Origin of the sequence: Chryseomicrobium imtechense (genome assembly GCF_041475995.1) — a bacterium.
In the GTDB taxonomy this organism is placed as follows: Bacteria; Bacillota; Bacilli; order Bacillales_A; family Planococcaceae; genus Chryseomicrobium; species Chryseomicrobium aureum.
This window is the reverse complement of record NZ_JBGOBM010000016.1, coordinates 1-50,135: the sequence shown is the minus strand read 5'-3', so window position 1 is coordinate 50,135 and position 50,135 is coordinate 1. Positions and strand designations below refer to the sequence as shown.

Below are 50,135 nucleotides of genomic sequence, written 5' to 3'. Positions count from 1 at the left end.
CGGAGCGTACACATCCACAGCCTGTCTAAGGACCAAATACGGACAGATTCCATGGCTTCGCCCTATCCCTATTTCGTCCCAAGACAGGAGAGTTCAGTTCAAGGGGCGAAAAACTTTTTATACCGGCTACGCTAAAAACTTTTGCGCTGAGACCCTTGACCGGACCTCTAAGTGGTGTATCCGTCCTCCTTACCAAAAGGCAAAAAATAATCCCTTTTGGGACCACTTCCGCCCGGCGGACCAAAATTGAAAGGGAGCGATACACATGCATTTTGAAAAGATCATTGAAATCACACGGATCAAACAGGAGATCAAAGAAATCGAAGAGTCGTATAAAAGTTACCTACCGGAGAAGATAACTCATGCAGCTGATGCTATCAAATTTGTTCAGGCGCTAATAGGCGATGAAGACCGTGAGGTATTCCTCGTCATTTGTTTAAACGCAAAGAACCAAATAATTACGGTTCACCGCTGTCATACAGGGTCTTTAGGTGCCAGCATCGTCCATCCTCGTGAGGTCTTCAAGACAGCCATCATGAACAATGCTCACAGCATCATTGTTGCCCATAATCATCCATCAGGTCACTGTCAATGTTCACCGGAAGACGTTACAGTGAGTGAAAAGTTGATTGAGATAGGCCAAATCTTAAATATCGAGGTCTTGGATTCTTTGATTGTTAGCCATAAAAACGGAGTCTCATTGAAAAAACAGATGTACATCTGATAAACCCTCTCCGGAGGGTTTTCAGTTCATTCAAATCCAATTCCATTTACCGAATCACTGAGAGCTCATTCCTATAAAACCTACCATTTGGAAGATTGGAAATGATATTCTAAATATAAGAGTAAATACAGCGAAGAGCATCAACTGAAAAGAGATATGAAAGGGGCCCTATACATTGTCATTGTTTACAGAAAATCATCACTTATTGTATAACGAAGCACTACAAAAACTTAGCTCTTATCAACAGAGGAGCAATGAATATCAGACGTTGATCTATGTCCTTACTGGTAATGACGAACTTGTCAAAAAAGCTCTTCCTTACCTAACAGATGGTGGGTTCAGTTCGGACAGATGCTTTAAAGAACAGGATTTCTCAAGGGGAACGGCAAGTCTATTGAAGCTTGCAGTCCATCTATATAATGCGAATGAAGACTGTACACCACTTGAACTAGTAGAGAACCTTGATTCAGACTCTTTTCAACTGGCGATGAATGCTGTGTATCTTAGAAAATACGGACTGAAATAAGTAATAAGAAAAGATTCACATTCCATATTGTACATACATTACATTTCCCTCGCTAAAAGAAATACTATTGCTAATTCCTATGATAGTGAAAAATCATGCAAAATATATGAAAACTATACTTGGAGAGATCGAAAAAGTATTGAAGCGAGGCTCATCGGATATTATTAGGAATAAATTCACCCAATTTTAAATGTTTGTACTGTTCGTAAAAGTGCACTTATAAAAACCAACACGAAGAAAAAGGGCCCTCTAAACGGCCCCCTTTCTCCATTTGTATTCAAATAACTTCTGATAAGCGATCATATGTAAACTGGAATAGAGGACTAAAAATCTTCTCGAAATACAAATCTTTCTAGTAATTAAAGAAACAAAAATAGTCATCGACTAATATCGATGACTATTTCAAGTTCCTTATATCAATTCCAAATTCTTATTACTTAGGATGTACTGAATATCTGCTGTATTTCGGATAAAGAACTCATCATGGGAAACAAATACGACGGTGCCTTGATAAGCCTTTACAAAATGCTCTAGTGCTTCGATCGCTTTAATATCCAAAAAGTTAGTCGGTTCATCCAATAACAAGATATTATAAGAACCTAGAAAGAGTAAACAAAGCTGCAGTCGGATGGCTTCTCCCCCACTTAAATCTTTCACCTGTTTAAGCAAGTCTGTATCCACAAACTGCATCGAATGAAGGACGCTCCTTAAAAAACTATCCTCATGTTCCGAACGATTTTTGATGTAATGGAAGACAGTCTCATCACCGCTGAACTGATAACTCATTTGCTGAAAATACCCGATCTTTGCTTTAGGAGAAATGGTCAATTGCTCATCCTTTCTCGCAATTCGTTGAAGCAATGTACTTTTACCACTCCCATTCACACCTGAAATCGCAATCTTTTTACCAAGCGGAAGTTGGAAGTTCACTTCTTCCAACACTATATTATCTCCAGCATATAAAGTGAAACGATTGGCCATGATTGGAAATTTATTGTGCAGCTCCAGTGCTTTCTGATGTGGAAAAACAATCGGCTTCTCAACTTGAACCGCACTCACTTCCTCAAGCTTCTCCATTCGCTGTTCGATTGCCTTGGCCGCACGATGTACCGCTTTCTGGCTTGTGCCTTTGGATTTTGTCTCAAACATTCGATTTGCCATGGCCTTTGATTCCTTCTTCGAATATTTTCCGGCTTGGGCAACCTTCTCTGCTTTCTTCATCTTTTCTTTTGCAGCTTTTTCCAGTCGGCTCTTTTCTTTTAAGAACTGTTCGTGAGCTTGATTTTGTTGTTCCCATTCCAACCTTTTTTGATTCATGTAGTCGCTATAATTTCCCGAATACACATGCACTTGCCCGTCCTGGACTTCCCAGATCTTTGTCACAAGTTCATCCAACACGGCCCGGTCATGGCTGATGATCACCAAAGCACCATAGTAATAGCGAAGTTCTTCGAGCAAATACGAAATGCCCTGCTTATCCATATGAGTGGTTGGCTCATCCAGCAATAACGCTTCATAATAATGACTCATTAGCTGAGCGAGCTTTAATTTCGTCTGTTCTCCACCACTTAGTGACTCTAGATTTTGTGGTACCGCTAATCGGCTAAGCAATGCTGGATCAATACCGGCCTCTTCTTTTTTAGGAGTCTCCAGCTGTTTAAAGTATCCTGGCTCAACGTAACTCTTCACTTGCCCCACTGTTGGCTGGATTTCTTTCGCTAATAATTTCAGTAATGTGCTTTTTCCTGCACCGTTTTTCCCCACAATGCCAATGCGGTCAAACTGGTGGATAGCTAGATCTTCAATTCGCAAGATTTCTTTATCTAAATAGGACACTTCAATATTTTTTAATTCAAAACAAAGTTTTTCCATTTTGCTACCTCCGAAATTTTTAATTTCGTACCGACAGCCAAGATCGATACGAGCTTCTGTTTCAAGCCCGCATCAATCAATAAAACAATAAAAATTGCATTACGTTCCCCTCCTAATTCAAGTATTAAGTTATCATTTACAGTTGATGTCATTAAAAAAGTAGAACACCCTTCGCGTTAAACTGATCGTTAAGCACAGTTAAACGACCAGTCCAGTCCATTTCATTACATTTCGCTAGCGAGCATGTGTGCAGCTGTTTCGTGCATCTCTTGAAGGCCTGAGATTTCTGCAAATTCAGCTATAGTGATGGCGCTGGTTGTTAGAAGTTCTACAATATGCTCATCCATTCTTGACCACGTTCTTCCACCGGCATTTTCATAAGCATTGATTAACTTTGTTAGTCCATCATTCCCAAAAAGAAGGTGATGGGACAGGAAATCGACAGATACATCAGCAATACCTACTTCTGTCCAGTCAATTAAGCCCGTTACTTGATAGTTTTTATTAATAAGGATATGACCCGGATGTATGTCACCGTGTTTCACTCCTACATGGGAGGGCCAAAAAGAGTCTTCGGCAAGCCATGCTTGCCAACGGTCCCATAAAGCTGGATTGATCTCGTATTGTTTCTTTACCCGTTCCATTCGCTGTTTCAAGGAAGTTCTTAACTCATCGGCACGAAGGGTTTCAACCCCGATATGTTTGAATTCTTCCTGAGGCAATGCGTGTAAATCTGCTAGGACTTTTCCTAATGATTGATAATAAGCAGGTGGAACATTGGATTCATCAAAACTCCAAACATAGTTCTGTTGCTCCACATCAATCGTCGCTGCAGGAATGCCCTTTAGTTGCTTATAAGCAACTAAATCTTCAGAGAAGATAGACCAATTCGGAACTTGAAAGCTCGCTTGTTGGTGAAGGATATCTAACGCTTTTTTCTCTTGGCCTGCATGTCTCATTGACTCAGGTCTACGCGGAATTCTTAAAATCCATTTATTTCCATTTTGATCTTTGGCGTGGACTACTTGAAAGTCAACACCCGACTCATTGATTTTGATGCTGCTTTCTACAATATCCAATCCTCTATCCGTTGCTAATTGTTTAAGTTTAAGTGTATTCAAGTTTATTTCCTCCAATTGTTTATTCTAATAAATTTTTTTGATTCTATTTTCTTGTATTCTCTCTATGATCTGCCGCACATTTGACAAACTCATGGTGATTCCAGAAAACAAAAAAACTCACAGACGGCTTGTCTGTGAGTAAAAGGGACATTACTAATCAATTAATATCAGGTAAATAAAGATAGATTTCATACAAATTCCTTTAAAATCCTTGTTGAAGAAAGAAAACTACAGAATTATAAAAGGTAGAGTTATACCTCTTCTTTAACTATTTTAATTTTATAGAGTGAAGATTATTAAAAAAGACAGACTTATCCCGTTTACTCTGATTTCACAAACAGAGCCTTTGAACGTATTCAATTACTGATTCAAAGTTGGGAAACGAAGTCTAATCGAGTGTGTCATTTTTTAATAATCCTCCTTGCCGATTATAAGATACAATCATTATTATAGGTTACTGAATAAACTTAGTCAAAAGACATTACTTTCTCCGTCTTTATGAAACTTATTTGTATAAAATCAATAACATAAAAGAAATTTGAATTTGTTCTGGATGGACAGACTATTTCCACGCATTATTTGGCAAAAGAGAACAATAGTATAACTGATATAAGTAAGTTCGTAAAAGTAGACTTATTCGAACGGTTTAAAAAGGGCTAAAAATTATCAAAAAAAGCGTTCGCAAACGTCTCAAATCACTTTACGAACGTTCATATAATTTTTGGACTTCAATGAACTCAACAACATGGAATAAAAGGAAATCTTTTCTATTATGAAAAAGGTCTTCGTGTTAAACTTATCCATAATATAAATAATGAAACTGTTCTCTTTTAGCACTTTCTTAACCATGCCGGTAAATATTTCTATAGTTTATGATGTAATTGTAAAGGGGTAGAATGAATGAAGCACTCATACATAAAAAAAGTAAAAGTAGAAAATTTCAGAGCCGTAAAAGAAATAGAGTTTGAACCTGGACGGAAACTTACATTAATCACAGGAAAAAACGGGACTGCTAAATCAACTGTCTTGGGAATGATTGCACATCCATTCTCCTTTAATCCGAAAATTTTATTAGGAGAAAACTACACCAAAACATCAATGGCATTAATAGAAGATAAAAATACCGTTGCTGATATGGAAAAAGAAATTGAGAATATCAGTAGAGTTCAAGGTCAATTTTTTGAATCACTTGTTTCTAATCATTTTAAGTTAAGCGAAATAGATGTAAAAGGCTCTCGCCATGCAGAAATAGTTTTATTTGATAAATCTGTAAATAAAGACCTTGTAATTGAAGTAGAAAGTAATAATTATGAAGATAGAAAAGTTCCTCGTCTTGTTACCAGAAAAAAACTGCCCGCGCCTAGTCCAGGAGAAAAAGATACACGTTCTTCGAATAAAATACTTCCAGTAATCTACTTAAGCTTAAAAAGGGTCTTTCCAATCGTTGAAGCAAAACACCAAGAAATAAAATTAAAAATAACTTCGGATGAAGAACAATATCTAAAAAGACTTTATGACCAAATATTACTTAACCAATATCCCGATAATCTATCTGGAATAGATGTACGCCATAAAACATCCTTGTCTTTCTTAAAAGAAGATATGAGTATTCATATGATATCTTCAGGCGAAGATAATGTAGGACAAATTTTAGAAGCTTTACTTTCCTTTAAGCGTTTAAAAAAAACTTACAAAAATTACTCTGGCGGAATATTACTTATTGACGAATTAGACGCCACTCTATATCCAGGTGCTCAAATCCAACTTTTAAACGTCTTGATGGAAGAAGCAAGAGCTTCTAATTTACAATTATTCATGACATCTCACTCTATGTTTTTAATTGAACATGCCCTATCTTTGAACGGGGAAGATGGAATTTATCCCGGAGATATCGAAGTATTAATGTTAAAAAAACAAAATGAATCTGTTAACGTTATAAAAAATGTAGATAGAAATACTTTGTGGCAAGATTTGCATGAAGAAATGATAAGCGAGACCAAAGAAGAGAAGATAAGAGTATATTTTGAAGATAAAGAAGCAGAGTTTTTCTTCAATTCTATAGTAAGGGAAAAACCTTTTACTTCCCGAATAGATAAAGTTGATGTCTCTCTTGGATGTGATAAATATATAGAACTAAATAAGAAAAAAATACCAGAGTTCATGTATATGTCTTGTATTGTATTAGATGGTGATCAAGAAGAAGAAAAAATTAATGGATTAAAAAACTTTGTCATGTTACCCTCTTCTGAATATGACCCTCCTGAGAAAATGATCTATAAATATTTATTGGATTCTGCCTGTAACTTTTGGAATGATTGTGAAGCTTCTTACACCCGAGAAATATTACTTTCAAATAAATATAATCGAGGTGTTCGTGAAATAATAGATGGAGTATTCTTAACAGATGATGGTTTAAGCCAAGTAAGTGGCAGCCCTTATTATAAAAAGAAAGAAAGAGAAGTTTGGAAGATGTGGTTTAAAGAAGAACAAAAACGGTGGAAAAAGGTTAAAAACAATCCTTTTAGACATTGGGCACGAGTTAATTCAGATAAAGTCGATACATTTAAATTAGACCTAATAAAATCTCTAAATTTTATTGCATTGAAAAACGGAATGCCGCCTTTTGGCTAAGAAGGAGTGAGAAAATGCCAGCAACCAAGAGTCCTCTCAGATACCCCGGTGGAAAAACTCAGTTAGCCAAGTATATAAATGATATCATTGATACTAATTTTAACCATACTCCTATCTATATCGAGCCTTTTGCTGGAGGTGCTGGTATAGCACTTTCATTACTACTAAAAAATAAAGCACAAAAAATAGTTATCAATGATTATGATCCTGCTATATATCTCATGTGGCATTCACTTTTATATTTTACCGATGATTTTAACTACAAAATTACAAATTCTAAGCTAGATATAGATGAATGGTATCGCCAACAAGAAATTCAGCAAAATCCTTCTAGACATAGTGAATTTGAAATTGGGTTTTCTACTTTTTATTTAAATCGAACAAACAGATCCGGAATCATTAAAGCAGGACCTATTGGTGGAAAAAATCAAACAGGAAAATATAAACTAGACTGTAGATTCAACAAAGAAAATCTTATGAAAAAGGTGAATATTATTTCATCAGAGAAAGACCGAATTAAACTTCACAATTTAGACGCTCTTGAACTCATTGAAATTTACTTTTCAAGAAAAGAAGCAGCAGAAGATTATTTTACATTCTTTGACCCTCCGTATTTTAAAAAGGGACCAGGTCTTTATACAAATTTTTATGATTATGAAGACCACCTTAATTTATCAAGCATTATAAAAAGTTACTCTAATCATAAATGGATAGTTACTTACGATGACTGTATTGAGATTCAAGACATGTATAGTAGTTTAAAAAACTATAATTATTCTTTGAACTACAGTTTATCTACCAAAAAGAAAACTTCCGAGTTGATTATATTCAGTAATGAAGTTGAAATTCCATCAAGTAAAAACATTGTTTTTTTATAGTACCTCTTAAAAATTTCTTAATCAATTTAATAGCTCCATTATTTTTATCAAAAACTACTTAAAATTCTTTAAGTAGTTTTTTCTATTTTTATATTTCTATATAAAGTAGCTGCAGAAATCCCTGTAGCTTCTTGTATCTCTTTAACGCTCATTCTTTGAGAATGATAAAGAGCCAGAGCTTGATTCAATTTTTGCTGATTTACTTTTGGCCGTCCACCTTTTCTTCCTCTCGCTCGGGCAGCCTTTAGTCCGGCCATTGTTCGTTCTCGAATAATATCCCGTTCAAACTCAGCTAATACTGATAGCATTCCAAACATGGCTTTTCCTGCAGCCGTCCCCGTATCGATATTATCCTGAATACTGACGAACTCTACACCCTTTTCTCGAAGCAACTCCGCAATTTCAATCAATCGCTTTGTTGATCTTGCTAAGCGGTCTAATTTATACACAACAAACTTATCGCCAGCTCGTGACATCTTGATTGCTTGTAGCAGTTCCGGCCGATCATCTTTTGCTCCAGATAGTTTCTCCTGAAAAATTTCTTCGCAGCCAAAGTCTTTTAAAGCGTCTAACTGTAAATTCAAAGACTGATCAATTGTACTGACACGAGCATATCCAATAATCATAAAATCCCTCTTTCACTTGAATTATTAGATTAATTATATCAAATACACCCGTTTAAGACACATAGTTTTTGATATGAGTTTTGATATAAAAAGAGTATAAAAAAGAAGAAGATTTTCACCTTCTTCCAAACCCTCTCAAAAACCATCGTTTTTGAGAGGCTGGTGGCTACTTTTTCTTACTCTATAATTTAGTATTCACTACCTTTTATCTACTATCTTCTCTCAGTGTAATATTAGGTATCTGTATTATTGGTTTTAATACCTACATATTTATGTGACTCCATCCCTACAATAGGTGCATACCAAACATCTGGAATTCCCTCTATGATCTTTGGAATACAATCTATTCTTATAACCTCAATAGAGGAAGAAAGAATGTTAACTAAAATTAAATAATCAATCTTTTCTTTATAGTTATGTATCCACTCTAACATATGTTTATCAACGCTTATTCTATATGTATCAAAAATTTTTACTGATTCATTTTTTGTTGAAACTGCTGTTTGAATATTAATATCTATATACTCAATTAGGAAAATTCCATTTTTAGATGTGGTAATATTTTTGTCATAACTTTCTATATGCTTTATCCAGTTCTTCTTTATTGAGTTTACAATATGACCATACGCATGTTCTTCAAATTTGCGACCATAAGATTGACCAATTATTACTTTCTCTTCTTCACTATTGTCAAGCTTGCTTAAAAAATTCGACTCACTTTTTTTAAAAAAAATACTAGATTCCCTTTTTTGCTTTGATCCTTTTTTATCTTCTAATGAAGAAGTAACCGCAAAGTGTTCTATAAAGCCATTACTGAAAGTAAAATCAGGAAATCTATTGTTTAAATTAAGCTCAGAATTGTTTAACCAATGTTCCAATTCAATGTACTGTTCATTGGATAATCCGAATAAATCCTTCTCTTTCAAGTTCCTCTTCACAAACTCTAGACAACCTTGCTCGATTTTATCCTGATATTCTTGATTATTACTCATTACTCCAATCCCCCTTATTTTTAATGCGTTTATCAATGAAACTTGTCGCAACTATTTAATATCATATTTTATATGAGTATAGATTTTGAAGATGTATCGAAAGTAACCATCCATTAATATTTAAAAGTAAGTACAACAGGTACTCTTTTATTAAAGAAATCCTCTGTTATTTTTATCTATTCACTTTTATCAATCTTGAAATGGCTATTTTTGATTGATGTATAATGCAATTAGAAGCAAAAGATGTTTATTTCATTTCTGAAGAATAAATCTATAGAGGAGGCGAAAGAGTGGAACATAGAATTTTTAATACTGAGGTTATATTAGTAGAAATTAAAAAAAGTAAACCTTTCAATAATGGGACATGGTCTGAAACGTGGAATTGGGAAATTACGATGGCTAACCATGAAGAAACCTATAAAGGAAAAGCTGTAGTGGATAATAAGAAAGTTAATCTTCCATGGAGAGAATTAACCAGCATGAACCCTTTGACAGAAATGATTGAGGCTTGCAAGTATTACATGGAAAATCATTAAAACAGTATCATCTCCTTGATGTTTCTAATGTGGCTGTAAATCATGGCTTAATTGCATTGTTGATTTAAATGGTTAGAAAAGTTATCGTTCAGTAAATTTGATAAAAGTGTTAAAAAATCAAGAATGGAGTGTGCTTTAATGGGAGAGGGATTCAAAGAATATCTAAAACAAGAAGGGGTTAGTAACCCAGAAAAACCAACCAAGTCCGATATAAAAAAAATACTATCACTTCTACCCTCTTCAGCAACTACAGCTGATAATGTATTGGATGAAACTTTGATTAAAGAGTATTATAAATACCTTACTGGCGCGCTACCTACCATGATGAAGACATTGAATGATTTAGCAGCTCAAAGTTTAGGAAAAGATGTGGTAAGATCCTTTGAAAAAAGAATTGATGCACTAAATAAAAGATACGAAACTGAAAAGGACCCAGAATTAATAGAAAAGATTCGGGAAGAACTATCTGAAGTATATGACAGAATAGAAAAAGAGTCAGACAAACAAAGAGATTGGCTAGGGAAATTAGCATTCGGCGCAATGGGTACCGCTGTGGTTCTTGGAGGAATTGCTATTAGTATCAAACATAAAGAAGCAGGCAAAAAAATTATGGAGGAAGGAATAAAAGCAATACAACAACGGTAAAACATTATTGTTCTACAATGTAATTGGCGCAATTGCTAAATAGATATTTTTAGAAAAGAGTGGCTTTGCTACTCTCTTTTTAAATTCCCTCTTAATTTTAAAGTTGAGTTGAATCCGGATTTCATTTTACGATTTCATGTAGAGTTAATGAAGTCAAATAAATTTAATAGAAAGTAATGCCTTAAGTGCCGACAATCCTCTTTTGCCTTAACCTAACTCGGGTTTAACCATCGAAATCTTTGGTTAAGAAAATCGGGTCTTGTTATAACTAATTAGTTTGTTAAATGAACATAGAAAAAGAAGTTTCAACCTTCATTAATACTAAATCGTCTTTCGAAGATGATTATTAATAATTGTTTTTTCAATTCGATATTATCATCAAATATATTCTTATAATCATAAATAACGATAAGGGAGTTTATCGCTACTTGGGGTAGCGTCAGGAAAATGCGGATTTACAACGTTAAGCAAATTTTCCTGACGATTACCACGTTATTAACAACGTTAAGAAAGTTTTAATGGTCTTAACGAATCTAACGAGACCATTTTCTCCGGACTAAAATGGTATTCCCCTAGTAAATTAATATGCTCCCAGCCCAAAGGAGACACATGGTGCAATAAGTCCTCATTAAAATCCCCTAAACCTTTTTGATATTCCACTGCTTTTGTTAGATGCAGCGTATTCCAAACACTAATGGCGTTGATAATTATGTTTAATGCGGTAGCTCTTTGTAGTTGATGCTGTATCGTTCGCTCCCGAAGTTCCCCTTGTTTCCCAAAGAAAATAGCTCTTGCGAGACCATTCATTGCTTCTCCTTTGTTTAAGCCTTTTTGAATCTTTCTTCTTAAAGATTCACTAGCAAGGTAATTAAGAATAAAAATAGTTTTTTCGATTCTTCCCATTTCACGTAAAGCTGTAGCTAAACTGTTTTGTCTAGAGTAAGATCCAAGTTTCCCCATAATAAGTGATGCCGATACCGTTCCTTCTCTTATAGAATGAGCTAATCGTAAGACATCTTCATAATTTTCTTTAATGATCTTGATATTTATTTGGCCACGTAAAATAGGCTCTAATTTTGGATATTCGCTTGCCTTTTCTAATGTAAACAGCTTTGAATCTGACAAATCTCTTATTCTTGGTGCAAACTTAAAGCCTAAAAGGTGAGTTAATCCAAAAATTTGATCAGTATAGCCAGCCGTGTCTGTGAAATGCTCTTCTATATTTAAGTCGGTCTCATGATGCAATAATCCATCTAGGACATGAATTGCATCTCTTGAATTGGTATGAATAATTTTTGTGTAATACGATGAAAATTGGTCGCTGGTAAATCGGTAAATTGTTGTACCTTTTCCAGTTCCGTAATGCGGATTTGCGTCTGAGTGTAAAGATGAAACGCCTACCTGCATTCTCATTCCATCTGACGAAGAAGTTGTACCGTCACCCCAATAGGAAGATAAGTCTAGCTTGTGGTGAAAGTTTACTAATACACCTTGCGCTTTGCTCATGGCATCTTCATGCATTCTCCATTGAGATACATTGGCAAGTTGTTTATATGTAAGATCAGGCGTTGCTTCAGCCATCTTACTTAACCCAATATTCAATCCCATTCCTAATAGCGTAGCCATGATGATTATCGTTTCTTCTTTATCTGGTTTACGGTTATTTGAGGCATGAGTAAATTGTTCATGAAATCCCGTTATATGAGCAACATCCATGAGTAAATCGGTTAATTTTATTCTTGGAAGCATCTGATAAAGACTAGCACTAAATTTTTTAGCTTCCTCTGGAATATCCTTCTCCAACCGTGCAATTGAAAGCTTTCCTTTCTCGAGCGAAACTCCTTCTAGTTTATTCCAATTGTTAGATAACCATTTTAGCCTCTCATTAAGGCTATTGGTCCTTTCTTGGATGTAGTCTTCGAACGATAAGCTAACTGATAATCGTGTACGGTCTTTGTCTTGGTTCCACGTAGCTTGTGAAAACAAATATTCCTCAAAATCTCTATATTGTCTACTGCCTGAGATAGACACATCGCCGGCACGAACATGCTCTCTCAATTCTGTTAAGACAGCCATTTCGTAATAGTGCCGATTGATTGTACCGTCTTCTTCATATAAGTGCTTTTTCCAACGATTTGAAACAAAATCTACAGGTGCTTCAGCAGGTACTTTTCGCTTACCGGAATCGTTCATTCCACGTATAATCTCCACTGCCTGCAAAAGTGGTTCGTTTGACTTTGTCGAATGAAAATCAAGAACCTTCAAAAGAGTTGGAGTATATTTTCGAAGGGAATAAAAGCGCTTTTGGAGTAAATCCAGATAATCATAATCCCCAGGTCGGGCTAATTCTTGAGCTTCTTCTACTGATGTGACAAAGGAATTCCATTCAATAACAGACTCTAAAACCTCAAAGACATCTAATCCTTCTGTTTTTGCTTTTATTAATGCTTGTCCTATGCTAGAAAAGTGTATGATTTTTTCATTTACCTTCTTACCATTTCTTTTCTGAATTTCTTCTTGAGCCTTTCGTCCTTTTGACAGCAGACTAAGTATTTGTCTATCATGAATTTCAAAAGCCTTATCTGTTAACTCCTCAGTAAGTTGCAATAAATATACGGTTAGAATTGTATAACGTTTGTTTTCTTGAAAGTCACGAAAAGCATAAGGTTCATATCTTGAACCTAATCGAGAAAACTGTAAAAAGCGATTCCGGTGTAAATGATTAACTTTAACGCTTCCGAGTTCCATTCCTCGAATATATTCAAGTCTTTCTATTACTTTTAAAAATGTCTCTGGAGAAGGATGACCTGGTGCTTCCTTTAACCAACCCAATATTGTTTTATTGGTTTCGGATCGATGCTGAGATGTAATGATTTCTTCAAGCTTTTCCTTTTGGTCATTAGTTAAAGATTGACTGACGGTATTAAATATCTTCTTTTCGGCCATTGCCCTAGCTTCCCATACCATCCTTTCAAGTGTTGTAATAGCAGGTAGTATAACTCTATTCTTTCTCAAAAAATCTATGCTCTCGTGTAGTAAATGAATGGCATCTCCATTTTCTAATGCTAATTGATAAAGGTGTTTAAATGTCATCCGATATTCTTTTAGAGTGAATGTTATAAAACCATATTCGTTCCGAATCTCTTTCAAGTGATCCCACAGTGTATTTTCTCTTTGAGGATAAAGACTAAGTGAAAAAGGATCTGCATTGATTTGTTTTGCTATGTAGCGTATAACCGAATCAGGAATGTTTTTAATGTGTGTATATGACCAGCCTGGATATCGAAGAACAGCCAATTGCATTGCGAACCCTAATCGATTTTCTTCTCTGCGTCTTTTATTAATAACTGCCAAGTCATGATTAGAAAATGTATAGTAGGCTCCTTCAATCAAATCATCTTCCGGAATCTTCATAAGAAGATTCCTTTGATCCGTTGTAAGTAATTCTCTTCCTCTTGCAATTTTCATCAAGTATCAACTCGTTTCAATATAATTTCAAGCAATTATGATAATTATATATCAATAGAGTGTACTCTATTGATACAATAATAGAAGACTAATAGAATCAGTGTTAAGAGTATCTCATAAGACTTGTCTCGAAATTGAGGTGATATTTTGCGAAAAATTGGTTATGTACGGGTAAGTTCTGCTGGTCAAAACCCTTCAAGGCAACTTCAGCAACTAAGGGAACTTGGAATGGATATTATATTTGAAGAGAAGGTCTCTGGAGCAACAAAGGATCGAGAACAACTTCAAAAAATGTTAGAGGATTTAAAGGAAGGTGATATCATCTATGTTACTGATTTAACTCGAATAACCCGTAGTACACAAGATTTATTTACATTAATAGATTACATACGGAGTAAAAAAGCAAGCTTAAAATCATTAAAGGACACATGGCTGGATTTATCAGAGGATAATCCATATAGTCAATTCTTAATTACAGTTATGGCTGGGGTTAATCAGTTGGAACGAGATCTTATACGTATGCGACAGCGTGAAGGGATTGAGTTGGCTAAGAAAGAAGGGAAGTTTAAAGGTCGGTTAAAGAAATATCATAAAAATCATGCAGGAATGAATTATGCAATAAAGCTATATAGGGAAGGAAAAATGACTGTAAATCAAATTTGTGAAATTACAAATGTGTCTAGAGCTTCTCTGTATAGGAAACTATTGGAAATAGACAATTAATGAGGGAGAGTTATTTTACGGTTTCTCGTACATTTGATTTATTCATAGTATAAAATTAGTTACTTTCAAGGGAGTCGTGAAAATGATCATTTCATTAATTGCTGCAATTTCAAGTAATTACGTAATCGGTAAAGATAAGGATATACCCTGGAAGATTCCTGGTGAACAGGTTCGATTTAAGAATTTAACTATGGGTAAAACAGTAATTATGGGTAGAAAGACATTTGACTCTATTGGTCAGCCATTACCGAATAGAAAGACAATTATTATCTCGAAATCTAAAAATATTATTCATGATAATTGTCTGACTGTAGAATCTCTAGAGAGTGCTTTTAATTTACTAAAACAAGAAGATGAAATTTTTATTGCAGGTGGTGGGGAGATATATAAGAAATCGTTACCATTTGCTGATAGAATATACTTAACTGTTATCGATAAGGAATATGAAGGTAATATCTTTTTTCCAATGTTTAATAAAGATAAATTTGAAATTACGTATCAAAAAAAAATAGAAGGGATTATACCCTATACATATTTTACATATGAAAGAAAAAATTAGAGGAGAGCTAATCAAATGACTATTATAAACGTATTAGATAAGGGCTATGTTCGACTTGTTAATCATATGGGTTCAGATTTAACTGTAGTTAACTCTGCAAGAGTTTCTTATGCAAAAGAATCCAAAAAACTAGATGATAGAGATGTTAAGTTGATAAAATTTCTTGCTAGAGAAGGTCATACTTCTCCATTTAGGCATGTTATCGTACAATATGAAGTATATGCACCTCTAATGGTAGCCAGACAATGGTGGAAGTATGTAATTGGTTCCTCTCACCAAGAAGGTACAGGAGATAGTTTAGATGCTTGGAATGAGTCAAGTCGAAGATATATTACAGAAGAGCCTACATTTTATATTCCCTCAAGTAAGGAATGGAGGAGTAAACCAATAAATTCTAAACAAGGTAGTGGCGAAATAGTTACTTTAGAAATCGGTGATAAATACACCAATGATCTTATGGCATATGTTGACGAAGGAATAAGCAAATACGAGTCGGCTTTAAAAGATGGAATATGCGCAGAGCAAGCAAGACTTTTTCTACCTGCATATGGAATGTATGTACGATGGTACTGGACGGCATCCTTACAGTCAGTTTGTCATTTTCTAAATCAAAGATTAGAACATGATGCTCAGAAGGAAATCCAAGAGTATGCAAAGGCTATTCTTGAATTAAGTGAACCTTTGTTTCCACATGCTATGGACGAGCTTATGAAAAAATAAATAATGACCTTTACAACAATTTAAAATAATGCTAATTAAAGTTCTGGATTCTTCAAAATGATGCTAAAAAGCTCAATTTCTGTCTTACTAAGAAATTGGGCTTTTTATATTTGGATATCCTTAGCGTTGTAAATCCGCATTTTCCTGACGCTACCCCTACTTAGAAATATCGAGAATTGAAGTTTTTTGATAGATCCATCACATATGAGACTTTCATATTCATAAACATAAAGAGTGAGCTGCGAAACCGCAACTCACTCTTTTCCCGTATTACGATTAATTAGACTTACTTCATACCCTTCTAACTCTCGAGTAATTAAATCTAACAGAGATTCCTTTATATTTTCTTTCGTACACTTATTATCGGTCTCTATCATGATTGCAATGGCTAATAGCTCCGTTTTCATCGTACTTACCAAATGCAGAGTGTATAAATCCATATGATGCTCAACCACCTTTAGCTAATTGGAGTTAGCATAGCAAATTAAATAAGTATCATGATCATAGTTACCGAATTGGTAAGTCTTTATTAAAAATTCTTTTAGCATATATCTAGTTATATTGTTCAACTTTGAGGTCATTGATATATTCAATTTTAGATTCTACATAATGCCACAATTTGAGATAAGCCTCTTCTTCATTCAGTCTATCCCACAACGTAACCCCGCCAACAAAATTTATATATTTAGTCATATCTCGTAAAAAAATTCGTTTGTTTTTTACCTTTTGTATTTTATTTTGTTCTTCTAAAGCAGCTATATTCTTAATTACTTCCAGAACAGTTTTTAGTACGGTTTTATTCCTAGAAAGACTAATTGTCTCTATTATCAGGTTGGCTAAATCTTGATAACTTAATATGATTCGGGTGTAATAATAAGGATCCTCTTTAGTAGAGTCATAAGTTAAATGAACAAACCACCATAACCTAGAAAGACCATTTCGATAAAATGTTTTATTTTTAGTACTGAAGAAATAACGAGTTTTAATAAACTCAATTTCATCTCCTTCAGCTGCACTGATAGGCCATCTTTGACACATATAGTCCCAAAATGAAGTATGCGTTAAATAAGCCCAAAATTTTTCATTTGAAGCTAAGGTCAATGGTAGTCCTTGAAAGTATTCATAGAGCTTTATTGCATTTTCTAAATCATCCTTACTCTTGTTCGATGGATCTGATACCTTTAAGATTGAGTTCTGTGTTGTCTCCGTAGCTTGCATATCTATTAAAAAATCATCATTTGAAAATGAAGCATACAAACCAATGTTTTCTGAGATATTTTCCTTTAAATCAATCAGGACTGAATCTTTCATGACCTTATAAGTCATTACTCTTCATCCTCCTCACTATTATAGATAATATTTTCAAGAGAAATTAAAGGAGCATCTGGAGATGTATTTAGAAGATCATAAGCGATGCTAGTTATCTCGTAAGAATTCAATTCTGCTATGTTATACCCCATATTTTTTAACTTCTTATCTAAAGTTCCATACCAATCTAGATTAGATAATTCCTCTAAATCATACTCTTCAGTCTTTGCCAAATCTTGAATATTAAATAAAGTATCTATCAGGGCTGGTAAATACAACATAGATATTAAAATTTTATTGCAATCATCACCGTACGCTTGTAACCGTCCTACTTTTTCATAGGATATTTCAGGAACGGTAATCTCTAACTGATTGCCGTATAAATCAATACTAATAGATGGTGCATCACTGCTAGTTGCTTTACTAACTTTAAAAATGCTATTAGTTTTTGAAATTGGTTGCTTTTCAATATAGATTGTTTGAGATTCCCCAAATGCCAGAATATCACCTTTTTGTATTCTGAAATTTACACCTGCATAATCCGGGTGGGCATCAGCATTTGTGTAATCTTCAAAATTCTCATCAGCTAAGATGAAAAAATTAACATCTACCTTTTTATTTAAGAGCTCTTTCTCTATTGAAACCTTAAAATCGGTTTGAAACTTGGAAAATGTAAAACGTTGCATTGTAGGAATACACTCGAAATGAACATTGAAGCTGGCTTTTTTCTTTTCAATAAGATTTTGCAAATCTGGATTTTGCAAATCTATATGAATATTAAATTCTAAGCTTTCATTTTCTTGAGTTTGCTCAGTGATTTCCCCTTTGAAATAGCCATTCTGAAAATCATCAGTTACAGGATTTAAAACTGGATGAGGAAAGTTTCTAGCTTTCACCTTCATTTCGGTGTCACCTCCAGTGAATATCTAGTAATTTTATCTAGACTAAGTGTAATTGTTTTGTTCGTACCTTTTATTAAGTTTAATGGCCCCAAAACATTCTCATTTATTTCAATATTATCGCCGGTTTGGTCTTCGATCGCTTTATATATTTTAGCCTGTTCAGTAATACTTTCACCTACAAGTTTCACCTCAATCAATGCTTCTCCTGAGGTTACTGGATCAACCACCAGTCTGTATTGTCCGTCTTTTTCATCTATACAAAAGGCTCTCATTCTGTTAATTGTTGCCTTTGTTGTTTTATTTTTTGGTTCTGTTCGTGGTTTAACGGGGCGAGAATTCGGCATCCCCTTTTTACGCTTTTTAGCCTTTGATTTACGATTGTTCATTGAATTACTTACTATTACGATAGAGTTTATTTTTTCATCATTTGATGTAAGGTCGATTTCTTCAACGGGATTCTCTTCTTGATTTAAACTTGGTAAAACACTTTCTAATCCTGGTAGTTCAAGAGAATCTTTTTCATACTTTGGAGTTATAGAATTTACCTCATCATTTAACCATTTATAGAGTTCTTTTTTTAATTTCTCGGCATATTTCTGATTTTTTTTATAAAGTCCTGGCTTCCAATCATCATGAGTAGGAGGCTCCATTTTTCGTAATACTTTGTTTAGTTCTTCACCCTCTACTATAAGAGTACCTGCAAAAGAGTCTGGAGTTCTGAAATGACCTTTTTCATAAATCTTCATTCCTGTACCTCTAATTAGAGACACTTTTTTATGAAAATCATTACCCTTTAGTAAATATAGTTTCATGGTTTCTGGATGGCCATCTTCAGTTTGAAATTCTTTTGTTTTAATAACTGCATCTGGAGAAGTTAATGATAAGTAATATTCAAGGCACGTACTTTTAGGATTAAATTCAACAATCTCTTCTATAACCGTTTCTAGCGTGTCTTTATTGATAATTGTTTCGTTAACTACTACCTCTAGGGAGCCATTTATTATAGCCCACATATAATTAGACACTGTTTCTTCTACAACAGTATTCTCCCAATTGTCTTTGTCTTCGAATCCTAAAATAAATTTATCTGTTCCAAAGTCACCATCTTTTCTTTTAAAGAAAGAGTCTAATTCAGATAAATCAGTCAGAGGTAGAAAGCCATCCTTGTGTCCATAAAAACCTGTCCCCTGCGTTGGAAATTGCTCTCCTCGATTATAACTAGCAATTTTTATTACTCCCTGAAACCCTTGATTTATGCCGTCATCAGTATTTAATGTTCCATATAACATTGTTCTAAAAATAGATGCAGCAAAAGGAGCATGTTTACCAATACCGAAAGATCCATTTGATGTTCCAGTTTTGGCTGTGTCTCCAGTAGTCTTTGTAAGACGATGAAAATGACTGTCTTTGGTTTTTCCTACACCAGTCAATCCAGTTGTATTTCTATCTCGAATAGCTAGAACCGAAACAGTATTTTTTTGCAAGGCCTCATGACCTTTTTTAAAAAAATGATAGGTCTCATTTAAACTTTCTTTATAATAAAGAGTTGCCTCTTCAAAAATATTAGCGAGTTCGTCTATACCAGGAATTGCATCTTTTTTTAAATCTTTTCTTATAAACTCTACTATTGAAGGTTTGTCTGCATTTTTTCTCGCATCAAGAGAATCTTGTATAACCTCTCTTGTAAGAGATTTAACAGGATTTGCTTGAAAATACGAAATACCTGAATCATTCAATCCATCTTCTCTTCCTCCATTGGTAGAAGGTAACTCCCATCCAATATTCCCCATAATATCACCCCTATGATTTAAATTTAAATTCAGTATTTTTTTCGGTGCTTCCTTCAGCAAATTTATTTTTGAGCACCCTTAGTTCATTTTCAAGAGAGTCAATAATCTGTTTAACATGCTTGTCTGTATACTCATAGTTATTTTTATTTGCTAGGTTTCCAATGAGTTGCATTTTTTTCAGCACATCAGAGACCCTTTTTTCAGCTATCCTTTCAAATTTCATCATTTTTTCTTCTTTATTATTCATTTAAATTCTCCTTTAATTATATATTTTCAATAAATATAAACTATATATTCATTTTATGCAAATATATTAGATATATATAATTTAAAATTTAATTAAATGAAAAAAAGTTCATAAATATAATTAATTTATAAATGTAATCTTCAAAGAGTCTTTCATATTAAATGAATTTCTATAGTAGGTTATTTAAATCAATAGAGAATTACTGAACTCAAAATTAAAAAAGAGATGCAGGATTTTGCATCTCTTTTGATAAAAACCTTATATTAGATTGTCTACAGCTTCTTTAATTACTATTTTCTTTTCTCCTCTTAAATTCTCCAACTGGAGTTTTGGTGCTGGTTCTACATAATCGTATTGGATTCCTGCAAAAGACTTCAAAATTGCTTCAAATACTATTTGCGCACCATGTGGGGGTACAGCCATTCCGATCTGTTTCCGTACAGCTTCTTTACTACCAGCAAACACAAAATCGTCAGGGAATGTTTGCAGACGTGCTCGTTCACGGTTCGTTAACGCACGTAACTCATCCCAATGATACATGTGAGTTCCTCCACCACCACTTCCCGTGACTGTATATGCTGGCTTATCAGGATCTAATCTTTTATAGATCGAACTCATTCGTGCACCTTTTACTTTTAGCTGTAAGTGTTCAGGAATTCCTGGATACCATGCATTGCTACCCGGTGGTATATAACTCAACATTTCTTTTACTTTTGCCGTATGTTTCGGCATGTCATGGTTCGGAGCGTCTTCTGGAATCGGCGGATTCAAAATAGCTTCAGACGCAGTTTTATAATCCGTCGATGCTAATGTTGTCGGCGCGGGCACTTTAAATTCGATACCTTTTTCATGCAGGTCGTTTCTTATACCGACGATGATGATCCGGTGTCTTGCCTGTGGTACGCCATATTCTTGAAACTTATATAGGTGTGGCGTCAATTTGTATCCGCACTCCTCTAGTTCTGTCAGGATTTGAATGAATGCTTTTCCTTCATTAGCGCTTTGAAGCCCTCCGACATTTTCCGCCACGAAAAATTTCGGTTGGTAATCTTTCAAAACCTTGACTCCATAAGTATATAAGGGCCCGAACTTACCACCTAGACCTTTTGATTCACCAACAATACTAAAGTCATTGCAGGGAAAACCAAAAGCAAAACAATCTATATCTCCTAAAATAGATTTATCGCCGATTGGCAGGTCTTCCACGGGCCCCCAATGAACAGAAGGATCGTCTGGGTTCTCGCATATATTTAAACGAAAAGTTTCACATGCTGTAGCATCATAATCATTTGACCAGAGATGCTCAATTCGATACTCTTCTCCTGTTTCGGGATGGATGACACGAGCTTTCTTAGCTGCTAGACTTAGCCCACCTGGGCCGTTAAATAATTCACCTTTTTTAAAGATCATATGAGAATCGCTCCTTGGTTGCCTCTTTATGCGAAAGTATGTTCTTGCATACCTCTATGCTCTTTATTGTACACGTTATTTTAACTAAATGCAGCCCCCAGCCTTTATTTGAGAAAAAGGCACTTACTCAATTGACGCAAAAAGCCAGAGGCCTTCTTACTAGGGAAGAAAACCTCTGGCTTTTACTTTGTTCGTATTATTGGTTTTCAGAGCGTAGCATTTCCGTAACTGTCCTATAACCTTTATTAGCGAAACAGGCCATGAATAGGCGCTTTCTCTCTTCAACTTCAATCTCGTTCTCAAAACAGTAATCTAGGAAACCTAGGAGTGCATTTGCCGTGATCAAGGCACCTTTTATATCACTCCCCGGTATTGTAACACTAGCCTTTTCTGTGATTTTCTTGAGATTGCGCTCTCCACTCCAATCACTTATTGTCACATAAGCAAATGAGGAAACATTCTTGTTTTCATAACCTTGATAGTTTGGTAAGTACTCCGATCCCATATGGGAAGCTAAGTTAGCTGAAAGAGGAAATTTTGGCCGGTACATTTTCGCATCGATAATACATATGTTTTTCTCATCTATATGAATTAGAATTTCAATTTGTGTCTGTACATTCTCTTTAAGTGATTTAGGACGCAATTCCACTTCGAATCCAATAGCTTTCAAAACTTCTGCGGTCTTATCCTCAAAGATCCGATCATTCTCTTCATTCAAATACCCTTCTACAAAGTCTTCATTTAAAGCTGAATACTGAGGGTCAGCCAATAGAGCACCATATTTCTGAGCTTCTCTCTCTGTCAGCTTTTGTTTCAAGATTTTTGTAATTTCCATCTCGGTCATTGTTTGAATCAAGGGATAATCTGCGAGTAGCTGATGCACCATTCGAAGACTTTTTGCTGAATTGGTTGCCGGTATAATGGAGCCATATGAACTTGCCTTATAGCTGTCTACATCCAAGCCAGCATGTTCAGCAAAGCGTTCTGCAGAAATCAGGTATCGTTTACTGAACGGATAACGTACATCCAGCTCTAGCAATTTTTGAGAAGTACTGACCTGTTTTTCAGGGGGTACTCTCAATGCATCCCCACGAATATAATCAACCAGTTCGGTATAGTCACACAGCATCATATACGTATGTGCAACATCGCCATGTGCAGCTGCAAAATCGCGAGCCGCCTTATCAGATCGCTCTCGATGTTCAAATTCGGATGCAATTTGTTTTTTCATCTCCACTTTAGTTGCCACATTCACCGAGCGGAACTCTTTAATTTTCTGAGTCACTTTCAGTAAATCTTTATCTTGATGGGCTGTCAGCGCAAAGAAAACAATCTCTTCTTTCGTGACATAGTAATCCAGTTCCTTCTGGTTAACCAATCGAATCAAAAAGCGAGCTGGTCGAATTTGAAAATCGGATTCAAATTTTGGTCGGAATCCACTATCTAAAAAATAGGCATTCGGAATCTGTAAAGTTAAAATCTGTTTAGTGACGTTCTCACGTACTTTGACCCCTGCCAATAATGCCAAACCGGATTTAGTCGGTTTCAATGTCCCAGTATCATCAATGTAGACATAACTGAATGTCCGAAGCATTGCAGCCCATGTCCGTCCACCGGATCCGTCGTTGCTAATGTTTTGCCTTTTCAGCCCATCATTAGCTAACACTTCCTCGTAATGCTTATGCAACGTACGCTCCCCAGACCATCTTTTTGTAAAGTTCTTCGTAGCTGTCTGTAAAGAACGCATTGCATCTTCGTGAAACTTGGGATCACGTTCTGGCCGAGTAATAAACCACAATTTTCTCTCATTATTCACTCTTCCACCCCCTCTTTTCTATACTGACTTCTCTATTTAATGAGAGCATGTCTTTCTATGATACATAGTTAAAAAATATCAAAGTCTCAGCTTATTTAAACTTTTTACTGCTTTCTTTTCTTTTCTTGTTCTAGCTGGTAATTTTCAAACCCAATCTCAATAATCCTTTTTGTCTTAGTAAAACCGCTTTTCGAAGTTAGTCCAGATAACTTCCCACCAACTGCCCAATCTTCATGTTCCAATGGACTTTTTCCAATAACGCTATAAAAATCTTTTAGCATTTCAAAATTTGGTTGTGCTGAAAAGTCGATATTTTCTTCTAAAATCGAGTGAATCGCATTTGCTCCTGTTGTCTTTTGGATATAATACGCTTTGTTGTATCTTGGTTCTCCCAGAAATTGTTTCTCTACATCTCCAAAACACTTTGGCCACTTTTGTTTAACCCTCTCCCAAGCCTCGATAATTATATCTGAAAGTGTTAAAGCATGGCTGTTCAATAATGATATGACGTCGTTTGAGTGAGAGTAAATATCACTACTTAAATCGAATGATTTTGATTCGATATATTTTTTTATTAATGGTTTTAGAGAATTGGTTATTGCTGCAACGCCTATAATACCTTGAACAGGTTGCTCATGTATGTCAAATTGAATAGCATTTTTCCAAACACTTTTATTGTTTTCATTTAAATAGTGAGCTGTTCTAATCAATAGATGCTTCATAAGATCTGTATGATTCGTGAGCTTTTGCTGATTGATTAACTCATAATTGTACATAGCTAATAAGGTCAAATCTGTCTTTAGCTTCTTAGCTTTTGAGTTTATATCTCTGAATATAACTACTTCTTTAACTCTTTCATGCTCATCAGTGATAACTATAATAACGTTCAAAGGAAACATTAAGAAAGCACTGTCTTGTTCGCTTGCCTCTCTTAAACCATAAATCCTATGTTGACCATCAACAATTCTAAAAATTTCATTAGTTATATCAGTTGTGTCAAATTCATATAAATCCGGATTTTGATAACCATCTAGTGATAGTGGAGATATGTATTTGTTAAACTCATGTTTATCTACGCTCAATATAATAGAAGTAGGTAAAGAATCTTTATTATTCAATAACGAATTTTTTATACTTTGATAATGTTTAGGATCTGGCATTCTTTGATAACCATATTCGCTTTCTGCGTATACTAAAACTTCGGAAACCCTATCGATTTCTTGAAAAGGCATTACAGCACTATAAAATTCTTGGCCATTTTGTTGATACTTTTGCATGATAATTTTCATTATTCTTCACTTCCTAACAAGGAATTTGAATTAGTAAATTGGACAACTTGTTCATATACTTCATCACTTTTTTGAATATTTACATTTACTTTTTTCATAAAATTTATGATTTCATCTTTATAATCCAGGAAAAAGCTCTCTTCTTCGCTCACTAGGTATGGGGAAAAATTAGTTACTGATTCAAAAATGTATAGACTAAAAAACTTCGTCAACAAAAAATAATAGTTTCGATGGTTATCGGGTAGTTCATTCTGTTCCATACCAGGTACTTTCATATCTTCTTCAAAATCCTCTTCAAATTCATTGTCATAGACAGTTTTAAAATTACTGTAAAAATCTAAAATCAATTTATATTTTCCGCTTAGAAGTAATACATCTTCAGAAGTAGCATTAGTAAAAATAAAATTTAAAACCTCGTCTAAATAGTTTTCACCTAGATCCGGTTCATCAATAGAAAGGTCAGAAAATCTGCGAACAATAATTTCTTTATAGTACTCAAGGTACTTATACAAATCATAGGCATGACACTTGTCTCTTTCATCACCAGCTGTGAGAATATCTGTTACTTCTATCAACTCTTCAGGATAATCAGAATATGTATAGGCTGTATAAATATATTCTAAGATTCTAATATTAAATGAATATTTCTTAAGAACTTCAAAAATTTTTAAATGCTTGTATCTGTCATCTAACATACTTTCATCAATAGTCGGAATACTAAAAGAACTAAAATCAATCTCCTTTTTTTCTCTATCAATGTTTTTAAACTCGAAAAGTAAAGCAATAATTTTATGTAAGTCGAAATTTTTTGTAGTATTTAAATATTTTTTTAACTCGTCAGTAAACAGCATTTGGACATCTTCCACAAATAAATAAAAATCTCTTTCTTTTAAATAGTTACTATTGGATACTCTAATGGTGTATAGTAGCTCATCTATGCTTTTTAAATTATGCCCTACCTTATTCATTAGTTGCTGAACAGAATTTCTGACGGCCGTACCCACATAGTCTTTATAAAAAATCCTGTGTTCCATATCTCCCCAGGCAGACAGCAGTTTAGACTTAATTTGTAATTCAAATAGATATTTTGTAGGTACATCATTATCTTCACAAACATATTCACAATTGAACTTGTATATCTCAAGATCATTTTTCATAGTAGTAGGTTGACCAGAAAAACTAGTTAAAAAATTGATTCCAGATTTCTTCAACTCAGATTGATTATCTCTTAAAATCTTAAATATTGATAAAACATCTTGCTCTACCTCTCCCAAAATTTTTATTCCTATTAAATCGTTCATACTTTTCAAGGATTTTTCTACTTCTTCTTCATCTTGCTCTATTAATTTAAGTAGTTGTCCTGAACGAACCATTTTTTCCTCTAAAGATTCTTCGGTCTTTATCCTAGGAGAAAAAGAAAAATAATAACCTGGATATGCGGAGTTTATATAATTCAGATTGTAATCTGGAGCATTTTTACGTAATAACTCTGTGAAAATATTCTCAATTTTAATAGAGGTCGAAATCAAATCATCTTTAAAACTTTGATATATTGTACAGATTTCAGCTAGTTGTTCATCCAAATTAATACTACTCATGCAACAAACACTCCCCACTCAAAATTCTCATGAAAACTTAAAATATTTTAATTTTGTATAATACAATTAGAATTTATTACTCTCCATATTCTACTAATATAAATATATTCCTTTTTTCATTATACCCTGTAAAATAGAGACACAATAAAATTATTAATTTACTATTTTTAGGGCTAAAGAATTGTTTATTCTCATGACATTACAGATGACCAATTATTCCAATAATTTGTAAAAATAAAAAAAACACTTAATGAGCACATATTGTATGAATCTGTGCTCATTAAGTATTTAATCTGTACTCATATACTTTACTATTTCTTTTAATCCATCTTTACTAATCCAAGCCTCTCCTATACGGATGGCCTCATCCGTAACTTTACCTGTTACAGCACATACATATCTCTGCCGGTGCGGTTCAATAATGATTCGTCTCTCATCATGCGTAATATCCACCCGATCCCCTTCTTTTAACTGAAAGACATCTAAAATCTCCTTTGGAATCACCATACGCCCATGATTTGTTATCCGTTTTGTATGCACATCATCCCCCCTCACTTCTATCAGTCTTAGATTCTCTTGAAATCAAGTAAACTAATTATAATCGATTCTTCACTATTCTTGATTCACAAATTGAGTGCTAGGGAAATATTCTTCTCTGGATTCACTATAAAAAGCGTTCTCTTCCTTTTTTTCTTCCGTGGCTTGCGTCAAAGCAATATTTAATCCAAATGCTAAAAGTAAGATGATGGCTACTCCAACAAATAGTTTTGAGTTGCCTTGTTGGCTAGTCTTTTTGAACATCTTTTTAGGGGTTGATGGTTTGGCATTCTGAAACTGAAATTTCTCTTTCACCTGTGCACGAAACTTTTCGAAGCCGTTGCGTTCGTTCAATAGCCTTTCCTGTTCCAGTTCCTCCGCTCTTCTTTGTTCCTCAAACTGTTCTATCTTTTCTTTTATATACCCTTCTATTTCATCAAGTGAACCGAGTTTCAGGAAAATCGTTTCCCCAAATCGAATCACTTCTTCACTTGGTTCTAAGAAATCCATCCGCTTTGGTCTATCTATCAGCTCATTCAGCTTGGTCAAAGAGATGATGATCAATTCTTTTACCGCAGATACAGGATCTTTATCTTCGACAATAGACATGACGTCATTCTCGATGACCATTCCAAATAATCGTTTTGCCTCTCGATCTACTACGAAGTTCTCTTTTTGCCAAAGTACTTTGACTTGTTGATCTTTCGCTAGATTGATCAGATCTAAATAGAAGGGAAGTTTCTCTTCAAATTCAAAAGCTCGAATTGCTGTAAATGACATCAACCCCTTCACATCGTATTCATAACGTATCTGTCCCGCCTGAAAAGTGATCTCTTTTACCGGCATTAAAGGTGTCGATTCTTTGATACGTGCAAATGACTTTTCATAAGCTTGTTCAATCAATTCCATATCGTCTGTTTCAAAAGCCGTCAGAGGCTGCAAAAAATAAATCGAATCTTGATTGATCTCGATAGTCCCTACACGGTTAGCAATCGTTCGAATGACCATTTCTTTTCACCACCTTCATTACTATTGAAGTTCTGGATACAGATCAAGGATCTCTTTGACTTCATCTCGATACTCTTCTTGTTCGGACTCTACTTCACTCTCAGGTACATTAGATTGGATTTTGTTGTACTCTTCATCAAACTTTCTAAGGTCAATGGACTTTATATCTAAAGCTGGATGGGAGGAGACCATCAATTGGCCATCTTTTGTTTTCACAAACCGAATCTCAGCCGATTCTTCCTCCCTAGTATTCTCATATTTGTAATTAGCGTTAACAAACACTAATTCCGTGACATTAAAGTTAGTAGATTGATACTCTTCAGTATCGCTCACCTCGACCTCCATTGTTTCTATCCCATCATATTCACAATGACCAAGACTACATGGTTCACTACTCACTGTATTAAAGTAAATTCTGTTATTTACGTCATCAGAATTACCAGATACAAAAGCGTCTCCATAGTTTTCTTCAAGTTCAGTAAATATCGTCTTTGAAGCTAATTCCTGAACTGACTCATTGAACGTCTTTTCATCTTCGAACTGTAGCTCTTTGTCTTCTATTTTTTGATTAACCTCTGATTCTAGACTTGCCAATCGTTCATTTAGAAACAAGACCATATCTTCAGCTTTTTGAATATCTTCATCTGTAAAAACTTCTTTACTTTCATTTGTTTTATTCGATTCCTCATCATTCGAATTACATGCAACTAATAAACTCATCATAGCTAGTAGAAATAGAACTAAAAGTACTTTCTTCATGTATACATCTCCTTTATCTTCGAACTGCGTATCTCGCCACATACTTTACGGATGAACCTACAGACCTTGCAGTTCCTGTAGATGCACCGAACTGATTCAGAAGAGTAGGAATTGAAAGACCTACTAAGAAAAAGATCATGCCTACGACCATATTTCCGTCTTCTAAACTTACCAATGTTTTGATACCTAATACAAAACAAAGTAGTTGAAGTGTCAATGTCAGGATGTTACTCACGACTGTCTTCAGCCATAGATTAAAGAAATTGTATTGGTCATTCACAATCGTCGGAATCGCTAAGACTCCTGTAATGTACAAGATGACGAACAACACAGTGCGATATAAGACAGATAGGAAGAATACAAACAAGATTGCTGAAACTACAATCATCAAAATCAAACCGTATCCAACTGCGTTGACAGCCATCACCTGCATAATGTCATAGTGTGTGGCCGGAGTTGTCAACATTGTCTCCGTCAACAAATGTGTTAGTTCCAAGAGCCATTCGAATAACTGTGAGTAGATTCCTAGTAGAATGCCCCCTGTCACAATAGCCACTAACTTGTCTTGAAGGGAGTTCATCCCCTCTTCGCCGTTACCACTATATAAAATGATGATTTTTGTAGTCTGCCACAGGATAAAGATAGCCGCAATGGTCCACGCCAAAGTTTTGAAATTAAGCATATACCCCTCATAAACTGGATTTCCCATAATAAAATTTGAGTCTATTTGGAATTTGCTAAAGCTATCAATCGCCCCAAATACGAAACCACTGATTGTAGTGAAGAAAAAGCCATTGGTATGACACCCTATCTCATGCCACTTACAATCGAATTGATTGGTATCATAATCATATTTATCAAGATAAAGGACATTCTTCATGTAAGACTCTGCCCTTTCTACTTTCTCATTACTTGATTGGGTTTCCTTATAATCTTGAAGTGTATCTTCCATGAATTCCCCTTGTTCTGCGAGTACAACATATGGGAAAAAAACTTGTAGAATGATAAGCGCTACCAACAAAAACTTTATCCATTTCGGCATCACATCACCCCCTGATTGAGTACTGTCAACATGATTACAAGCACTGGGACGACCAAGATCATCGCATATCGGACGACGACACCTTTCTTGATCTCGATAATTTCTTTCTCACTGAGTGGTTTGCCGTACATCAGTTCATATCGTCGTTCTTCTTGCTCGATGGCTGACCTTGAAAGTCTCTGTATCCATCCATCTATCTTCTTTTGTACGTCTTGTTGAATGGTGACAACACGTTGTAACGTATCTTTCATCTCACCCACCCTCTCTCGACATCATTCGGTTCCTATCGCCTGCTCGACCGACTCTCCAGACACGAGTGGTTCTAGGTCGTGTGAATCGACCTTCCACCCCTCATTTTGAACCCATTCGATCTGTGACATCAGATACATCACTCGTTGCTGTTCATCCCCCACGCCGGTAAGCGTGACACGATAGATGGCATAGACCTTGTATCCCTGTTCCTGGGGTCTGACGGAGATATTGAAGACCTCAAGCTCCTCTTTGTTATTTTGATCCTCTTCGTACATCGACTCTTCATCCATCATCTCTTCTTCTACTTCGGTCCGGTAGGATTCAGTGAAATAATCAAGTGCCTTCCCTTCAAATAAGGCATCGAGAAATGCCTCTGTCTCGGAATAGAGTTCTTCTGTCTCTCCAGCATCCATCTCTAGACGCTCTATCTGCTCTTCTAAGCGTTCATTTGCTTCCTGTGTGTCTTTGTTGCTGAAATAGAGATTGAAGCTCACAAGCGCCAGTATCAGCGTGCTCATTCCTAGTAAAAGAGTTGCTAGGTTCAATTGCCTCATCCCTCATCACCTTCCTCTGTCGTCAGATAATCCATCGGGTTGACCCGATTGCCAAACATCCGGTCCGTATGAATCTCAAAGTGGAGGTGGTCTCCAGTTGACCTCCCGGTCGTCCCACATTCCCCGACCTTTTCTAATTGCCCGACCATCTGGCCGACCTCGACATCGATCTTGCTGAGGTGGGCATAGAGACTGAAGAGCTTGTTCTCATGCTCGATGACGACAACATTTCCGTACGTACTGAGATTTCCTTTCGGATATTCTGCAAATACGACCCGGCCACCTTTCGCTGCGAAGATCGGGTCCGGTCGACGACACGCAAGATCCACGCCTTCATGCGCCTTGATCTCTCCGGTGACCGGATGGACTCGGATCCCAAAGTTCGAGTTGATGACAACGTTCGGAATGGGTTGGACAAAGTCTCCGACAAGCACTTCACAGTTCATCGTCAATCCACCTAACGAGCTAACCACTTTCGTGACATTCGGGACCCAGTGGACATTCAAGTTCGTCGGGTCGTTGCTAGCTCCTATTGGTGCATAGACCGAGCCAAGGTCTGTGATCGTCACCAGACCGTCTTTGATGATGCGGTTGTGCAACGTCTGTCCCATCGATTCAATGCCTTCTTCAAGCGTGTCAAAGACAAAGAGCTCACCTGACCCCATCAACCCTCCTGGATTGTTCTTCTCCACGACAGCTGATGATGTCCCATAACCGGTCTCATGAAGTGCGATGGCTGCCATGAGTACCGGATCAATCCCCTGTTCGTCGGCGACTCGAAGAAACACGTCCTCTTTACCTGAGAACACGCCTGCTGAGGCGAACTGTGCCGACCAGAGATCTTCATTGATTTCTCCGTCTACAGCGCAGTAAGCGCCTCCTACACCGCCTGAGAGAGCATTCAGATTACTGTCAGGGTCATCAAGGTTGAACTCTTCGCCTTTACTCGCAACGGACATGAATACAGGCACCAAAATCATTAGAAACGTCACGCCCACCGCAATCAGTCCAAGTGGACTGAACAATATCTTCGTCAGTAAGATTGAACCGATCGTCTTTGCTGTCTGTCGTGGATCCATACCATCATCCCTTTTTAAATCGTCAGTTCATTGATGCTCTTCTGTTCAAACCACAGTTTTTCAGTCACTTCGTTCAGTTGGACCTCGAGTTTGATCTTTTTCGAACCGGTGTAGAAGATACCTTTCCCGGCCTGTTCTTTCTTCTTTCCGTCCTTCAAGATCAACGTGGAACGCTCTTCTTTCGAGAACGTGTTCCCAAGCTCTTCTTCGAGGTACTTCAGTTCTTCTTCACTCATCGGAAGATAGAGACGCTGCACGGACTGTGTAATGATCGCTTTTCCGTAGTTGCGGTTCTCATCACGTGCTGACAAGAAGTCCTCCACAGATTGAGAGGCTGTCGTGATACCACAGTTGAACGAACGCAAGACCTTCATCATGAAATAGATAAATTCCATCGCCTTTGGCACCTTCGGGTCTGCAATGACGTGTGCCTCGTCAATGAAAATGTCGCTCGGTTCCCGGTCGCCACTCATGATCTCGTACGTCGTGTGCGACAAGATGTTGTAGAAAAGGATCCGCTGGATCTTCTCGTTGTTGCTCATCTCCTTCAGGTCGTAACAGATGAGATCGTTTTCGATGTTGACGTTCGTCGGTCCGTTGAACAGCTCCGAATAAATACCGTATACATAAGTCTCGAGCGTCGTATGAAAATCACGTATCCGTTCGTAGAGTGCTGGGTCATCTTGTTTGTCTCGCTCGATCAATGTATAGAGATCCTCCAAAATCGGATAATCTGTGACAGTTAGACCATTGACGTCGGTCGTCTCATCGATTCCCTTCTCTTCATAGACCTTTTGGATATACCGGCTCAAAATGTCTTCCTGTAGGTCGGTCATCGAGTTGTACATGAGTTTGAACATGACGAGGAGATTCGAGATCTTCGTCAGCAAGATGTTACCGAGCTCCGATTCTTCCATCTGGATCTTCTCGCTGATCTTCGGAAGGTCCATCGGATTGATGCGATTCCCGCCTTTCAGCTGGAACTTCACCCACGCTCCGCCTAAATCGGAGTAATTGCGTCCGAACTCCCCTTTTGGGTCGACTGTGATGACCTTCCGGCCGAGCATGTGCTTGTTCGTCATGTTGGCGAATAAATAGGTCGACTTCCCGATACCCGAGATCCCGATCACAAACTCGTGACGGTTCAAGAGCTTTGTATCGTCGACGATCACAACATTACCGGTCGTCATGTTGCGTCCTTTGATGAGCCCGGTCTCGGAGAACATCTCGTTCTCATGGAACGGGAAGAAATACGATATGGCTTCGGAGTTACTCATCTTGTACGTGAGTGACTCGACCTTGTTGCTGTTGAGTGGGAGAAATGAGCGAAAGGCGTCTACAGCTCGGTCTGTCGGATTGTGAATGATCCCAATCTTGGAAAACTTGCTCTTGACGGTCGTGGTCAGTTGGTCGAGTTCATCTTGTGAACTCGCCACTAAATGGATGAGTGTATGGAAAAGGAAGATCTTATCGTTGCGATACGAAAGGTTTCGCAACATCTCAGACGCACTCTCGATCTGTCCTTCGGACTCGATGATCGTCTGTTCATCCGCAAATCGGGTGTTCATCTTCATGCGGTTCTGTTTGATGCTCTTGACGAGCTGCGAGCGTACCTCGCCGAGGTTGTATTCCTGAAGGTAATGGACAAGGGAGACGTTCTCCGGAATCTCTGTCACCTGTTGGATCTTGCTCTGGTCCTGAATCGGGTCGTAATCGACGATCAAGAGCGTCCGAGTGTAATTCGATCCGACTCGTACCGATGAATCGTATTCTGTGATGTTATCTGGGGCGATGGCCGTGAGGAGTGTCTCATTCATTCCAGTGACTGTATCTTCAAATGTCATCTCTTCCTGTTCTTTTGATTGTAACCATCTCGGCTTCCATACCATGCTCCCACCTCCTATTCGAATCGGTCGTTGAGTAAGGTCTTGTACTGTTCGACAAGTGCCTTGGCTGTGTTCTTCCCAACCACAACATCGAGTTTTGCATTCGTCTTGTGGACGATGTTCTGTCCTTGCGCCTGCGCATTCTCAAAATCGATACATGCATAGTAGAACTTCAATAATTCATCGTTCTCTAAGATCTTCACATCGAGTTTTTCGTATCCTGACAGCATCTGTTCAAGCTTTGTCTGCAAGATGTTTGCGGTCGTCTCCAGTTTCAGATAGTCCTTTGGTGAATTGGAGAACGGTTTCGAAATGACAAGATACCGTTTCCTTGTCACCATGTTCTTCGACTTCTGGATCCGGTCGATCTGATTCGCGTATCCTTGCTTCAACATCCGTTTGGCATACGACGAGTTCTGGTCCACCTGTTCGTTGAACCACATCAGATAGTTCGTCAGGTTGATAGGTTGCGCCACCTGCATCAGCTGAATCTGTTTCTCTCCGGTGTCATTAATAAACGCCTGATATGCCGACAATACGTTCTCTTTCGCCAGCTCATTCATGAGCGACAGATTGATGGATGAGACCTCGAGCACTTTGATCAACCGACCATCTGAGGATTCGAGACAACCGTTTGCGATGTTTGCAAGTCCCAGTTCTGTCCGAGTATCTCGTTCTTTTCGGTTCATCGGCAAGGCCCCTTTCGCATAATGAAACTCTTTCTGTCTGTGACGTGCCCGCAGCTTCCAGATCACTTTATACTGGAGAAGTGACAGGTTCTTCCGAACCGGGTGCTTGTTGAGTTGGAACACCGTCACGAGCATAGCTGGAACGAATGCTATTAATAAGAGCTGCTGATTGAAGATGCCCATCTGGTAGAACACGTAGGAGATGATTGCACCAAGTACAAGGAACGGCGTCACGATGAACACGTCTTGGAAGGAGATGTTTCCGTAGAGATACTTCTTTGTATCGATATTGAGTGGAAGCTCTACCTTCCCTCTCTCTCGCAATCGTTCTTGACGCTCTAAATACGAGTCTGAACGCATCGGTATCACATACTTTCTTACGTAGTCTTATAGATTCGTCTGGATATAGTCGATCACTGGTTTTGCGAGTAGGAACAGGACGACACCGACGACACATAGCTTCAAACCGTTCTTGAACTTGGGTGATGACTGTTCATCTCCTGCCCATACTCCAATCGCACAGATCAGTAACCCGATCATGAAGATCGTGATGAACGTCGTCTGCATATCTGCGAACAATGTGTTTAAGAATCCAGAAATTCTCTCGAACATTTTTGCCACCACCTTTCTCTGTTGTCTAAACTCTAACACAGTTGCCTAAATATGGGCAATATAAAATCCCAATTTTTTACCATTACTTTTTAACCCTTTTAAAATCCCAAAAAAAAACAGATTTTTTCGTTTCAAGTGCCTTTTTTCTTACAATAAACGACTTTTTCCCTATAATTTCCTATAATGATTTTTACTTATAAATAAAAAATAGAAGGGTCATTGGGACCCCTCTATGCCTAGCTCTCTATATAGTTTCTGACGTTCTTGCTCGATCTCTTCCTCACTGATATCATTGGTAACTTTTAATTCATGAACATCTTTCCTCAACCATTCTGGCACATTCTCAGTACGGTCTTTTGGAATGACTGGTTTTGACTGGTCACTGAGCCAACGTCGCTTGTCTTCTACAGCTTTTGTCAATCTCGCTGTGATGCTGTGGATCTTCCCTGGAGTTCGTTCAAGCGAATACTGCAAGGCATCTGCATACTGATGGACCGACAGGACCTCCTGATGTGCGAAGTAATGGTTCACTATATCCTTCAAATCGATTGCATCATCCATCAATCTCTTTTTGTTCTTCATAAGGGCATCCAGGATAGCTTCAGGAAGGACCTGTGTATCTCGTAATTGATTGATCTTATATTCAGTATCACTAAAATCAGTATCGTTAAGTTCAGTATCATTAGTGTTAAAATCTTTTACTTCTTGAGGTAAAGAATCTTTACTTCTTGAAGTTAAATTTTTTGACTTCTCTTCTCTCCCAAGGGATTGAGGCGCATCATCGAGCTTCTTGAGTTGCTCTATGTCTGCCATATCGGCCGTGGGTTTTAGTAAATAGAGTCGGTTCGACTGAGATAATCCCATACGTCTCTCTTCCAGAAGTTCCGCTTGATTGAGCTCTTTTTTGATCTTGATGACAGTAGGTTTGCTGCAGTTGAGAATATCCCCGAGCTGTTGATTTCCGTAAAGGAAGAAGATGTTCCCCTCTTCATCGAACCACTGGTTCTTGATCGATAAGTCCAATCGGTCCTGAAGGATCGCAAAGGCTATTTTTGCATCGTTACTCAGTTTCTTGTAGCGCTCGCTTGTAAAGAAGACCTTCGGTAGCCTATAGAATCGCTGGGCTACCTCTTCTCGAATGTTATACTTGCCTGTCATGATTGTTCGTCCCCTTCCACTCCCTGAAAGAATGAAGGTCCTCAAGCACTTAAACACTTCACGATACGAAAAAACGAACTTTTCGCACCAAGAAGATATATGCTATAATCAAGATATATTAATCAAAGGACCTCTCTACTCGACCGCACCTTTATTGACCGTCGCCAAACTATCAATAGAGGTGTTTGTAGGGATTTTTTTATTTATAAGTAAAATTATTGGACTTAGTATATCACAGATTATGGAACATACAATCGTTCCGAAAGGATTTTTCATATGACGTCTCAATCACAACCTAATATCTATGAAAAGATTGGTGGGGCTCTAAAATCCATTCGTCTTGAAAGAGAACTTACACTTAAAGAAGTCAAAGAAATGACAGACATCAATATTGCTACTATCTCTCAGATCGAGAGAGGCGTTAAAAATTACTCACTTGGTTGGATCATTCACTATGCAAACACACTTGGCTTCAATCCTGAGGAAGTGTTCATCAGAGCATTTCAAGAAGACTTCCAGAACAAACAATTAGATAGATTATTTGAACGCTTTGAAGAATACCTTCCCGAAATAAAAAAGAATAACGACAACACCTAAGACATCCGGTTTTAAGCTGGATGTTTTTCTATTTGGTTAAAAAAGATTGATGGATAACAGATACAGATGAGAGTAAAAAGCACACGTATACAGATATGTATTGGCATACTGGACAATTAACTAGAGTTCGCTCTATCCATCGGTCCTCCCCTCGCATCTTGTAGTCTTTTATAAATATCTAATTGGTTTTGAAGCTCCCCGACAGCCGTCTCATTTTCTTTTTCTGTCAGGAACAGCTCTAGGTTTACGATGTACTGAAGTCTATGAGTCTTCTGATAGCTGAGGGCACACTGAAGTAGCACAGCAACAGAGGTGAGTCCTGTCTTTGCTGCACGTCCTTTTCCGATCCGTTTGACCATGATCTTTGTTGATTGACGGATGACCTCGTTCAATGTACTGCGAGGAATCCCGATCTCCTCACAGATCTCACTTTGTGTCGTCCAGTGGACCGGTCGGTCCAGTTGCGTCATCTCATCGATGTATGCGAGCAAGTCTTCTTCCCACTCTTCATAATGACTACGCACACGATCTTCACGTTCTTTCTTGAACTTGTACCATCCACTTCGAGGCGTCTCGATCTTCACGTCTTTCTGGATGCCCCATGCATCAAGAAGTTCTTTGATGTATATCTTGCTGGCTCCTTTGAATCGTCCCTTGTATGCACTTCGGACGATCTTTTCGACCTCTGTGTGACGTACCGGACTCTTGAGGCGTGAGTTGTACTCATCAAGTAAATCTAGGGCCTCGCCACTCCCCTTCCCTGCGCTATAGCAAGCAAGAGCCAACGTGAACATGAGATTGTCACGGCCAAGCTGTCCTGATGTGCCCTTGACGTCCTGAGTACGCAACAACTCACGGAACCACGCTGTCTCAGTCACATCGTTCTCTCTTCTTTCTTGTAACACGACAAAGAGACCTCGTCCACTGTCGTCGTCTTGACGTCTCGACCACGCGATGAGGCTTCCAAAATCAAATACACACTCTTCTGAGAACCAACGTACATTCTCTTTTTTGGGTATACGGAAAAAGCCAAAGTCATTACATGAGACGTCTACCCCATGCAAGACCTTCGCCAAGCTCAATTTGATGTTCTCTGAAATCCGTTTGGCCACTTTCAGGCCACGGAAGTCGTTCTTGTTGCTGATGAACAGAGGTGTCTTCAATACAAAATAGACCTGGAACCCTTTCGGAGTCTCAAGAACCATCGTTGGAGCCCCAACGCTATGTTCAACAGCTGCAGATAAGATATCCGTATACGACTGTCTCTTTGAATCGATATCGACGACAAATGTGTTGATCTGTTGCAGGTTCTTCTCTTCATGACCTTTTATGTATTTTCTCTGATCGTCTGTATACGTCAGATAGTTGAAGACATTCGGGCTCCAATGAGAAAGTACATCCACATCTTCAGTCAACGACTCAACAGATGTAATGACATATCCTTTCACACCGCTAGGTGTTAGAAGGTCCTCTTTGGACCGGACAACTGGGATAGCACCTTTTTTTCTTTTCCCCTCAACTTTGAAAGCTTCTACTTTTAGAGGGAGGTTGGCCTTTGAATGTTTATGTTTATATGTATAAATTCCATCTTTCAATATGGTTTCTAAGACGATATTCAATCCAGCGGCCCCCTCTAACTATGCGTATCTCTCCATAAGTTAAAGGATTAAAAACATTAAGTAAATAGCGTCAAATCAACGTTTGAAGCCTTACAAAAGTAGAAATTTCTACTTTTCTACTTTTGTTAGAATGAATGCCTTTCTCGCATAAGTAGAAATTTCTACTTTTCTACTTTTGTTAGAATGAATGCCTTTCTCGCATAAGTAGAAATTTCTACTTTTCCACTTTTGTTAGAATGAATGCCTTTCTCGCATAAGTAGAAATTTCTACTTTTCTACTTTTGTTAGAATGAACGCCTTTCTCGCATAAGTAGAAATTTCTACTTTTCCACTTTTGTTAGAATGAACGCCTTTCTCGCATAAGTAGAAATTTCTACTTTTCTACCTATGCATAGAAGAACTACTAAATATTACAATTATATTACAATTAAATTTTCATTCACACAAACTTCTACTTATGTTATTATCAGAAATATACAAAGGTAGAAGTTTGTTAGGTAGAAATTTGTAGAAAAGGGGAGAAGAACTTATGGTGGCAAAAACGATTGTTGTAGGAAACTTTAAAGGTGGTGTAGGTAAGACTAAAGTGTCTGTCATGACTAGTTGGGAGTATTCAAATGTACATAACAAGAGAGTATTGTTAGTAGATATGGATCCTCAAGGAAATGCTAGTACTTTAATAGCTCGCACAGCTGGAATTACTGAAATAGAAAGAACAATATTTGAAGGCTTTCAGGATAGAGACTTATCAAGTGTTATTTTAAAAGTTAATGATTATCTTGATTTAATCCCGGCAGCCGTATCGTTTAAAAATTTCTCGAAATTCCTTTATCAAAACTATCCTACAGACCTAGATCAAATCACTTTATTAAAGACTTTACTTGAGCCCTTAAAGGAACAATATGATTATATTATCATCGATGTTCCTCCAACTATAAGTGATTACTCAGATAATGCAATGATGGCATCAGACTATGTTCTTATAATACTGCAAGCACAAGAACTATCCCTTGAAGGTGCTGAAACTTACGTTTCATACTTGCAGTTTATGCATGATGAATACGATGCTGATATTCAAGTACTAGGGGTATTGCCAGTACTATTGCGTGCTGGAGGACGAGTCGATCAATCAACGGTAGAAAGAGCCACTGAACTATTTGGAGAAGACAATGTATTCAAGAGTGTTGTTAAACATCTTGAACGTTTGAAGGCATGGGATGTGACTGGAATAAAAAATGAAGATCACCATGATCGTAAAGCTCATCAAATCTTTTTAGATGTTATAAAAGAGATGGATGAAAAGCTGGTTCGTCTTGAGGAGGAGGAATCTAATGTCTGAGACTGGAAACAAAGGACCTCTAATCAAAAAGAAACCAAAGCCAATGGATCGACCTAAACCAGTCAATATTAATGCAGGCTCAAACAGTGGATTTAAATTTAACTCTGAGCCTTCTAGTCCTGTAATAGAAGTTGAAAAGAATCCTGTAAGTAAACCTAGCAACCAAAAAGAAGATGCTTCTACAAATAAAAAAGATAGCACTGCAAGAAAAAAACGAGCAAGCGTAGTAGGTAAAAACGACAGTGTTAAATCGATAAAAGTTCCTTATGATATTCATGTAAAGATAGGTGTTCTGGGGAAATTTATGGATGAAAATAAAACATATGCTATCCTCTCTGAACTGATTGATTACTACCAAAAGAATGAATTGACTGACAGACAGCAAAAGCAATTTGAATTTATGACAGATTTCTTAAATCACGATTAATCATTCTCGCAAAAGTAGAAATTTCCACTTAACAAAAGTAGAAATTTCTACTTTTGTTAAGTGGAGGTATTGAATGAGATACTTAGTCCGATCTATTAATGAAGATGTCATTTCAGAAGGAGACAAGGAAGTGATTTTCGAAGACCGTGAGGTTGCTGAAAAGAGAGCCCATGAATTAAATCTTTTAACTGAACATACTTGGAAAGTCATTCCGCTTTCTGATGATCTTGAAAAAGATATTTAATTTCAAAGAGCATGCCCACCTGCAAAAGGGGACATGCTCTTTTTTATTGTTTTATATTCTTTATCTTACCTTTCACGAATTCCGAGAACGTCTGAAATATCTTCTCGCGTTGTTCTATCGTGAACTCTTCTAACCCAAAATATTTCTCCGCAAGTGCTCCCGTCTCGATCAGTCTCTTGGTCCTTAATTTTCTCTGTTCCCAACTTGCTCGTCGTTTTGTCTCGTTCTGTAATTGATTCTTCTTTCTCTTCAGTCCTGTGATCTGTTGATTCAATTCTTTTGACTTGATCAGATTATCTTCCGGTGTCTTCATGACCATCCCACTCTTCTGATTTTGTCTCGTTTCCGTTCACCTGTCCCGCCAGCATTTGAATCCATTCGATGGCTTCTTTTTCTGAACTTACATTCCAAGAACGCAATACCTCAGCCCCGATGTTCTGCTGCATCTGTCTTTCCAGGTTCTTCTGTCTTTCTTTTAACTTCTTGATCTGTTCCTCGATGCTCGTGATCTTTTCAATGTTGTTTGCCATGTTTTCCACCTCTTTTTTTATTTATATGTAAAAATTTTAACATATAGATAAAAATATTTCAGTAAAAAGGAAAAAATATGGTATAATGAATCCGAGCTTTCAAGCGAGTGCCCAGTTATACACCACCCAAAATTCGGGGTGGTGTCCTGGGGCAAAGTCCTTCGGAACTTTGTTTGTCGCCTTCGGATGTATGTAAGAAAAAAGAGAGGTGAGAGACCGTGAGTTACTTCCGACTACAAGCCAACATCATCAGCAAGAAGAGCCAGTCCGTTGTGGCCAGTGCGAGCTATCGCAGTGGAGAACAACTCTACTCCGAGCGTGATGAAGAGATGAAGGGCTACAAGTCACGAGAAGTTGCTCCGGTCTCTTTTATTTTGAAGCCGGACCATGCGCCTGAATGGACACTTGATCGTGAAAGATTATGGAACGAAGTCGAGAGGGTCGAGAAGGCATGGAATGCGCAGCTCGCACGTGAAGTGCTCGTCGCTCTTCCTATCGATCTTTCTGAAGATGCCCAACAAGAACTCATCCGGTCGTTTGTCCAAAAAGAATTTGTAGAACAGGGGATGGTTGCAGATGTCTCGATCCACAGAGACAAAAAACACAATCCTCACGCCCATATCTTGCTCACGGTGCGACCGTTCAATGAAGACGGTTCATGGGGCCACAAGAAGACTCGTCAGTATGAATACGATAAGGACGGTCAGATCTTACGAGACGATAACAATAACAAAGTATTTAAGACCATCGATTCGACCGACTGGAATGAACGAGAGACATTACTCAGATGGCGCATGGCGTATGCCGATGCAATCAACACAAAGTTTCAAGAACAGGGCATCAAGAAGAGTGTCTCGGCCCTCTCATTTGAAGAACAAGGACTTGATAAGATCGCCCAGGTCCGTCTTGAACGAAATGAATACCAATACGTAAAACGGATGGAAGAGAAGGGGATAGAGGCGAAGACGTTCTATCATCAATTGAACCTAGAGATACGGAGAAAGAACGCAGAGATCGAACAGCTGCACCATAAGATCGTCGACCTGTCTTCACGACAGAAACAGATCAACGTCTCGGCACTTCTTCATCGACATAGAGGAGAAGTCACAGCGCAGCTTGATGACGACTACTCGAAGAGTCTCCGGTTCATGAAGAATCGGATCAAGAACAACTATTCATTCAGTACCGTCCACGGTCAGCTCCAATCCCTTTACAGCTGGGAGGAGCGAAAGATCGAACCAGCCGAGGTAGAAAGAGATGTCGTACATTCTGTACTCAATGCCTCACATCAAGCATTCAAAGACAATGATTCAGACGTACTTCTCGCACAAGGTTTTGAACGAAAAACATTCACACCTCGTTTTACAGATCGACTCGACGCGTTCGACATTTTGACGAATGATGTCGAAAAAAATCGCCATACAGTGGACCAACTCATCGAACATGCGGAACGCGCTTACCGGATCGAGAGTCTGATCATCCATAAGGCATTCAATGAACTCTATCCAGATATTGATGAACGATTCGCTTATAACGACCAGATCGTAACTATTAAGAAAGATATCCTTGAGAAACTATCTAATCAAAACTACAGTCTAATCCCATCTTATGAAAAGATGAATGAACATCTGGAGAACTCAGAAATCCGAAAAGTCTGCAGCCAATCACGTGAAGTATGTGAACAGATCCGTATCCAGTCTCGACTATTGATCAAACTAGGAAACAAAAAAGAGCAACTTGTAACGGATCGAAAAGACCTTAATGCCATCTACGAGACATCGATCAAACTGAACACGACACAACAGCTCATTGAAAAATACGAAGCAAAAGCGAGACATATCGAGTTGCAGGTCAACGACCTATTGCATCTGACATTTGCGAATAGCAAACCGAAACTAGTCCGTGATGTTGAGAAACTTCCTCTTGAGATGAAAGGGGACATCCTGCACCATTATGCAAAAGGAACAGAACGAAATCGTCCTTCTCTTAAAGAGTGCCTTGGTAAAGCCCAAGTATTGCAAGAAGAACGAGAACAAAAGATGTGTGCGCACCAGGCGAAGGTAGACGGAACGTTCACAAGAAAAATCGGCTCTGATAAAGGAATTCTCACGCATCTACCGACAGGTCGAGCAAGTGCTGAACTCCTAGAGAGCCTCATCGTACAGGCTGAACAAGATCGAACACGGAAACAGAACGACACACCATCTATGGCGATACGAAACAAGAAGATCAAAGACAAACAGCTCCGTCGGGAGCTCGGACTCGAAATCGAACTGTAAAGTCAAACAGACGAAAGGCGTGAACTTCTATGAAAAAGACTTTCCAAAAAGGTGCTGGCCTCAAGATATTCGTCACACTTTTGCTGTCGCTTATAGTCGGCTACGCACTCACCGGTCTTCTCCGGTTCTTGAATGGTGGGGGAACATTGAACACGCTCCTCCTCGACTTCAGAGGCACCTTCACATTCCTGATGGAGACGGACCAGCGTTCTCAACTGTTGGTGGCCATCCTATCCATCGTGTTCTTCGGTTGGTTCCTTTCGAAGATGCGCTTGAGAACGAACTCGTATGAAGACGCCCATGATTTTGGGGTCCACGGATCGGCACGGTTCACGAAACCAGCTGACGTATTGAATGGCAAGTATTTCTCTGAAAAGAACAAGTATCAAACTAAGCAACCGGAGAAGACCCTGCAGCAACTAGAGAACGGTCTGATCGTCGGGAAGGTCCCGGATAAAAAGCAACTCATGATCATCCCACGCACGACTGAGATCGATAACCGAAACGTCTACATCGTCGGTTCCAGTGGGAGTGGTAAAGGACAGTCGTACGTCATTCCGAACCTCATCAACAACCGAGAAGAGACATTGATCGTGACGGACCCGAAAGGGGAACTGTTCGAACAGACCGCAACTATCAAACGCCAGCAAGGTTACAAGGTCTACCAGATCGACTTCATCAACTTCAATCAAGATAACTACAACTTGCTCGACTATGTATTTGATGACCAGGATGCGCAAAGCGTCTCCGTCACCATCGCCAAGAACTCGACGAAAGACGGAAAAGAAGACTTCTTCATGGAGCGTGCACAGAAGATGCTTGCCGGACTCATCGTCTATTGCAAGACCGAGATCCCGAACGCCAGCATGCAGGACGTACTTGATGCATTCAATGAACATGTCGCACCTGACGAGGAATCGTTCCGGAACTGGGTAGATGAAGACCTTGGTCCATATCATCCGGCCTATCAGTTACTAAAAGGGCTCACGACGCTTGGAGGCAACACCCGAACAAGTGTCACGTCATCCTTTGCTTCACAGGTCAGCATCTTCACGTTGAAGAAGATCAGTGAGATGACACGTACAAGCGACTTCAACTTCCGGGAGTTCCAAGAACAGAAAAGCATTTTATATGTAAAACTGCCGATGGATGAGAACCCGTTCACAGCGCTCACATCCGTGTTCTTCGACCAACTGATCGCACAGTTCTATAAGATGGCTGACGAGAACCGAGGAAAGCTCAAGATCCCGACCATCTTCTTGTTAGATGAGTTCCCGAACATCGGAAAGATCGACAAGTACGGCCGCGTGCTCGCTACCTGTCGAGGTCTCGGTCTATCGATGAATACCATCGTCCAAGACAATGGCCAGATCGAATCGTTATACGGAAAAGAGACGGCACGCTCCATCCTTTCGAACCATGACACATTGTTGTTCCTGCGGAGCAAGGACATGGAGACCATCAAGTACTTCTCACAGCTAGCCGGGGAGACGACAGCGAAGGTCCAGACCGGTTCCTCTAGCCAAAGTGGGGGCTTCATGAGTGGGAAATCAAGTTCCAGTCAAAGTACGTCCGAACAGTATGTAAAGCGCTCGCTGATCTCAGAAGGCGATCTTGCCAGCATCGCCAAAAACGACTGTTACCTGTTCGTCAGTGGACTCTATCCATTGAAACTACAGAAGGCGTGGCAATCCGAAGTATTTGGCGATTATGTGGAGCGTCATACAGCAAATGAACCGGTAACAAGTGCAATAAAGAAAGAGGCTGCATTCACGAAACCGCCCGTTCCACAGCTCACGGATACCGAGACGAACGTAAACGGTGGACGTTCGGTCCATATCATCGAGGAAGAAATAGATCAGTCAGACCTGTTCGACCTGACAGACGAGGGACTTGAAGAAGAGTGGGAACAACAGCAACAGAAAAGAGACGACCTCTCAGTCGAAGAACGTCTGAAGGAACACGAAGCGACTGACCTACGGACACTCTTATAAGCGAAAGGGGAGAAGGATATGCTTGTCACGATCAGTGAGATACTCGCAAGTGATAAACGGATATTGAGCTTTTATGACCCGGTGCCGTTCGAGGCACTTACATATGAAGGTCTTCTCGATCTAGAAGAAGACGTGAGAGATTATACAATCACCTGTTATAGCCCAGTAAAGGTTCCCGGACGAAGTGAACCTCTCTACGAGGCCTGGTATATTCGAAAGGACGTGATGAACTATGTCGACTAAAGTAGACCTTACAGAAATCAGTAAACGCCTGGAGAAGAACTTGGAAGAGATGTTCACGAATCGTCGCTTTCAAGAGATGTTGAATGTGATGGCGAGTGGCCACCATTATTCAATTAGTAATGTCATTATGATTGCCTCGCAACGACCAGACGCCACGATGGTCCGAGGATTCAAACAATGGCAAGCTCTTGGTCGCCATGTCATGAGGGGTGAGAAGGGGATCGATATCTTGGTACCGATTTTCCAAAAAATCAAGGTTCCAAAAATCAACGAACAGACCGGGGAGGTCTTGCGTGACAAGAATGGAGATCCTAAAATTGAAGTACGCCAAAGTATCACGGGATTCACCATCGGAAAGGTTTTTGATGTGGCCCAGACGGACGGAAAAGAAATCCCAAACGTGCGTGACTTCATTCAAAAAGATCTACAGTCACCTGAGTCGCTGCAAGAACTTTACGACCGATTCATCGAACAGACGAACACCAATCTTCATGAACTCACGATCCGTGAAGAAGAACATGCAGACAAATCCTATGGAGGCTATTACAGCCGAAAGAACGAGGAGATCGTCATCAACTCAGCTGTTGCCAAGACGACCGAGCAAAAATTTCGAGTCCTCATACACGAATACGCACACAGCCAGTTGCATCACAAAGAGAGTGAGATAAAAGACCTTCCGAGAGGACACAAAGAGGCGCAGGCCGAATGCGCTGCGTATATCGTCTCTCAGTATTATGGACTGGATACCGATCTTTCCTCTACCGGTTACATCGCTACATGGGCGCAAGACTTGAACCTTGCGAAACAGGCGATCAAAGAGGTACAGGACGTCTCGAAAGAGACAATCGAGTACATTAACGGCATGCAAAGTGAGAAGATCAAAGAGTTCTATCAATCCATCGATCCAGAACAGGTCAAAGAATCGATTGAATCCAAGCTAGGTGTATCTTTTGAAGACAAACCGACATTACAACTGTTTGACAGCAAGAACGGATTAGTCATCTACGCAAAGGTCGAACAGAGTGAACGTGACCAGCATCATTTCTTACGTACCAACACAAACCGGATTCTACCGATTGATGAGCTGACTGAACGCTATCATGTACTGAATGTATTAGAAAACAAGGGACAGCTCGTGGAAGAATACAAAAAGGTTGAGGATATTGTAGAAGTGACGAAGCTTGAAGAAGGAAAATACGCTGTGACAGTCGAAGGTGGAGGAAGCTCTCAACGGTCCTTTTTCAAGAAATCCGAGGCGGAACGATTCATCGATAAATCAGGTATTGCACAGTCTCTTAATACAGATAAATTCTTGAGTCAGACAAAGCATAAGGATGCACCGAGACTTGAACAACTAAACTCGAACCACCTGAATGCTCGACTTGCGAAGGTACTAAAGCAACCCAATCTACAAGCTGAATCAAAACATGGTATCACGATAGGATGGGAACTTGTGAAGAATCCTCAGATCCAATCAAAAACAGATTTTGAAAAACATCTAGATGGTTTGAATCCACATCTAAGTTCAACGAAAGAGTTAAAGAGTACCTTCCTTCAATTAGATCGAGGCACGAGGGAAAAAGAACACGAAAGAGAAAGATAATACTTAACCCCCTCAGACAACTGAACTGCGCGCTGTCAAGTAGATAGTAAAAAAGAAAAAAGGGTAGAACTAAGCTGCGACCTGGTATCGATACTCTATCGGTGCCAGGTTGTTTAATTTCTGTTGATAGCGTTCCTCATTATAGAATCGCATATAGCAATCGACCTCCTCGACCAGTTCCTCATAATCTTTATACTTCTTCAATTCATAGCTCTCGCATTTGAAATACAATCTGGATATGTGATGATTGCCTCAAAGTCAGTGACACCACCTGCACTTCGAATCAAACTCTCCATATAGATTTGGTCGCCATGGCGGTTGAGCGTGCTGTCTTGAGGAGTAACATTGTAAGCATTAGACACACCACCAGTATAGGATATTCTTTTAAGAGATAAAACCTTTTATCTGTTGATACACCTCGATTTGAGCGATGAATAAAACTAAATGATGAACAAAACTTAAAATTCCTACACTTCTATCGTAGGGTTAGTGTAAGAAAGATGCGTATTTACAACCTTAATGAATCCAAGAAATACTATTTAAGCAAGATTTCTAGGATTTTTGTTTGCGTCCAAACTTTTATTTGGGAACGTTATTTTGAATGATTTTGCATACTTCATAAATCTTTAATGAACTAAGGTAACTTGAATTTTGAGGCGCTTCTTCAACAATGGCGCTTCTTATATGTAATAAGGACGCTGGTTCATATGTCAGAATAGCGCCCTTTAACAGAATCATTTTCTAAGAAACAATACAAACTTTGATTCTGGAACATCCCTATCAAAATAAATTCAAGGTAAGTTTATTTTGACAAAAAACCGTCCGGACGGTATAATAATCTCATGGAATAATAAAAGGAGGGTAATCATGTCAGCAAAAGGACAGGACAAAAGAGCGCATCTACTAAATGCTGCAATAGAATTCTTAGGTTCAAACGATTTTGATACTTTGACATTAGAAGCAGTCGCAAAGCAAGCCAATGTTAGCAAAGGTGGTTTATTGTATCATTTCCCCTCAAAAGAAGCATTATATGCTGGAATAACTGAATTTATTTTTCAAGACTTTGTATACCGATTTAATGAATTAGCTGAGAATGATCCTATAGAAAAAGGAAAATGGACTCGCGCCTTAATACATGCCTACACTGATGATTTAAACAATTCTCAAGTTCTAAATATAGCATTTCATTCTTTTTCGAAATTGAATCATACTGTTACAGAAAACATCCTTGTCCACTTCGAGTATATTCAATCAAAAATTGATGAGGATGGTATTGACTCTGTACTAGCAACAACAATTCGGCTTACTCTCGATGGTCTTTATTATTCCGAGTTCTTTAAGTTGGGACAAATCAATTTTGACTTACGAGAAAAAATCATCGAAAAATTAATTGAATCTACAACCTAGGAGGATATCACATGAATCCATATGTATTATTAATTAGCTCAATCTTATTTGAAGTATTCGGAAGTTCTATGATGAAGGCATCAAATGGCTTTAAGAAATTAGTCCCTACAGTTGGTTTAGTAATAGGTATGGGGAGTGCTTTTTATTTTCTCTCCAAAGCATTAGAACACATTCCGTTAGGAACTGCTTATGCAATATGGTCTGGTGCAGGTACTGCTCTTACTGCGATTGTTGGTATTCTTGTTTGGAAAGAAAAGTTTAATCTAAAAATATTACTTGGCTTACTAATCATTATAGCTGGTGTTGTGGTACTTAAATTGTCTCATTAAAGGAAGGTTGATGGATTATGAAAGGGTATGTTGCATTAGGAATTGCGATTATTGGTGAAATATTCGGAACATCTATGTTGAAATTATCTGAAGGATTTACGAATATATACCCCACAATTGGAGTAGCAATTGGCTTCTTCATAGCGTTCTATACATTATCATTGTCTTTAAAAACTTTGCCTTTAAGTTTAGCTTACGCAATCTGGTCAGGTGTAGGAACAGCTCTGACAGCTTTAATAGGTGTTTTGGTGTGGAATGAACCATTTAATATTCTTACATTTATTGGTTTAGTTATGATTGTCGGTGGAGTAATTATACTTAATCAAAGATCTGCTGACACGAAAACAAGCACTTCTCATTAATTAAATGGTATGAGTTCCTTATTGGTATGAGAACATCTTACTTCTTAGAGGGGCAGCATCCCGATTATACGGATTTACAATGATAAAGCAGGAAACCTTGTACAATAAGGTTTAATCTATTGAGATATAATCGAAATTACGTCAAATAAAGCGATTTAGTGTTTTATTGTATGACTTGTCTCAAAATTCTTATCGTTGTATATGCTTTATTTTTATCAACACAAACAGCTTAACGTTGTAAATACGCATTTACGGGAAGCTACCCCTTTTTGAATAAAAAATAACCTCCCATAATAATTGATGTGAAAGATTTTTTAGATAAAATATATTAAGGTTTACAAGTTTTGTTCAAAAAGTGTCCTATATCCGCTAAGAGAATCTCCAACCACATGCCACTCGTCAAGCTCATCATGTTCGACACCAGGAACCTTTGCTTCATCTGAATAATATCTACCTGACTCCATTAATCGCTCACTATCATCTTGTAAAATGATTTCGGCAGCTATCTCTATTTCTTCTACAACTTCTGGTTCAGATTCTTCTTTCCCTACTTCGCTAGTTTCTTCAGCTTTTCTTCATTTGCTGAGGTATCTTCGTTATTTTCTTCGACCTGGTTTACTACCTCTTCTTCAGCAACTGCTGTACTCTCTTCTAACACGCTTTCTTCGACTTCTGTACATCCAATCATTAAAACTATTGCAAACAAAAAGACCGTAATTCTTTTAATCATTTTATTTCCACCTTTTCAATATTTTCAATTTCTTACTCTGACTTCTAGACAAGAGTTTTATTTATACATGGATTGATTAATCGAATAGTCATATGTAAATAAATTTAATCTATATGTTCATGATATCCCAAATATATCTATTTGTAGATGTATTTCTCAAGATTATGTAGATTCAAGTTAATATATCTTTTTTGGGCGACTGCACTAGAGCGACTAGAAGTTCATGAAGTCGCTCTACGTGTCGCTTCTTCCTAAAAAAGCCGATAATCACAGGCTGTATCTTCAAGGACAGCCTGTAGATTCCTGTCTTTCTCTTCACGGACGAACGAGTCGGTAACACAAGAGCATGCCAATCAGAGGGTAGCCAACAGCTGGCTACCTTTTCTTGTCGTTATTTCTTGCTTTTGGCCACCGGAGCGTACACATCCACAGCCTGTCTAAGGACCAAATACGGACAGATTCCATGGCTTCGCCC

At 38.0% G+C, this 50,135-nt stretch carries 51 protein-coding genes and 1 pseudogene; 20 read left to right on the top strand and 32 right to left on the bottom strand.

Going from position 1 to position 50,135, the window contains the following annotated elements:
- The first annotated feature begins 265 nt into the window (after positions 1 to 265).
- Positions 266 to 724: a JAB domain-containing protein gene (locus tag AB5N96_RS12345; protein WP_499705678.1), complete on the top strand. Its 459-nt coding sequence runs from the start codon at positions 266 to 268 to the stop codon at positions 722 to 724.
- Between the two features lie 175 nt (positions 725 to 899).
- Positions 900 to 1,250 (top strand): DUF6075 family protein, encoded by a 351-nt coding sequence (locus AB5N96_RS12340; protein WP_499705677.1) that lies wholly within the window; start codon positions 900 to 902, stop codon positions 1,248 to 1,250.
- Positions 1,251 to 1,661: 411 nt separating this feature from the next.
- Here the strand turns inward: AB5N96_RS12340 and AB5N96_RS12335 are convergent, their stop codons facing one another.
- The 4 genes from AB5N96_RS12335 to AB5N96_RS12320 form a co-directional block, all read right to left on the bottom strand.
- Positions 1,662 to 3,122, bottom strand: coding sequence for an Msr family ABC-F type ribosomal protection protein (locus AB5N96_RS12335; RefSeq protein ID WP_499705676.1), 1,461 nt, complete (start codon positions 3,120 to 3,122; stop codon positions 1,662 to 1,664).
- Positions 3,098 to 3,274 carry a hypothetical protein gene (locus tag AB5N96_RS12330; protein ID WP_499705675.1) on the bottom strand — a complete coding sequence of 59 codons (177 nt, stop codon included), beginning with the start codon at positions 3,272 to 3,274 and terminating at the stop codon, positions 3,098 to 3,100. The genes AB5N96_RS12335 and AB5N96_RS12330 overlap by 25 nt, the downstream gene beginning before the upstream one ends.
- Positions 3,275 to 3,346: 72 nt before the next feature.
- Complete coding sequence (locus AB5N96_RS12325; RefSeq protein ID WP_499705674.1) at positions 3,347 to 4,243, bottom strand: macrolide 2'-phosphotransferase; 897 nt, start codon at positions 4,241 to 4,243, stop codon at positions 3,347 to 3,349.
- Positions 4,244 to 4,603: 360 nt separating this feature from the next.
- Positions 4,604 to 4,648: an erythromycin resistance leader peptide gene (locus AB5N96_RS12320; protein WP_106408210.1), complete on the bottom strand. Its 45-nt coding sequence runs from the start codon at positions 4,646 to 4,648 to the stop codon at positions 4,604 to 4,606.
- Positions 4,649 to 5,143: 495 nt separating this feature from the next.
- Between AB5N96_RS12320 and AB5N96_RS12315 the strand changes: the two genes are divergently transcribed.
- Positions 5,144 to 6,874: an AAA family ATPase gene (locus AB5N96_RS12315; RefSeq protein ID WP_499705673.1), complete on the top strand. Its 1,731-nt coding sequence runs from the start codon at positions 5,144 to 5,146 to the stop codon at positions 6,872 to 6,874.
- Between the two features lie 14 nt (positions 6,875 to 6,888).
- On the top strand, positions 6,889 to 7,752 hold the full coding sequence (locus tag AB5N96_RS12310) for a DNA adenine methylase (protein WP_499705672.1): 864 nt from the start codon (positions 6,889 to 6,891) through the stop codon (positions 7,750 to 7,752).
- Positions 7,753 to 7,820: 68 nt separating this feature from the next.
- On the opposite strand, the gene AB5N96_RS12305 is transcribed toward AB5N96_RS12310, so the two are convergent.
- Both AB5N96_RS12305 and AB5N96_RS12300 read right to left on the bottom strand, forming a co-directional pair.
- Positions 7,821 to 8,378: a recombinase family protein gene (locus AB5N96_RS12305; RefSeq protein ID WP_499705671.1), complete on the bottom strand. Its 558-nt coding sequence runs from the start codon at positions 8,376 to 8,378 to the stop codon at positions 7,821 to 7,823.
- Between the two features lie 233 nt (positions 8,379 to 8,611).
- The gene (locus AB5N96_RS12300) at positions 8,612 to 9,370 is read right to left on the bottom strand and encodes a hypothetical protein (RefSeq protein WP_499705670.1); all 759 of its coding nucleotides are present in this window, start codon (positions 9,368 to 9,370) and stop codon (positions 8,612 to 8,614) included.
- 290 nt (positions 9,371 to 9,660) lie between these two features.
- On the opposite strand from AB5N96_RS12300, the gene AB5N96_RS12295 reads away from it, so the two are divergent.
- Together AB5N96_RS12295 and AB5N96_RS12290 are read left to right on the top strand one after the other, a co-directional pair.
- Positions 9,661 to 9,906 (top strand): hypothetical protein, encoded by a 246-nt coding sequence (locus AB5N96_RS12295; protein ID WP_499705669.1) that lies wholly within the window; start codon positions 9,661 to 9,663, stop codon positions 9,904 to 9,906.
- A gap of 138 nt (positions 9,907 to 10,044) precedes the next feature.
- Entirely contained in the window at positions 10,045 to 10,551 is a 507-nt protein-coding gene (locus AB5N96_RS12290) for a hypothetical protein (RefSeq protein ID WP_499705668.1), read from the top strand.
- A 504-nt stretch (positions 10,552 to 11,055) separates the two neighbouring features.
- On the opposite strand, the gene AB5N96_RS12285 is transcribed toward AB5N96_RS12290, so the two are convergent.
- A complete protein-coding gene (locus tag AB5N96_RS12285; protein ID WP_499705667.1) occupies positions 11,056 to 14,019 on the bottom strand; it encodes a Tn3 family transposase in 2,964 nt (987 codons plus the stop codon).
- Between the two features lie 147 nt (positions 14,020 to 14,166).
- Between AB5N96_RS12285 and AB5N96_RS12280 the strand changes: the two genes are divergently transcribed.
- The 3 genes from AB5N96_RS12280 to thyX all read left to right on the top strand — a co-directional run bounded on the left by AB5N96_RS12280 (position 14,167) and on the right by thyX (position 16,021).
- The gene (locus tag AB5N96_RS12280) at positions 14,167 to 14,742 is read left to right on the top strand and encodes a recombinase family protein (protein WP_499705666.1); all 576 of its coding nucleotides are present in this window, start codon (positions 14,167 to 14,169) and stop codon (positions 14,740 to 14,742) included.
- Positions 14,743 to 14,824: 82 nt separating this feature from the next.
- On the top strand, positions 14,825 to 15,301 hold the full coding sequence (locus AB5N96_RS12275) for a dihydrofolate reductase (protein ID WP_499705665.1): 477 nt from the start codon (positions 14,825 to 14,827) through the stop codon (positions 15,299 to 15,301).
- Positions 15,302 to 15,316: 15 nt separating this feature from the next.
- Complete coding sequence (gene thyX, locus AB5N96_RS12270) at positions 15,317 to 16,021, top strand: FAD-dependent thymidylate synthase (protein WP_499705664.1); 705 nt, start codon at positions 15,317 to 15,319, stop codon at positions 16,019 to 16,021.
- A gap of 552 nt (positions 16,022 to 16,573) precedes the next feature.
- On the opposite strand, the gene AB5N96_RS12265 is transcribed toward thyX, so the two are convergent.
- The 19 genes from AB5N96_RS12265 to AB5N96_RS12175 all read right to left on the bottom strand — a co-directional run bounded on the left by AB5N96_RS12265 (position 16,574) and on the right by AB5N96_RS12175 (position 35,957).
- A complete protein-coding gene (locus AB5N96_RS12265) occupies positions 16,574 to 17,347 on the bottom strand; it encodes a DUF6339 family protein (protein ID WP_499705663.1) in 774 nt (257 codons plus the stop codon).
- Positions 17,347 to 18,231: a hypothetical protein gene (locus tag AB5N96_RS12260; protein WP_499705662.1), complete on the bottom strand. Its 885-nt coding sequence runs from the start codon at positions 18,229 to 18,231 to the stop codon at positions 17,347 to 17,349. Before AB5N96_RS12260 ends, AB5N96_RS12265 begins: the two co-directional genes overlap by 1 nt.
- Positions 18,228 to 20,021: a hypothetical protein gene (locus tag AB5N96_RS12255; RefSeq protein ID WP_499705661.1), complete on the bottom strand. Its 1,794-nt coding sequence runs from the start codon at positions 20,019 to 20,021 to the stop codon at positions 18,228 to 18,230. Before AB5N96_RS12255 ends, AB5N96_RS12260 begins: the two co-directional genes overlap by 4 nt.
- A 10-nt stretch (positions 20,022 to 20,031) precedes the next feature.
- A complete protein-coding gene (locus tag AB5N96_RS12250; RefSeq protein ID WP_499705660.1) occupies positions 20,032 to 20,268 on the bottom strand; it encodes a hypothetical protein in 237 nt (78 codons plus the stop codon).
- Between the two features lie 258 nt (positions 20,269 to 20,526).
- Positions 20,527 to 21,678, bottom strand: coding sequence for a DNA cytosine methyltransferase (locus tag AB5N96_RS12245; RefSeq protein WP_499705659.1), 1,152 nt, complete (start codon positions 21,676 to 21,678; stop codon positions 20,527 to 20,529).
- 196 nt (positions 21,679 to 21,874) lie between these two features.
- Positions 21,875 to 23,494, bottom strand: a complete 1,620-nt coding sequence (locus AB5N96_RS12240; RefSeq protein ID WP_499705658.1) for a restriction endonuclease FokI C-terminal domain-containing protein — start codon at positions 23,492 to 23,494, stop codon at positions 21,875 to 21,877.
- A 104-nt stretch (positions 23,495 to 23,598) separates the two neighbouring features.
- On the bottom strand, positions 23,599 to 24,783 hold the full coding sequence (locus AB5N96_RS12235) for a DGQHR domain-containing protein (RefSeq protein ID WP_499705657.1): 1,185 nt from the start codon (positions 24,781 to 24,783) through the stop codon (positions 23,599 to 23,601).
- The gene (locus AB5N96_RS12230; RefSeq protein ID WP_499705656.1) at positions 24,783 to 26,381 is read right to left on the bottom strand and encodes a RelA/SpoT-related domain-containing protein; all 1,599 of its coding nucleotides are present in this window, start codon (positions 26,379 to 26,381) and stop codon (positions 24,783 to 24,785) included. Before AB5N96_RS12230 ends, AB5N96_RS12235 begins: the two co-directional genes overlap by 1 nt.
- A 288-nt stretch (positions 26,382 to 26,669) precedes the next feature.
- A complete protein-coding gene (locus AB5N96_RS12225; RefSeq protein ID WP_499705655.1) occupies positions 26,670 to 26,921 on the bottom strand; it encodes an AbrB/MazE/SpoVT family DNA-binding domain-containing protein in 252 nt (83 codons plus the stop codon).
- Positions 26,922 to 26,993: 72 nt separating this feature from the next.
- The gene (locus AB5N96_RS12220) at positions 26,994 to 27,926 is read right to left on the bottom strand and encodes a hypothetical protein (protein ID WP_499705654.1); all 933 of its coding nucleotides are present in this window, start codon (positions 27,924 to 27,926) and stop codon (positions 26,994 to 26,996) included.
- 21 nt (positions 27,927 to 27,947) lie between these two features.
- Positions 27,948 to 28,685, bottom strand: coding sequence for a hypothetical protein (locus tag AB5N96_RS12215; protein ID WP_499705653.1), 738 nt, complete (start codon positions 28,683 to 28,685; stop codon positions 27,948 to 27,950).
- A gap of 13 nt (positions 28,686 to 28,698) precedes the next feature.
- Positions 28,699 to 29,727, bottom strand: a complete 1,029-nt coding sequence (locus tag AB5N96_RS12210; protein ID WP_499705652.1) for a conjugal transfer protein TrbL family protein — start codon at positions 29,725 to 29,727, stop codon at positions 28,699 to 28,701.
- On the bottom strand, positions 29,727 to 29,978 hold the full coding sequence (locus AB5N96_RS12205) for a hypothetical protein (RefSeq protein ID WP_499705651.1): 252 nt from the start codon (positions 29,976 to 29,978) through the stop codon (positions 29,727 to 29,729). Before AB5N96_RS12205 ends, AB5N96_RS12210 begins: the two co-directional genes overlap by 1 nt.
- A 21-nt stretch (positions 29,979 to 29,999) precedes the next feature.
- Positions 30,000 to 30,533, bottom strand: coding sequence for a hypothetical protein (locus tag AB5N96_RS12200; RefSeq protein ID WP_499705650.1), 534 nt, complete (start codon positions 30,531 to 30,533; stop codon positions 30,000 to 30,002).
- The gene (locus AB5N96_RS12195) at positions 30,530 to 31,612 is read right to left on the bottom strand and encodes a peptidoglycan DD-metalloendopeptidase family protein (protein WP_499705649.1); all 1,083 of its coding nucleotides are present in this window, start codon (positions 31,610 to 31,612) and stop codon (positions 30,530 to 30,532) included. The genes AB5N96_RS12200 and AB5N96_RS12195 overlap by 4 nt, the downstream gene beginning before the upstream one ends.
- A gap of 14 nt (positions 31,613 to 31,626) precedes the next feature.
- Positions 31,627 to 33,501 carry a VirB4 family type IV secretion system protein gene (locus AB5N96_RS12190; protein WP_499705648.1) on the bottom strand — a complete coding sequence of 625 codons (1,875 nt, stop codon included), beginning with the start codon at positions 33,499 to 33,501 and terminating at the stop codon, positions 31,627 to 31,629.
- A gap of 11 nt (positions 33,502 to 33,512) precedes the next feature.
- On the bottom strand, positions 33,513 to 34,547 hold the full coding sequence (locus AB5N96_RS12185) for a TraC-like domain-containing protein (RefSeq protein WP_499705647.1): 1,035 nt from the start codon (positions 34,545 to 34,547) through the stop codon (positions 33,513 to 33,515).
- A 27-nt stretch (positions 34,548 to 34,574) separates the two neighbouring features.
- Positions 34,575 to 34,799, bottom strand: coding sequence for a hypothetical protein (locus AB5N96_RS12180; protein WP_079523993.1), 225 nt, complete (start codon positions 34,797 to 34,799; stop codon positions 34,575 to 34,577).
- Between the two features lie 216 nt (positions 34,800 to 35,015).
- Complete coding sequence (locus tag AB5N96_RS12175; RefSeq protein WP_499705646.1) at positions 35,016 to 35,957, bottom strand: replication initiator protein A; 942 nt, start codon at positions 35,955 to 35,957, stop codon at positions 35,016 to 35,018.
- 276 nt (positions 35,958 to 36,233) lie between these two features.
- Here AB5N96_RS12175 and AB5N96_RS12170 point away from each other — a divergent pair, with 276 nt between their 5' ends.
- Positions 36,234 to 36,554, top strand: a complete 321-nt coding sequence (locus tag AB5N96_RS12170) for a helix-turn-helix domain-containing protein (RefSeq protein ID WP_094942951.1) — start codon at positions 36,234 to 36,236, stop codon at positions 36,552 to 36,554.
- Positions 36,555 to 36,670: 116 nt separating this feature from the next.
- Here the strand turns inward: AB5N96_RS12170 and AB5N96_RS12165 are convergent, their stop codons facing one another.
- Positions 36,671 to 38,173, bottom strand: coding sequence for a primase C-terminal domain-containing protein (locus AB5N96_RS12165; RefSeq protein WP_499705645.1), 1,503 nt, complete (start codon positions 38,171 to 38,173; stop codon positions 36,671 to 36,673).
- A gap of 529 nt (positions 38,174 to 38,702) precedes the next feature.
- On the opposite strand from AB5N96_RS12165, the gene AB5N96_RS12160 reads away from it, so the two are divergent.
- From AB5N96_RS12160 to AB5N96_RS12150, 3 genes are all read left to right on the top strand, one after another.
- On the top strand, positions 38,703 to 39,512 hold the full coding sequence (locus tag AB5N96_RS12160) for an AAA family ATPase (RefSeq protein ID WP_499705644.1): 810 nt from the start codon (positions 38,703 to 38,705) through the stop codon (positions 39,510 to 39,512).
- Positions 39,505 to 39,939 (top strand): hypothetical protein, encoded by a 435-nt coding sequence (locus AB5N96_RS12155; RefSeq protein WP_094943960.1) that lies wholly within the window; start codon positions 39,505 to 39,507, stop codon positions 39,937 to 39,939. Before AB5N96_RS12160 ends, AB5N96_RS12155 begins: the two co-directional genes overlap by 8 nt.
- Before the next feature lie 73 nt (positions 39,940 to 40,012).
- Positions 40,013 to 40,183 carry a hypothetical protein gene (locus AB5N96_RS12150; protein ID WP_499705643.1) on the top strand — a complete coding sequence of 57 codons (171 nt, stop codon included), beginning with the start codon at positions 40,013 to 40,015 and terminating at the stop codon, positions 40,181 to 40,183.
- A gap of 43 nt (positions 40,184 to 40,226) precedes the next feature.
- On the opposite strand, the gene AB5N96_RS12145 is transcribed toward AB5N96_RS12150, so the two are convergent.
- Both AB5N96_RS12145 and AB5N96_RS12140 read right to left on the bottom strand, forming a co-directional pair.
- Entirely contained in the window at positions 40,227 to 40,496 is a 270-nt protein-coding gene (locus AB5N96_RS12145) for a hypothetical protein (protein WP_499705642.1), read from the bottom strand.
- A complete protein-coding gene (locus AB5N96_RS12140) occupies positions 40,477 to 40,713 on the bottom strand; it encodes a hypothetical protein (protein ID WP_499705641.1) in 237 nt (78 codons plus the stop codon). The genes AB5N96_RS12145 and AB5N96_RS12140 overlap by 20 nt, the downstream gene beginning before the upstream one ends.
- 218 nt (positions 40,714 to 40,931) lie before the next feature.
- Between AB5N96_RS12140 and mobQ the strand changes: the two genes are divergently transcribed.
- From mobQ to AB5N96_RS12120, 4 genes are read left to right on the top strand one after another with little or no spacing between them, the layout of a single operon-like run.
- A complete protein-coding gene (gene mobQ, locus AB5N96_RS12135) occupies positions 40,932 to 42,992 on the top strand; it encodes a MobQ family relaxase (protein ID WP_499705640.1) in 2,061 nt (686 codons plus the stop codon).
- 29 nt (positions 42,993 to 43,021) lie between these two features.
- On the top strand, positions 43,022 to 44,986 hold the full coding sequence (locus AB5N96_RS12130; RefSeq protein ID WP_499705639.1) for a VirD4-like conjugal transfer protein, CD1115 family: 1,965 nt from the start codon (positions 43,022 to 43,024) through the stop codon (positions 44,984 to 44,986).
- An 18-nt stretch (positions 44,987 to 45,004) separates the two neighbouring features.
- Positions 45,005 to 45,229 carry a hypothetical protein gene (locus AB5N96_RS12125; protein WP_070778439.1) on the top strand — a complete coding sequence of 75 codons (225 nt, stop codon included), beginning with the start codon at positions 45,005 to 45,007 and terminating at the stop codon, positions 45,227 to 45,229.
- On the top strand, positions 45,219 to 46,832 hold the full coding sequence (locus AB5N96_RS12120) for an ArdC-like ssDNA-binding domain-containing protein (RefSeq protein ID WP_499705638.1): 1,614 nt from the start codon (positions 45,219 to 45,221) through the stop codon (positions 46,830 to 46,832). Before AB5N96_RS12125 ends, AB5N96_RS12120 begins: the two co-directional genes overlap by 11 nt.
- Before the next feature lie 69 nt (positions 46,833 to 46,901).
- Here AB5N96_RS12120 and AB5N96_RS12115 read toward each other — a convergent pair whose 3' ends face one another.
- Together AB5N96_RS12115 and AB5N96_RS12110 are read right to left on the bottom strand one after the other, a co-directional pair.
- Positions 46,902 to 47,063, bottom strand: a complete 162-nt coding sequence (locus tag AB5N96_RS12115; protein ID WP_226320904.1) for an IS3 family transposase — start codon at positions 47,061 to 47,063, stop codon at positions 46,902 to 46,904.
- Positions 47,063 to 47,200: pseudogene (locus AB5N96_RS12110) on the bottom strand (DNA/RNA non-specific endonuclease); the annotation flags it as partial. The gene AB5N96_RS12115 and the pseudogene AB5N96_RS12110, both read right to left, overlap by 1 nt.
- A gap of 499 nt (positions 47,201 to 47,699) precedes the next feature.
- On the opposite strand from AB5N96_RS12110, the gene bcrA reads away from it, so the two are divergent.
- From bcrA to bcrC, 3 genes are read left to right on the top strand one after another with little or no spacing between them, the layout of a single operon-like run.
- Positions 47,700 to 48,239 carry an efflux transporter transcriptional regulator BcrA gene (gene bcrA / locus AB5N96_RS12105; protein ID WP_079523985.1) on the top strand — a complete coding sequence of 180 codons (540 nt, stop codon included), beginning with the start codon at positions 47,700 to 47,702 and terminating at the stop codon, positions 48,237 to 48,239.
- 11 nt (positions 48,240 to 48,250) lie between these two features.
- Complete coding sequence (gene bcrB, locus AB5N96_RS12100; RefSeq protein ID WP_079523984.1) at positions 48,251 to 48,568, top strand: quaternary ammonium compound efflux SMR transporter BcrB; 318 nt, start codon at positions 48,251 to 48,253, stop codon at positions 48,566 to 48,568.
- Positions 48,569 to 48,585: 17 nt separating this feature from the next.
- Positions 48,586 to 48,930 (top strand): quaternary ammonium compound efflux SMR transporter BcrC, encoded by a 345-nt coding sequence (bcrC, locus tag AB5N96_RS12095; RefSeq protein WP_003725292.1) that lies wholly within the window; start codon positions 48,586 to 48,588, stop codon positions 48,928 to 48,930.
- Between the two features lie 547 nt (positions 48,931 to 49,477).
- On the opposite strand, the gene AB5N96_RS12090 is transcribed toward bcrC, so the two are convergent.
- Positions 49,478 to 49,660, bottom strand: a complete 183-nt coding sequence (locus AB5N96_RS12090) for a hypothetical protein (RefSeq protein WP_499705637.1) — start codon at positions 49,658 to 49,660, stop codon at positions 49,478 to 49,480.
- Positions 49,661 to 50,135: the final 475 nt, after the last annotated feature.

Coding starts and splice junctions, on each gene's coding strand:
- AB5N96_RS12140 (WP_499705641.1), bottom strand. CDS start 40,713: ATGGCAAACAACATTGAAAAGATCACGAGCATCGAGGAACAGATCAAG.
- AB5N96_RS12210 (WP_499705652.1), bottom strand. CDS start 29,727: ATGCCGAAATGGATAAAGTTTTTGTTGGTAGCGCTTATCATTCTACAA.
- AB5N96_RS12315 (WP_499705673.1), top strand. CDS start 5,144: ATGAAGCACTCATACATAAAAAAAGTAAAAGTAGAAAATTTCAGAGCC.
- AB5N96_RS12195 (WP_499705649.1), bottom strand. CDS start 31,612: ATGGATCCACGACAGACAGCAAAGACGATCGGTTCAATCTTACTGACG.
- AB5N96_RS12260 (WP_499705662.1), bottom strand. CDS start 18,231: ATGAAGGTGAAAGCTAGAAACTTTCCTCATCCAGTTTTAAATCCTGTA.
- thyX (WP_499705664.1), top strand. CDS start 15,317: ATGACTATTATAAACGTATTAGATAAGGGCTATGTTCGACTTGTTAAT.
- AB5N96_RS12285 (WP_499705667.1), bottom strand. CDS start 14,019: ATGAAAATTGCAAGAGGAAGAGAATTACTTACAACGGATCAAAGGAAT.
- AB5N96_RS12310 (WP_499705672.1), top strand. CDS start 6,889: ATGCCAGCAACCAAGAGTCCTCTCAGATACCCCGGTGGAAAAACTCAG.
- AB5N96_RS12190 (WP_499705648.1), bottom strand. CDS start 33,501: ATGGTATGGAAGCCGAGATGGTTACAATCAAAAGAACAGGAAGAGATG.
- AB5N96_RS12185 (WP_499705647.1), bottom strand. CDS start 34,547: ATGCGTTCAGACTCGTATTTAGAGCGTCAAGAACGATTGCGAGAGAGA.
- AB5N96_RS12250 (WP_499705660.1), bottom strand. CDS start 20,268: ATGAATAATAAAGAAGAAAAAATGATGAAATTTGAAAGGATAGCTGAA.
- AB5N96_RS12220 (WP_499705654.1), bottom strand. CDS start 27,926: ATGGTCATTCGAACGATTGCTAACCGTGTAGGGACTATCGAGATCAAT.
- AB5N96_RS12275 (WP_499705665.1), top strand. CDS start 14,825: ATGATCATTTCATTAATTGCTGCAATTTCAAGTAATTACGTAATCGGT.
- AB5N96_RS12305 (WP_499705671.1), bottom strand. CDS start 8,378: ATGATTATTGGATATGCTCGTGTCAGTACAATTGATCAGTCTTTGAAT.
- AB5N96_RS12155 (WP_094943960.1), top strand. CDS start 39,505: ATGTCTGAGACTGGAAACAAAGGACCTCTAATCAAAAAGAAACCAAAG.
- AB5N96_RS12330 (WP_499705675.1), bottom strand. CDS start 3,274: ATGACATCAACTGTAAATGATAACTTAATACTTGAATTAGGAGGGGAA.
- AB5N96_RS12245 (WP_499705659.1), bottom strand. CDS start 21,678: ATGATCTTTAAAAAAGGTGAATTATTTAACGGCCCAGGTGGGCTAAGT.
- bcrC (WP_003725292.1), top strand. CDS start 48,586: ATGAAAGGGTATGTTGCATTAGGAATTGCGATTATTGGTGAAATATTC.
- AB5N96_RS12215 (WP_499705653.1), bottom strand. CDS start 28,685: ATGAAGAAAGTACTTTTAGTTCTATTTCTACTAGCTATGATGAGTTTA.
- AB5N96_RS12230 (WP_499705656.1), bottom strand. CDS start 26,381: ATGAGTAGTATTAATTTGGATGAACAACTAGCTGAAATCTGTACAATA.
- AB5N96_RS12235 (WP_499705657.1), bottom strand. CDS start 24,783: ATGAAAATTATCATGCAAAAGTATCAACAAAATGGCCAAGAATTTTAT.
- AB5N96_RS12120 (WP_499705638.1), top strand. CDS start 45,219: ATGTCGACTAAAGTAGACCTTACAGAAATCAGTAAACGCCTGGAGAAG.
- AB5N96_RS12145 (WP_499705642.1), bottom strand. CDS start 40,496: ATGAAGACACCGGAAGATAATCTGATCAAGTCAAAAGAATTGAATCAA.
- AB5N96_RS12160 (WP_499705644.1), top strand. CDS start 38,703: ATGGTGGCAAAAACGATTGTTGTAGGAAACTTTAAAGGTGGTGTAGGT.
- AB5N96_RS12180 (WP_079523993.1), bottom strand. CDS start 34,799: ATGTTCGAGAGAATTTCTGGATTCTTAAACACATTGTTCGCAGATATG.
- AB5N96_RS12300 (WP_499705670.1), bottom strand. CDS start 9,370: ATGAGTAATAATCAAGAATATCAGGATAAAATCGAGCAAGGTTGTCTA.
- AB5N96_RS12205 (WP_499705651.1), bottom strand. CDS start 29,978: ATGAAAGATACGTTACAACGTGTTGTCACCATTCAACAAGACGTACAA.
- AB5N96_RS12150 (WP_499705643.1), top strand. CDS start 40,013: ATGAGATACTTAGTCCGATCTATTAATGAAGATGTCATTTCAGAAGGA.
- AB5N96_RS12200 (WP_499705650.1), bottom strand. CDS start 30,533: ATGAGGCAATTGAACCTAGCAACTCTTTTACTAGGAATGAGCACGCTG.
- AB5N96_RS12255 (WP_499705661.1), bottom strand. CDS start 20,021: ATGGGGAATATTGGATGGGAGTTACCTTCTACCAATGGAGGAAGAGAA.
- bcrB (WP_079523984.1), top strand. CDS start 48,251: ATGAATCCATATGTATTATTAATTAGCTCAATCTTATTTGAAGTATTC.
- AB5N96_RS12345 (WP_499705678.1), top strand. CDS start 266: ATGCATTTTGAAAAGATCATTGAAATCACACGGATCAAACAGGAGATC.
- bcrA (WP_079523985.1), top strand. CDS start 47,700: ATGTCAGCAAAAGGACAGGACAAAAGAGCGCATCTACTAAATGCTGCA.
- AB5N96_RS12130 (WP_499705639.1), top strand. CDS start 43,022: ATGAAAAAGACTTTCCAAAAAGGTGCTGGCCTCAAGATATTCGTCACA.
- AB5N96_RS12265 (WP_499705663.1), bottom strand. CDS start 17,347: ATGACTTATAAGGTCATGAAAGATTCAGTCCTGATTGATTTAAAGGAA.
- AB5N96_RS12125 (WP_070778439.1), top strand. CDS start 45,005: ATGCTTGTCACGATCAGTGAGATACTCGCAAGTGATAAACGGATATTG.
- AB5N96_RS12175 (WP_499705646.1), bottom strand. CDS start 35,957: ATGACAGGCAAGTATAACATTCGAGAAGAGGTAGCCCAGCGATTCTAT.
- AB5N96_RS12170 (WP_094942951.1), top strand. CDS start 36,234: ATGACGTCTCAATCACAACCTAATATCTATGAAAAGATTGGTGGGGCT.
- AB5N96_RS12090 (WP_499705637.1), bottom strand. CDS start 49,660: ATGATTAAAAGAATTACGGTCTTTTTGTTTGCAATAGTTTTAATGATT.
- AB5N96_RS12335 (WP_499705676.1), bottom strand. CDS start 3,122: ATGGAAAAACTTTGTTTTGAATTAAAAAATATTGAAGTGTCCTATTTA.
- AB5N96_RS12290 (WP_499705668.1), top strand. CDS start 10,045: ATGGGAGAGGGATTCAAAGAATATCTAAAACAAGAAGGGGTTAGTAAC.